This window comes from Arthrobacter sp. 10L424 (assembly GCF_056395325.1).
Genome location: NZ_JBFTJH010000003.1, coordinates 791,251 through 848,921, shown reverse-complemented (window position 1 = coordinate 848,921; position 57,671 = coordinate 791,251). Strand labels below are relative to the sequence as shown.

At 64.9% G+C, this 57,671-nt stretch carries 45 protein-coding genes (2 of these 45 only partly in view); 31 read left to right on the top strand and 14 right to left on the bottom strand.

Annotated elements, in window-relative coordinates; genetic code table 11:
- The 4 genes from AC1DC5_RS09515 to AC1DC5_RS09500 all read left to right on the top strand — a co-directional run.
- On the top strand, positions 1 to 368 hold the 3' portion of the coding sequence (locus AC1DC5_RS09515) for a rhamnan synthesis F family protein (protein ID WP_476864952.1). The gene continues 619 nt to the left of window position 1, outside the view; only the last 368 of its 987 coding nucleotides appear in the window; the start codon falls outside the window, past its left edge; the stop codon is at positions 366 to 368.
- A gap of 15 nt (positions 369 to 383) precedes the next feature.
- Positions 384 to 3,809, top strand: a complete 3,426-nt coding sequence (locus tag AC1DC5_RS09510) for a glycosyltransferase (protein WP_476864951.1) — start codon at positions 384 to 386, stop codon at positions 3,807 to 3,809.
- 7 nt (positions 3,810 to 3,816) lie between these two features.
- Positions 3,817 to 4,971: a rhamnosyltransferase WsaF family glycosyltransferase gene (locus AC1DC5_RS09505; RefSeq protein WP_476864950.1), complete on the top strand. Its 1,155-nt coding sequence runs from the start codon at positions 3,817 to 3,819 to the stop codon at positions 4,969 to 4,971.
- A 1,032-nt stretch (positions 4,972 to 6,003) separates the two neighbouring features.
- Positions 6,004 to 7,782 carry a right-handed parallel beta-helix repeat-containing protein gene (locus tag AC1DC5_RS09500; RefSeq protein ID WP_476864949.1) on the top strand — a complete coding sequence of 593 codons (1,779 nt, stop codon included), beginning with the start codon at positions 6,004 to 6,006 and terminating at the stop codon, positions 7,780 to 7,782.
- On the opposite strand, the gene AC1DC5_RS09495 is transcribed toward AC1DC5_RS09500, so the two are convergent.
- On the bottom strand, positions 7,773 to 9,161 hold the full coding sequence (locus AC1DC5_RS09495) for a UDP-glucose dehydrogenase family protein (protein WP_476864948.1): 1,389 nt from the start codon (positions 9,159 to 9,161) through the stop codon (positions 7,773 to 7,775). The genes AC1DC5_RS09500 and AC1DC5_RS09495 overlap by 10 nt on opposite strands.
- A 51-nt stretch (positions 9,162 to 9,212) precedes the next feature.
- The gene (gene rfbA / locus AC1DC5_RS09490) at positions 9,213 to 10,076 is read right to left on the bottom strand and encodes a glucose-1-phosphate thymidylyltransferase RfbA (protein WP_476864947.1); all 864 of its coding nucleotides are present in this window, start codon (positions 10,074 to 10,076) and stop codon (positions 9,213 to 9,215) included.
- A gap of 55 nt (positions 10,077 to 10,131) precedes the next feature.
- Between rfbA (AC1DC5_RS09490) and rfbB (AC1DC5_RS09485) the strand changes: the two genes are divergently transcribed.
- On the top strand, positions 10,132 to 11,130 hold the full coding sequence (gene rfbB / locus AC1DC5_RS09485) for a dTDP-glucose 4,6-dehydratase (protein WP_476864946.1): 999 nt from the start codon (positions 10,132 to 10,134) through the stop codon (positions 11,128 to 11,130).
- A gap of 3 nt (positions 11,131 to 11,133) precedes the next feature.
- Entirely contained in the window at positions 11,134 to 12,546 is a 1,413-nt protein-coding gene (locus AC1DC5_RS09480) for a sugar nucleotide-binding protein (RefSeq protein ID WP_476864945.1), read from the top strand.
- 72 nt (positions 12,547 to 12,618) lie between these two features.
- Here the strand turns inward: AC1DC5_RS09480 and wecB are convergent, their stop codons facing one another.
- Together wecB and AC1DC5_RS09470 are read right to left on the bottom strand one after the other, a co-directional pair.
- Entirely contained in the window at positions 12,619 to 13,770 is a 1,152-nt protein-coding gene (wecB, locus tag AC1DC5_RS09475) for a non-hydrolyzing UDP-N-acetylglucosamine 2-epimerase (protein ID WP_476864944.1), read from the bottom strand.
- A gap of 63 nt (positions 13,771 to 13,833) precedes the next feature.
- Positions 13,834 to 14,115, bottom strand: coding sequence for a hypothetical protein (locus AC1DC5_RS09470; protein WP_476864943.1), 282 nt, complete (start codon positions 14,113 to 14,115; stop codon positions 13,834 to 13,836).
- A gap of 233 nt (positions 14,116 to 14,348) precedes the next feature.
- Here AC1DC5_RS09470 and AC1DC5_RS09465 point away from each other — a divergent pair, with 233 nt between their 5' ends.
- Together AC1DC5_RS09465 and AC1DC5_RS09460 are read left to right on the top strand one after the other, a co-directional pair.
- Positions 14,349 to 15,395 carry an LCP family protein gene (locus AC1DC5_RS09465; protein WP_476864942.1) on the top strand — a complete coding sequence of 349 codons (1,047 nt, stop codon included), beginning with the start codon at positions 14,349 to 14,351 and terminating at the stop codon, positions 15,393 to 15,395.
- 164 nt (positions 15,396 to 15,559) lie between these two features.
- Positions 15,560 to 16,816: a glycosyltransferase family 4 protein gene (locus AC1DC5_RS09460; protein ID WP_476864941.1), complete on the top strand. Its 1,257-nt coding sequence runs from the start codon at positions 15,560 to 15,562 to the stop codon at positions 16,814 to 16,816.
- Here the strand turns inward: AC1DC5_RS09460 and AC1DC5_RS09455 are convergent.
- Both AC1DC5_RS09455 and rfbA (AC1DC5_RS09450) read right to left on the bottom strand, forming a co-directional pair.
- A complete protein-coding gene (locus AC1DC5_RS09455; RefSeq protein ID WP_476864940.1) occupies positions 16,813 to 17,424 on the bottom strand; it encodes a YdcF family protein in 612 nt (203 codons plus the stop codon). The genes AC1DC5_RS09460 and AC1DC5_RS09455 overlap by 4 nt on opposite strands.
- A 71-nt stretch (positions 17,425 to 17,495) precedes the next feature.
- Entirely contained in the window at positions 17,496 to 18,353 is an 858-nt protein-coding gene (gene rfbA / locus AC1DC5_RS09450; RefSeq protein WP_476864939.1) for a glucose-1-phosphate thymidylyltransferase RfbA, read from the bottom strand.
- Positions 18,354 to 18,405: 52 nt separating this feature from the next.
- Between rfbA (AC1DC5_RS09450) and rfbB (AC1DC5_RS09445) the strand changes: the two genes are divergently transcribed.
- From rfbB (AC1DC5_RS09445) to rsmD, 6 genes are read left to right on the top strand one after another with little or no spacing between them, the layout of a single operon-like run.
- A complete protein-coding gene (gene rfbB, locus AC1DC5_RS09445) occupies positions 18,406 to 19,404 on the top strand; it encodes a dTDP-glucose 4,6-dehydratase (RefSeq protein ID WP_476864938.1) in 999 nt (332 codons plus the stop codon).
- A gap of 3 nt (positions 19,405 to 19,407) precedes the next feature.
- A complete protein-coding gene (locus tag AC1DC5_RS09440; RefSeq protein ID WP_476864937.1) occupies positions 19,408 to 20,862 on the top strand; it encodes a sugar nucleotide-binding protein in 1,455 nt (484 codons plus the stop codon).
- A gap of 36 nt (positions 20,863 to 20,898) precedes the next feature.
- The gene (locus tag AC1DC5_RS09435) at positions 20,899 to 21,954 is read left to right on the top strand and encodes a thiamine-phosphate kinase (RefSeq protein ID WP_476865001.1); all 1,056 of its coding nucleotides are present in this window, start codon (positions 20,899 to 20,901) and stop codon (positions 21,952 to 21,954) included.
- Between the two features lie 22 nt (positions 21,955 to 21,976).
- On the top strand, positions 21,977 to 22,996 hold the full coding sequence (locus AC1DC5_RS09430; protein WP_476865000.1) for a DAK2 domain-containing protein: 1,020 nt from the start codon (positions 21,977 to 21,979) through the stop codon (positions 22,994 to 22,996).
- Entirely contained in the window at positions 22,986 to 25,241 is a 2,256-nt protein-coding gene (locus tag AC1DC5_RS09425; RefSeq protein WP_476864936.1) for an ATP-dependent DNA helicase RecG, read from the top strand. Before AC1DC5_RS09430 ends, AC1DC5_RS09425 begins: the two co-directional genes overlap by 11 nt.
- Positions 25,242 to 25,283: 42 nt before the next feature.
- Complete coding sequence (gene rsmD / locus AC1DC5_RS09420; RefSeq protein WP_476864935.1) at positions 25,284 to 25,895, top strand: 16S rRNA (guanine(966)-N(2))-methyltransferase RsmD; 612 nt, start codon at positions 25,284 to 25,286, stop codon at positions 25,893 to 25,895.
- A 119-nt stretch (positions 25,896 to 26,014) separates the two neighbouring features.
- On the opposite strand, the gene AC1DC5_RS09415 is transcribed toward rsmD, so the two are convergent.
- The 4 genes from AC1DC5_RS09415 to AC1DC5_RS09400 are packed head-to-tail and all read right to left on the bottom strand — an operon-like array spanning position 26,015 to position 29,342.
- Positions 26,015 to 26,482 carry an AAA family ATPase gene (locus AC1DC5_RS09415; RefSeq protein WP_476864934.1) on the bottom strand — a complete coding sequence of 156 codons (468 nt, stop codon included), beginning with the start codon at positions 26,480 to 26,482 and terminating at the stop codon, positions 26,015 to 26,017.
- A 6-nt stretch (positions 26,483 to 26,488) separates the two neighbouring features.
- The gene (locus AC1DC5_RS09410) at positions 26,489 to 27,280 is read right to left on the bottom strand and encodes a spermidine synthase (RefSeq protein WP_476864933.1); all 792 of its coding nucleotides are present in this window, start codon (positions 27,278 to 27,280) and stop codon (positions 26,489 to 26,491) included.
- Complete coding sequence (locus AC1DC5_RS09405) at positions 27,280 to 28,488, bottom strand: aminotransferase class I/II-fold pyridoxal phosphate-dependent enzyme (RefSeq protein WP_476864932.1); 1,209 nt, start codon at positions 28,486 to 28,488, stop codon at positions 27,280 to 27,282. The genes AC1DC5_RS09410 and AC1DC5_RS09405 overlap by 1 nt, the downstream gene beginning before the upstream one ends.
- A complete protein-coding gene (locus tag AC1DC5_RS09400; protein WP_476864931.1) occupies positions 28,485 to 29,342 on the bottom strand; it encodes an SDR family NAD(P)-dependent oxidoreductase in 858 nt (285 codons plus the stop codon). The genes AC1DC5_RS09405 and AC1DC5_RS09400 overlap by 4 nt, the downstream gene beginning before the upstream one ends.
- Positions 29,343 to 29,390: 48 nt before the next feature.
- On the opposite strand from AC1DC5_RS09400, the gene coaD reads away from it, so the two are divergent.
- From coaD to AC1DC5_RS09360, 8 genes are all read left to right on the top strand, one after another.
- Positions 29,391 to 29,876 (top strand): pantetheine-phosphate adenylyltransferase, encoded by a 486-nt coding sequence (coaD, locus tag AC1DC5_RS09395; RefSeq protein WP_441406510.1) that lies wholly within the window; start codon positions 29,391 to 29,393, stop codon positions 29,874 to 29,876.
- A 188-nt stretch (positions 29,877 to 30,064) separates the two neighbouring features.
- The gene (locus AC1DC5_RS09390) at positions 30,065 to 30,589 is read left to right on the top strand and encodes a YceD family protein (RefSeq protein WP_441406509.1); all 525 of its coding nucleotides are present in this window, start codon (positions 30,065 to 30,067) and stop codon (positions 30,587 to 30,589) included.
- A 36-nt stretch (positions 30,590 to 30,625) separates the two neighbouring features.
- Positions 30,626 to 30,829: a 50S ribosomal protein L32 gene (gene rpmF, locus AC1DC5_RS09385; RefSeq protein ID WP_009356569.1), complete on the top strand. Its 204-nt coding sequence runs from the start codon at positions 30,626 to 30,628 to the stop codon at positions 30,827 to 30,829.
- Positions 30,830 to 30,850: 21 nt separating this feature from the next.
- Positions 30,851 to 31,612, top strand: a complete 762-nt coding sequence (rnc, locus tag AC1DC5_RS09380) for a ribonuclease III (protein ID WP_441406508.1) — start codon at positions 30,851 to 30,853, stop codon at positions 31,610 to 31,612.
- Positions 31,613 to 31,621: 9 nt separating this feature from the next.
- Positions 31,622 to 32,605 carry a bifunctional DNA-formamidopyrimidine glycosylase/DNA-(apurinic or apyrimidinic site) lyase gene (mutM, locus tag AC1DC5_RS09375; RefSeq protein ID WP_476864930.1) on the top strand — a complete coding sequence of 328 codons (984 nt, stop codon included), beginning with the start codon at positions 31,622 to 31,624 and terminating at the stop codon, positions 32,603 to 32,605.
- Positions 32,606 to 32,735: 130 nt separating this feature from the next.
- Positions 32,736 to 33,440: a hypothetical protein gene (locus tag AC1DC5_RS09370; RefSeq protein WP_476864929.1), complete on the top strand. Its 705-nt coding sequence runs from the start codon at positions 32,736 to 32,738 to the stop codon at positions 33,438 to 33,440.
- Between the two features lie 4 nt (positions 33,441 to 33,444).
- Complete coding sequence (locus AC1DC5_RS09365; protein WP_476864928.1) at positions 33,445 to 34,770, top strand: MFS transporter; 1,326 nt, start codon at positions 33,445 to 33,447, stop codon at positions 34,768 to 34,770.
- Positions 34,767 to 35,795, top strand: a complete 1,029-nt coding sequence (locus tag AC1DC5_RS09360) for a TolB family protein (protein ID WP_476864927.1) — start codon at positions 34,767 to 34,769, stop codon at positions 35,793 to 35,795. The genes AC1DC5_RS09365 and AC1DC5_RS09360 overlap by 4 nt, the downstream gene beginning before the upstream one ends.
- Before the next feature lie 392 nt (positions 35,796 to 36,187).
- On the opposite strand, the gene AC1DC5_RS09355 is transcribed toward AC1DC5_RS09360, so the two are convergent.
- Positions 36,188 to 40,945, bottom strand: a complete 4,758-nt coding sequence (locus tag AC1DC5_RS09355) for a DUF4082 domain-containing protein (protein ID WP_476864926.1) — start codon at positions 40,943 to 40,945, stop codon at positions 36,188 to 36,190.
- Positions 40,946 to 41,297: 352 nt separating this feature from the next.
- Between AC1DC5_RS09355 and smc the strand changes: the two genes are divergently transcribed.
- A complete protein-coding gene (gene smc, locus AC1DC5_RS09350; RefSeq protein WP_476864925.1) occupies positions 41,298 to 44,891 on the top strand; it encodes a chromosome segregation protein SMC in 3,594 nt (1,197 codons plus the stop codon).
- 86 nt (positions 44,892 to 44,977) lie between these two features.
- Entirely contained in the window at positions 44,978 to 46,195 is a 1,218-nt protein-coding gene (gene ftsY, locus AC1DC5_RS09345) for a signal recognition particle-docking protein FtsY (RefSeq protein WP_476864924.1), read from the top strand.
- Between the two features lie 96 nt (positions 46,196 to 46,291).
- Here ftsY and AC1DC5_RS09340 read toward each other — a convergent pair whose 3' ends face one another.
- A complete protein-coding gene (locus AC1DC5_RS09340) occupies positions 46,292 to 47,995 on the bottom strand; it encodes a hypothetical protein (RefSeq protein ID WP_476864923.1) in 1,704 nt (567 codons plus the stop codon).
- A gap of 100 nt (positions 47,996 to 48,095) precedes the next feature.
- On the bottom strand, positions 48,096 to 49,355 hold the full coding sequence (locus AC1DC5_RS09335) for an MFS transporter (RefSeq protein ID WP_476864922.1): 1,260 nt from the start codon (positions 49,353 to 49,355) through the stop codon (positions 48,096 to 48,098).
- A 260-nt stretch (positions 49,356 to 49,615) separates the two neighbouring features.
- On the opposite strand from AC1DC5_RS09335, the gene AC1DC5_RS09330 reads away from it, so the two are divergent.
- On the top strand, positions 49,616 to 50,983 hold the full coding sequence (locus AC1DC5_RS09330; RefSeq protein WP_476864921.1) for an ammonium transporter: 1,368 nt from the start codon (positions 49,616 to 49,618) through the stop codon (positions 50,981 to 50,983).
- A complete protein-coding gene (locus AC1DC5_RS09325) occupies positions 50,980 to 51,318 on the top strand; it encodes a P-II family nitrogen regulator (RefSeq protein ID WP_024366371.1) in 339 nt (112 codons plus the stop codon). Before AC1DC5_RS09330 ends, AC1DC5_RS09325 begins: the two co-directional genes overlap by 4 nt.
- A gap of 140 nt (positions 51,319 to 51,458) precedes the next feature.
- Here AC1DC5_RS09325 and AC1DC5_RS09320 read toward each other — a convergent pair whose 3' ends face one another.
- Positions 51,459 to 52,847, bottom strand: a complete 1,389-nt coding sequence (locus AC1DC5_RS09320; protein WP_476864920.1) for a glucose-6-phosphate dehydrogenase — start codon at positions 52,845 to 52,847, stop codon at positions 51,459 to 51,461.
- Positions 52,848 to 52,999: 152 nt separating this feature from the next.
- Between AC1DC5_RS09320 and ffh the strand changes: the two genes are divergently transcribed.
- From ffh to AC1DC5_RS09295, 5 genes are all read left to right on the top strand, one after another.
- Positions 53,000 to 54,586 (top strand): signal recognition particle protein, encoded by a 1,587-nt coding sequence (gene ffh / locus AC1DC5_RS09315; RefSeq protein ID WP_476864919.1) that lies wholly within the window; start codon positions 53,000 to 53,002, stop codon positions 54,584 to 54,586.
- Positions 54,587 to 54,645: 59 nt separating this feature from the next.
- A complete protein-coding gene (locus AC1DC5_RS09310) occupies positions 54,646 to 55,395 on the top strand; it encodes an alpha/beta hydrolase (RefSeq protein ID WP_476864918.1) in 750 nt (249 codons plus the stop codon).
- Between the two features lie 6 nt (positions 55,396 to 55,401).
- Positions 55,402 to 55,953 (top strand): GNAT family N-acetyltransferase, encoded by a 552-nt coding sequence (locus tag AC1DC5_RS09305; protein WP_476864917.1) that lies wholly within the window; start codon positions 55,402 to 55,404, stop codon positions 55,951 to 55,953.
- A gap of 3 nt (positions 55,954 to 55,956) precedes the next feature.
- Positions 55,957 to 57,039 (top strand): amidohydrolase family protein, encoded by a 1,083-nt coding sequence (locus AC1DC5_RS09300; RefSeq protein ID WP_476864916.1) that lies wholly within the window; start codon positions 55,957 to 55,959, stop codon positions 57,037 to 57,039.
- A gap of 101 nt (positions 57,040 to 57,140) precedes the next feature.
- Positions 57,141 to 57,671, top strand: partial view of a VOC family protein gene (locus AC1DC5_RS09295; RefSeq protein ID WP_476864915.1) — the 5' portion only. The gene runs 345 nt beyond the window's last position; only the first 531 of its 876 coding nucleotides appear in the window; it begins with the start codon at positions 57,141 to 57,143; its stop codon lies beyond the right edge, outside the window.

The window sequence follows — 57,671 nt, the reverse complement described above, 5'->3', positions numbered from 1 at the left end:
AGCACCCCGGTAAGACTGTGATCGAAGTGTCTCCTAAGACCGTCGATTTGCGGCATTGGAACCCCGCAGTTGCCTTCGCCGACAGGGCTTTGGACGGAAGTCGCCTACCTATGCTCAAATTCGACGTCCTCCGGTTTGACCCCTATGAGCTTGGCGCGGACCACCTGCTGGCGGAGTGTGAGCGAACTATGCCCGAATACTTCGAGGGCGTTAGGGCGTTTCTAAATGAAACGGGGAGCTCTTATCCATTCCGACCAGGCGAGAGAAACATTCCGGTATCTGCCCAGTATCTTCGGGACTCTGAAATTGGATACTGCTTCGACCCAGACCGCACCTCGCTGTCCACATCCCTACTTATCGCTGAATAGTCAGGAAATGCTTTCATGAACCGCTTCAAAGTACTCATAAAGGCTGGACGCGCTGCCGGTGGCCATGCCAAGCTACTTTTCATCGTCGCAATTTTGTTCTTGATTGTGTTTGTCGCAGCCCTCACTTCGTCATGGACTGTGGCTTTGACCGCGTTCAGCGCCACTCAGATACTTCTGATTGCTCTCGTCGTTCAAGCTCGTCACGTCATCAGTAAGAGGATATTCTCGGTTTCCCGACAAATTGAAAGGCGCATCGACCGCACACGAAGCGCGGGTCCCGGCGAACCTAAGTCGGCGGACAAGTCGGTAAGTTCTCCGACAGTGCCGATCAACAAGACCGCAAAAGTAAGTGCGCCCTCTACCTCTTCGTCCGTTCCGGTACAGGCAGCGGCAACTCTTATTCTCGGCGCCCGTATTTTCGACCAAGAGTGGTATGAGATCCAAGTTGATGGGAAGTTCGCGTCCACTCGAGAGGCTTGCCTGCATTATTTGTCGAGAGGGCGTCGGGTGGGCTTCACTCCGCACCCGCTCTTCCTGCCGAGTTGGATAGACGAGAATTGGCGAACGTCGGAGGTTGACCCCTTGGTCAAATACCTAAGTGACCCGAAGCTCAACCGGAACGCATCGACACACCCCTTCTTTGACCCCGCTCACATGAATCACCGGATGACTGTTGCAGTCGATCGGGACTGGGGCGCACTGACGACCTTCCTTACGCTTGCCGGACCAAAGACGCTGCTCCCGCAGGATCCGAATTCCCCGCTTTTCCGATTGGATATTACTTTGGCCTCGCTGCGCAATGCGCTCATTGAAGAGTCCAAGATGTGGCGCTCGAGGGAGGTCTCCTACGCCCCACTGAGGGGATCCTCTGTCGCACCAGTTCCTTCGAAGAACTTGCCCACGATTCTGTCGGAGTTCGAGAATAGGCAACTCCCTCGTCCGATGGTCTCTATCATCATGCCGACGTGGAACCGTGCTGAGAAGCTGCGGACGGCTATCGAATCCGTTCAGAGACAGTCGTACAGTGATTGGGAACTCATCATTGCCGATGACGGTTCTGTTGACGACACTCGTCTGGCGGTCTCAGAGGAAGCTGGGCGCGACCAGCGACTCGTCTACCTGGATTTGCCACATCGCGGAGTTAGTGCCGCCAGGAACGAGGCACTCAAAGTTGCCAGAGGCGCTTACATTGCATTTTTGGATTCAGACAAGGAATGGGACCCTGACTTTCTTCTCGTTATGATTTCCTCGATGGAGGCATCCAGCCTCCCGGCGGCGGCTAGCGCTTGTGAGGTCCAGATCGGCGACCGCACTTTCTTCAGGAGTGTGCAATCTACAGCCGAGTCGCTGGCTATTGGAAACTCAATAGACCAAACCGCTCTAGTCGTGACGTCTGACATTGCTCGTTTGGCCGGAGGATTTGACGAGAGTCTTCGGCGGGCTGTTGACTATGATTTGATTTTGTCCATATCTGAGTTGTCGGAAATCGCCCAAATTCCCTTTATTGGCGTACGGTACAGCGAAGATGATACGGATCCGAATCGCATTAGTGAGGCTGAATCGGTCGCATGGAACTTCTTCGTTGCAGACCGTAGAAAGTGGCAACGATTCGAATCGACGGAAGCTCCGCCCCTTGTTCCACAACGCTTGTCCGTCGTGGTTGACGCAGTTGCGACCTACGCCGAGGCTCGATCCGTAGCTGAGAATATTGCTGCTAACCGCGGAACACAAGATGTTGAGATCCTATTGACTCTTGCTGGGAACTCCTGGGCCGACGTCTGCTCGATGGCCCCATTGAAGCTTTCCGGTGTCACAGTTAAGTTTGTGTATCAGAATCCGGCAGGTATTCGACCCCTAATAATTAACGACGCGATTAGGCAGGCTTCCGGCGAATTCATCCTTGTTTTGCATTCCGGTCAGCGGATGTTCGACGGGAGTCTGGAAGCCCTCGTGTCCAACTTCGTCGCATCGGCCGCCACTGTATCTCATCCGGTCGTTCTGGGGCGGTCCAGGCTAATAGAGAACGCAGGTGTCGTTTACCCAGCACTCGGAGGAGATCCCGTTTCGCTGCTCAAGGATGTTCCTCTGGACGGTCTCCAGATTCAGGCGCCGCTGGTCACCCCCGGCGCTCCTTTCCCGCTACTGACCAGAACCCGCGCAGCCAGATCGATCAGAGGATTAAATGCAAAGCTAAAGGCTCTGTGGGCGGACGTGGACTTCTCCCAGAACCTGGCTTCACTGGGGAATAACTCCGTCTTTGTCGATCACAATGTCGTCGTTCAGCAGTCCAAGCCGACTTCCTTTGACCGTCAGGCGAAGGCTCGCGCCGACATCAGGATGTTCCATGAACTGTGGCCGCAGTCTCCGGGCGGAAGCGATGAAGCCATCAGCCGCACGGGGCTGCAAGCCGGCGGGGTAATGGGTTTCTCGGCTGCATCCAACCCAAATGATCCTGCATTGTGGCCGCAATTGAACTTGACGCGCCCGAGAGTGGACGTACTTGAAAGTGCCCCCCGGCTTAGGTGGGCAATCAAGTCAGCCGCTCCAGCGGACGATAGGGCATTGCTGTGGGGAGACTTCCATTTCGCTAATTCGCTGGCGAAGTCTCTAAGGAGTCTTGGCCAGCTCGTATCAGTGGACTACCAGGAAAATTCCTCGAGAGCCACGTCCGGGCTCGACGATGTTGTGCTGAACCTGAGAGGTCTCCGGGACATTTCTTTGCCGTCGACCACGCTCAATCTGCTCTGGGTAATTAGCCACCCGGACGACGTGACTGCAGCTGAGGTCTCCAAATACCACATCGCCTACGCTGCGAGTAGCAGCTGGGCCGTGGCGCAGACAGAACAGTGGGGACTTCCGATCCGACCTTTGCTGCAATGTACGGACTCCGAGCTTTTCTACCCGGATTTTGACTCTGAGATCGCTGAAGCCAACGAGCTCTTGTTCGTCGGAAATTCTCGCAAGGCTTATCGGCCTGCTCCTTGGAATGCGGCTAAGGCCGGGCTTCCGGTCCAAATATATGGCGGGGGCTGGTCAGGTCTTGTTCCTGATGAAGCAATTGGTGGTGAGTACATACCTAATGACGAGCTAAGGCGCTACTACTCTTCCGCTGGTATTACATTGAACGACCACTGGCCCGACATGCGAAATCAAGGATTCATTTCCAACAGAATCTTCGATATCGTTGCGTCGGGGGGGCGCGTCCTTACCGACGATGTGACAGGACTGGATGATGTCTTTGGTCCCGAAGTCCAAGTGTTTAGAAACCCCGTCTCGCTCATATCAATTCTAAAGTCATCCAACGGGGCCTCCGCCCCGGCCTCGGATGAGACGATGGCCGCATCGAAGCGGATCAGGCAACTTCACAGCTTTGATGCCCGCGCTGAAGAGCTGCTTACCGACAGCCTCGGTTACCTACGCGCCAACTCCAGGGGGGCGTAGGCCGAAGATGAATGCTGAACTCCAGAACTGTGTAGACGGTGTAGCGAAGCTCGAGTTCACGAGCGATGCTAAACGGGTTAATCTGGTCCTTATTTCCCTAAATGTAAAGGCCGGGTTTGCAGGATTGACCACTGCCCTCCGCGCCGGCGTTCTACTTGCCAGCAAACTGGGACTTCCATTGAGAGTCATGGTGCTCAAAAAACGTCCCACAGACTCCCAAGCCCTCGCAGCTGACTTAAATTCGTTCTTGACGTCAACAGGATTACCGACTGCGGAGGAGCCAGTCGAGGTGCTGTATCTCGATGACCTTGAATCCACCGAGGTGGGGCCGCAGGATCACTGGTTGGTCACGTTCTGGATGACGGCCTACGCCTTGGGTCGGCTTGCCGATCGCGGACGAATACAACCAAGGTCCGTGACATATTTGGTGCAAGACTTTGAGCCCGGATTCTATGCTTTTGGAACTGAATACGCCTTATCACTCTCAACCTATACACTTGGATTCAATTGGCTGGTGAATTCGGCGCCACTAGCTGGCTATCTGTCTGAACAGGGCTTCTCTTTCAATGGCCACAGATTAGTCTTCGCCCCGATGATTGACATACGTGAGATCGAGCAGAGTGCTGAGCATTGGCGCGGCGATCCTGATCATGTACGGGTGCTTTTCTATGGAAGGCCGAACCACCCCCGAAACATGTTTCAGCTCGGAGTGCAGGCCTTGCGGATTTGGATTGAATCATCCCCAGTTGGAGTGCGCGAAAAGCTAGTGGTCGCTTCGATCGGAGGTGACCACGAGGACCTTGACTTGGGTGCGGGCATTCAACTCCGTGCTTTGGGAAAGATGTCACTGGCTGGGTATTATGAACAGCTCTCACACACGGACATGGGATTGGCTCTAATGTTGAGCCCCCATCCGAGCCATCTTGCTCTTGAAATGCCCATGGCAGGGATCCCAACTCTCACCAACACGTTCCATAATTCGCGTCGAGGGTGGTTGCCAAAACTTAGAGTGCACGAAGCAACACCTGAGGCACTGGCTGCCGGGTTGAGCCTGACATTCTGTGATGCAGCCGAATTGAACGTCCACCGTTTTGAGCAGGCCAAGGAACCTGGCCTAGGACTCAGCCTGGACGAGGCCATATCAGAGCTGGCAATCTACTGATGTGTGTGTCTCCGTTAACAGGGCGATGTGAGCGGTCCAAGGCTGGCTATCCTTGGATTGCTCTCGTAGCCGTTCTTACTCGGTAGAGCGGGTCCTCTGCTAGTAATGCACCGGCGAGTGTGGCGGCCCGGCTCCGTGGCGCGAACCCGTGTAGTGGGCGTGTTGCGTTCGGTGACGTGTAGTTAAGAGTCGGTGAGGCGGCGTGCGTTGCCGGCACAGATCTATGCACGGTGTGTGTGCCTGTCGTCTTGCCAGGCCAGGAGTATGCGGGTTGATTTCCAGCGTGAGGCGGGCGCGTCGACGTCGACGGAATTACCGGCGACCAAGAGATTGTGGCCTCGATCTTCGGCAGCTTGTCACGCCCTCCCACGAGCGGATGTCCTCGCGGATTTCGGGGTTCGGCCGCAGGTACCTGTAGTTCGTACGGTCGAGCGTGAACCTACCGGGGCTTTATCGTAGTGCGGCCTAGATGCGAAGAAGCCCAGCGCTTTCTCCGAAATCTAACGTGAGCACATCGAGCCTGGCTTCCGTCCGAGAGCGGTCAACATCCAGATGCCGCGCCGACACATCTGGCACCCAAGCGGCCCTTGTATAGACTCAGAGGCAATCGCACGGCGTGGAAATGTCTCGGCGACCCTAGGCGCTGCATTGTACTCAGCAAAAGTGGTGCTACTTTTTGGCGTGGCGATAGCGGGTCGGCCAGCATTAACGTATGGGGCTAGGCTGTCGGAGGCCGAAGCATCGCTATTCACCGCCTAAGTCCTAGACCCTCAGCCCGAGTCTACTTGTACCGACCAAGCGTTGCATGAGTAGCTAAGTGAGTTAATCACGTACCGCCTACTGTGGTGCCCGTACTCCGAAGGAATTAGCGTTCGAGGTGGTTTCATACGGATCTTGGCTTCAACCCTTGGTGCGAAAATAGAACCTCAATTGCTATTTTTTGGGCATAAGGAATTGCGTCGCTAGTGGCTCGGACCTGGAAACCAATGATGTGAAGTGGCAACGATGGTTTCTTGGAAGCGGGTGCCAGACATGGCAAAAGACGCCGGCGACATGGGGCGAGCACCGATCGGGCACGATAGTACTTTGAAGCGTCGCGGTCTGCTGAGGCTGGGAACTGTGGCGACAGCATTGGGTGGCGCTACGGCGGTCTCGGCTCTCGGAGCTAGTAAAGCGGAGGCATCTCGTCCGGCGCTTGGGCCCCGAGGCGCCGTCACTGATGCAGACCTCCTGGCAACCTTTGTCCGCAAGGGTGAAATTGCCATAAGTGTTCATGACTACGGCGTCGTCACGGACGGATCGGCACCTACGGGCGTCGCGCTATCCAAAGCCATCGCAGCGGCCGGCATCCTTGGGCTACCACTCCGTCTCCCAAAGGGCCGGTACGCGTTTGATCAGGTCAACATTCCGTCGAACACGATCATAGAGGGCAGCGGGCCCGGCACAGTCATTGTGCAAAGCGTTGCCGACAAACCAACATTCATGGCGTTGGGAACTGGCATAGTTTTGGGGCGACTGACTTCAGATCTCCCGAAAGGTGCGACGAGCATCACCATTCCTAATAACTTTGGACTAGTTGCCGGGGATGTAATTACGGTGACGGACAATTATTCGTATACTGCGACGGATGCGAGTTACAAGTCCGGAGAGCAGCTTCGAGTCGTTTCATCGACTGGAACAACTATTCTTCTGGACGCCCCGGTGCGCGGCTCATTTTCGAACAGTGCTGGCTCCTATACGGTTTCAAATGGCGCGAAACTCACGAAGTTGAACACAATCAAGAATGTCACCATGCGCAACTTGGCATTCGAGGGGCACCCTCTGGGTACTACCCAGATTCTCAAGTTCGAAAATGTAGAGGGACTCACGATCGAAGGGGTATCAACAGTCTCCGGCCAAGCTGGATTTTGTGTAATCGACCGCTGTCGCGATGTTGACGTCTTCCGGTTCGGTCTGCACGGGCTCGTTGACAATTGGAGTTCAGGTCGACCTGGGTACGGGTTCATTGTGCGGAACGCCTGCCATAATGTACGAATTCACGACGGTGTGAATACAATGTCTCGCCACGCTATAACTACAATCGGAGGGCCCGACGGTGCTCCACGAAATCTGATGTTCTCTGATGTTCTTTCAACGGCGTCTTGTACTGCTGGCATCGACACGCACTGCGCAGGGGAGGGAATACTCATATCCGGATGCGTTGTCGAAAATGCCTACATAGGCATCACCGTTAGAGCGCGTAACATTACAGTCAGAAACAACGATATCCGTGCAACGACGAACAATGGCATTCTCGTTTCAGAAGGAGCTCGGGACGTCCTTATCCAGGAAAACCGTCTCTCCGGTTGCGGCGTCTACGGAATAAGGATCGGCGCGTCCAACAGCGCGCATGTAAACGTGGCAGTGCATTCGAATGTTATTACGGATACAGCTGGTGATGCGATCTCTGCAGGCGCTGGCCACACGGATTTGCGCATCACCCGGAACACCTGCACAAGAATGGATCGTAGGGGCATCGACATTCATGCTGGAAGTTCAGACGTCAATATTGGGGACAATGAAATAATCGATGCCGGTCTGACTGGTGCAGTTCCAGGTATCAACGTGACCGGTACGCAGGTTGGTGGCGTTTTCGACGTAATTGGGAATACGGTCAAACAAAAGACGGCTCTTATGAATCGAGCCGTATATACGACTCGCACGCAGGGAAGGATGATCGGTAACAGGGCATTCGGCAGCTACCTTTCTAGCGGTAGCGAGTTCTACTGTGGTACCGGTTTCACAAAAATTGACAATGTCCTCTACGCATAGGCAGGCAATCCGTCGCCGGACCAGCCGGCCCTTCTCTCGGCTGGAGGCTCGACCGGCGGATGGAACCGCCTCCCTAGGGACCTGAAAGTCCACCCAGCTTGCATCCATTCGTCCGCGTCCAATACATTTCGCCCGTCGACAATCATTCGGTGGCGAACATAGCCGGACAGTGCAGCCGGAGTCAGTTCCCTAAACTCATTCCATTCCGTGAGCAGGAGAACAACGTCGGAGCCGCTAACTGCGTCGACCAAAGAATCGCAGTAGTTCAGACGTGGGAAGCGTTTGGCAGCGTTGGCGTTTGCTTTGGGATCATAGACGTTGACGTCGGCGCCACTGCTAAACAGTCTCGCAGCGATGTCGAGTGCAGGTGAATCGCGGACGTCATCGCTGTTCGGCTTGAACGCCGTCCCAAGCACGGCTACTGACTTGCCTTCGAGCTCACCAAAGTGCTCTTGGACGAGGTGGACCACCCGATCGCGGCGCCTCAGGTTAATTTCATCGGCTTCATTCAAGAACCGCATGGTACTGTCCAGGCCCAGTTCGGAGACTCGAGCCTGTAGCGCTCGAATATCCTTGGGCAGGCAGCCTCCGCCGAAACCGACGCCTGCGTTTAGGAAACGCCGCCCGATTCTCCTATCGTGTCCAATGGCGTCGGCTAAGGTTCGAATGTCCCCGCCGACGGTTTCGGTGACTTCTGAGAAGGCGTTGATGAACGAGATTTTCATGGCCAGGAACGCGTTTGCCGCCACTTTGACGAGCTCGGCAGTCTCGAAATCTGTCGAGATAAACGGTGTCTCGCGCCGCAGAGCGTCCGCGTAGACTTCGCGCAGGATCTCTTCGGCGGCGGGGGAGTCACTGCCGATGACGAGACGGTCCGGACGGAGTGTATCTTCGACAGCAAAGCCCTCTCGGAGGAATTCCGGGTTCCAAGCTAGTTCGACGTTGACATCGGGTGATGACTCGTCTTGCACGAGCTGCTGAAGCCGTCGGGCGCTTCCCACTGGAACGGTGGACTTGCCCACAATTAGTGAGTTCTTCCTGGCCGCGCGTGCAATAGCTGCAACTGACGAGTCAACATACGTCATGTCGGCGGCATGCTCTCCGGCACGCTGCGGGGTTCCAACGGCGATGAAATGCACGTCACCAAATACGCCTGCTTCATCGAACGATGTGGTGAAGCGCAGTCGACCGGTCGATATGTGTTTCTGCAGGAGTTCCTGAAGGTGAGGTTCATGGAAGGGCAACTCACCCCTACTCAGACTGTCAATTTTTTCCTTGTCGACGTCGACCCCGAGGACCTCAAATCCCAGTTCAGCCATACAGGCGGCATGCGTTGCACCGAGGTATCCGGTGCCGATTACTGTCAGGCGGAGGGGCATTTCGTCCTTATTCCAAGAGTGTCGGGAGTGTATTGGCTCGGCGTTCGGGTGCTATGCCTCGAGAAGGCCCAGCAGGTAAGACCCGTAGCCACTCTTAACTAGCGGCTCGGCGCGTTGCCGGAGTTCTTCATCTGTCAAGAAACCCTGCCGCCACGAGATCTCCTCGGGCGCAGAGATCTTGAGGCCCTGCCTACTCTCAACTGTGCGAACGAAATTCGAAGCATCGTTGAGGTCATCAAAGGTGCCGGTATCCAACCACGCAGTACCACGCGGCAGGATTTCAACTTGCAGAAGGCCGCGCTCGAGATAGGTCTTGTTGACATCCGTGATCTCGAGCTCGCCTCGGGGCGAAGGCTTAAGATTTTTGGCGATTTCGATGACTTCGTTGTCATAGAAATAGAGGCCGGGAACCGCGTAGTGACTTTTGGGATGTTCGGGCTTCTCCTCGAGTGAGAGGGCTTTGCCGTCTACATCGAATTCCACAACCCCGTAGGATTTGGGATCTTGCACCCAGTACCCGAAGACCGCTCCACCCTTCACGTCTGCGTATTTTCGCAGTTGGCTGCCCATGCCACGGCCATAGAAAATATTGTCCCCAAGCACAAGGGCGACGGAATCTGCTCCGATGTGCTCCTCGCCCAGAACGAAAGCCTGAGCGAGACCGTCCGGGGAGGGCTGTTGCTTGTATGTGAGCGAGATCCCGAATTGGGAGCCGTCGCCCAGCAGTCTCTGGAACTGGTCGGCGTCCTGGGGTGTAGTGATGATCAGGATGTCCCGGATGCCTGCCAGGAGCAGCGTCGAGAGTGGGTAGTAGATCATGGGTTTGTCGAAGACAGGGACAAGTTGCTTGCTGATGCCGTGGGTGATCGGATGCAGACGAGATCCTGTTCCCCCGGCCAGAATGATTCCGCGCATATGTCAGATCATTTCGTTTTAAGCCCGCAACTGCAAACCGGTACAGTCGTAGACTATGCAGCGACTACTAGTAACCGGCGGCGCCGGCTTCATCGGCTCCAATTTTGTCCAATACGTGATCGAAAACACCGATAATGACGTGACGGTCCTGGACAAGCTCACCTATGCCGGCAATCTGGAGTCGCTCGCCGGCCTGTCGGGGAAGCGCTTCCAATTTGTCCAAGGAGACATCTGTGACGCAGCGTTGGTCGACAGCCTGGTTGCCGCCTGCGACGTCGTGGTCCACTACGCCGCGGAATCGCACAACGATAACTCGCTGCACGATCCGCGCCCGTTCCTGGACACGAACATCATCGGCACGTACACCCTGATCGAAGCTGCACGGAAGCACAACAAGCGCTTCCACCACATTTCCACCGATGAGGTCTACGGTGATCTCGAGCTGGACGATCCGGAGCGGTTCACGGAGGACACGCCGTACAACCCGTCCAGCCCGTATTCCTCCACCAAAGCTGGCTCTGACCTGCTGGTGCGCGCTTGGGTGCGGTCCTTTGGCCTGCAGGCGACGATCAGCAACTGCTCGAACAACTACGGGCCCTACCAGCACGTGGAGAAGTTCATCCCACGCCAGATCACCAACGTGATCGACGGGATCCGTCCCAAGCTGTACGGCAAAGGCGAGAACGTCCGCGACTGGATCCACGCCAATGACCATTCCTCGGCTGTCTTGGCGATCATCGCCAAGGGCCGGATCGGCGAGACTTATCTGATCGGCGCCGACGGTGAGAAGAATAACAAGGACGTCGTTGAGCTGATCCTGAAAATCATGGGCCAGGCGCCGGACGCCTACGACCACGTCGTGGACCGGCCCGGCCACGACCTGCGCTACGCCATCGATTCGACGAAGCTCCGCCGGGAGCTCGGTTGGGAGCCACGCTTCTCCCACTTCGACGCCGGCCTGGAGGACACCATCGCCTGGTACCGGGACAACGAGGACTGGTGGCGACCGCAGAAGGCGGCCACGGAAGCCAAATACACGGAACAGGGCCAGTAGACGATGCCGCTCGAGTACTCGAAGAAGCTCACGGCGCGCAAAACTCCGATTCCCGGCGTCGTTCTCTATGACCTTCCGGTCCATGGTGACAGCCGGGGCTGGTTCAAGGAAAACTGGCAGCGGGAAAAGATGGTGGCCCTCGGTCTGCCGGACTTCCGGCCGGTGCAGAACAACGTCTCGTTTAATGAAAAGGCCGGCACCACCCGAGGAATCCACGCCGAGCCTTGGGACAAGTTCATTTCTGTCGCCAGCGGCAGGATTTTTGGGGCGTGGGTTGACCTGCGCGAGGGGCCGTCGTTTGGTGCGGTCTTCACCGCCGAACTGGACCCGGGCGAGGCCATTTTTATCCCCCGGGGTGTTGGCAACGCCTTCCAGACGCTGGAGGACAACACCGCCTACACATACCTCGTCAACGATCACTGGTCCGCGGACGCCCAGGACCAGTACACCTTCCTGAACCTCGCCGACGAGACCGCTGCGGTCGCGTGGCCGATCCCCCTGGAGAAGGCCGAACTCTCCGACAAGGACAAGGCCCACCCGCGGCTCGCGGAAGTCGTGCCGATGCCGCCGAAGAAAATCCTCATTGTGGGTGCGGACGGCCAGCTTGGCAAGGCGCTGCGGAAACTGTACGGCGGCGACAAGTCTGTGGAGTTCGCTGGTCGGGCGGAGTTCGATCTTGCCAGTGAGGCGTCGTTCGCATCGCGGAACTGGAAGAACTACTCAACGATCATCAATGCGGCCGCCTACACCGCCGTTGACGTGGCGGAGACCCCAGAAGGTCGTGAAGCCGCTTGGGCAATCAATGTCACCGCCGTCGCGAAGCTGGCCCGAGCTGCCGTCGATCATGATTTGACCCTTGTGCATGTTTCCTCGGATTACGTCTTCGACGGCAGCATTGAGTCGTACACCGAGGACGAGCCAGTTTCGCCGCTGGGGGTGTATGGACAGACCAAAGCTGCCGGGGATGCCGTGGTCAGCGTAGTGCCGCACCATTACATCGTGCGCACGAGTTGGGTGATTGGTGAGGGCAACAATTTCGTCAGGACTATGGCCTCGCTGGCCTCACGTGGGGTGAAGCCGAAAGTGGTAAATAACCAGATCGGTCGGTTGAGCTTTACGGACGACATCGCCGCCGGGATTCGGCACCTGCTTGATACTGGTGCGCCATACGGCACTTACAACCTCAGTAACGCCGGGGAATCCCAGTCTTGGGCAGACATCGCGGCAGACGTATATGAACTCGTCGGCTCTTCTCGTGGTGAAGTTACGGGGGTTACCACAGAGGAGTACTTCGGCGGGAAATCCGTCTCGCCGCGGCCGGCCAACAGTGTCTTGGACCTGACCAAAATCGTTTTGGCGGGCTTCCACCCTCCTGCAGCCTCCGACAGACTTCGACAATTTGGCCAAACCTTATGACGGGGACCGTGGTGGCGAAGGGTCGGATTGGTGCGAGACCGCGCCCCAGGAACTTTCCGGGAGTTCATGCACCTACGCCCGCCGTGCAGGGTCCTCCGGATCGAATTCGGTAGTCCGGAGTCCTGCCCCTAGCATCTGGGCGACCGCGGCCACGGTTCTGCCAGCCGCCATGCCGTCGCCGTAGGGGTTGACGGCGTTGGCCATGGAGTCATAGTGGTCCTGGTCGTGCAGCAGACGGTCCACTTCCTTGAAGATCCGTTCCTCGTCGGTTCCGATGAGGGTTACCGTCCCGGCATCCACGGCCTCTGGCCGCTCTGTGTTGTCCCGCATCACGAGGACCGGCTTCCCAAGGCTGGGGGCCTCCTCCTGGACTCCGCCCGAGTCGGTCAGGACGACATGCGCGTGGGACAGCAGTCGGGTGAATTCGCCATAGGCCAAGGGTTCGGTGACTAACACGTTCAGCTTCCCCTCGAGGGCGGGGAGTACAGCCTCGCGCACCACCGGATTCTTGTGCACCGGCAGGACAATTACGAGGTCCGGCTCGGCGTCGGCGATTCGCGCCAGGGCCCGGCCTACTCCGCGCATTGCGTCCCCCTGGTTCTCACGCCGGTGGGTCGTCACCAAGAGGATCTTCCGGCCACTCGCTGCGAGGTTTTCCAACTGCGGGTCGGTAAAGGGAACCTTCTTGCCGACCGTGGCCAGCAAGGCATCGATGACCGTGTTGCCGGTGACCACGATGTCCTCAGCCTTTATCCCCTCGGCGAGGAGATTGGCCCTGCTGACGCTGGTAGGGGCAAGGTGGAGGCTCGCAATTTGGCTCGTTATCTTGCGGTTGGCTTCTTCCGGGAAGGGGGAGAACAGATCCCGGCTACGAAGTCCCGCTTCGACATGCACAACGGGGATTCCGTGATAAAAAGCCGCGATGGCAGCGGCGGTGGAAGTCGTTGTATCACCCTGAACGACTACGGCGTCGGGCTTGTTTTCGGCGAACAGCTTGTCCAGCCCGTCAATTGTCCGGGTCATGATGGCGGAGAGCGACTGGCGCTGCTGCAGGATGTTGAGGTCGTGATCGGGCACTATGCCGAAGAGGTCATTGACCTGGTCCAACATCGCCCGGTGCTGGCCCGTGACGGTCACGACGCAGTGGAAGAGGGGAGACTTCTGGAGCGCGCTGACGATCGGGGCCATCTTGATGGCCTCCGGTCTGGTTCCGAAGATCGGCATGATGCTGTGCAAGGATTTCCCCCAAGAACGCGAACAGTGGTTTGTATGGTCTGCCGGGCAGGCTCAGCCGGCGAGCAGCAGAGCGATTATCAGGGCCGGCACACTGACGGCAACAATGAGTACCCAGATCAGGGCCACCAGTCGCTTGCGTCGGTAGGCCAATTCCCTGGCGTCGAGGTCTGCCGCGGCAGCCCGCTTAGCACCTGTTGCGCGCCTGGCGCCCGTGGGCAGCGGCTCCACGCCCGGAACCAGGAGCGCATCCGAAATCTCCTCGTGGAAGGCGCGGCGCCTCAGGTGGCGCGGGGCGGCAACCAGCGGGGGAGCGTCGTCGGCAGGATCGTTCAACAGCCGGTCCTCCTCGCCTCAATAGATCGCCAGCGCTCTGACGGTTTCAACCTCGATGCCTTCAATTCTTACATTCCGGCCCGCTGATCCGCGCATTCGGGCCGCAGAAGGTCGGCACCCCTTGAGGCCGATCCCGTTGTCAGAGTCCGCCTCGAACCGGGTCCTCCGAGGCGGCCGTGACATACTGGGCCGAGCATTTTTTGTCTGCTGGTGGAAACGTTGGGAAGAAACACATGGACCTTGTCGCCGAAAATCAGGCTCCTTCCGAGGAGCCCCAGCGGCCCCTGAGGAAGAAGAAGAGGACGGCGCGTAACGTGCTCCTCGGCGTCGTTGCCTTCGTTCTGGTCGTAGCACTGGGCGCCGGGGTGTATGCCTTCAACCTTGCCAGCAGCTTCAACTCCAAGTCCCAAAAGATCGAACAGGCGTTCCCCGATGATGCCGCCCGTCCCGCGAAAGTGCAGGAAGGCGCCACCAACTTCCTGCTCCTGGGCAGCGACAGCCGCGCCGCAAGCTTGGGTTCAGCCGAAGCCGGCGGCTCGTCGGACCAGCGCTCGGACACGATGATGTGGGTCCACATTCCCGCGGACCACAAGAACATTTACATGATGTCGATCATGCGCGATACCTGGGTGGAGATCCCCGGTCACGGGGAGGCCAAGATGAATGCCGCCATGGCATTGGGCGGCATTCCGTTGGTGGTGCAGACCCTGGAGGGGATGTTCGGCACCAGGCTGGACCACGTGGCCGTCATCGACTTTGAAGGCTTCAAGGCCATGACCGATGCCCTGGGCGGGGTCAACGTCAACGTGCCCCAGGCATTCAACACCAAGCAGTTCTCATTCCCCGCGGGCAAGCAACAGCTGACCGGAGAGGAAGCACTTGCCTTCGTCCGTGAACGCAAGGCCTTCAGCGATGGCGACTATCAGCGGGTCAAGAACCAGCAACTCTTCCTGAAAGCGCTCATGACCAAGTTCCTCACGGCCGAGACCCTGACCAACCCCGCAAAGATCAGCAGCCTGGTGGATACTGTCTCGCCCTACATCAGTGCGGACAAGTCGCTGGACGCCGCGGCCGCCGGCGGCCTGGCGATCGGGCTCCGCGACGTCCGGGGCTCGGATGTGGTCAGCTTCACGCTGCCGACCCTGGGGATCGGCACCTCGAACGACGGCCAGTCAATTGTCCTTCGCGACGAGGCAGCGATCGACGGCATAAGCAAAGCCCTGGCCGCTGATTCCCTCGGTTCCTACGTGCAGGAAGCCGGACTCGCCGGGAAGCGTTAGGGCCGACATCGCGCGGCCTGGCGGATACTTGGTGCCGCGCGGCCGCGACGCCTGGCAGAACAGGTAGGATTACACGCTGGCGGTGCTGTGTCTTAACGGCGCCCACGCAAGGTTCGATGACGAACACCACTACGCACCGAACTGCATTCGCTTTGGGGGAGCTGTTGAAAACATCACATGGGGCGCGCCCCCGGGCGACACGGGTCACCCTGCTCACACACTCCTACTGGCCCGAGAGCAGCCCTCCCCAGCGCCGGTGGACGGCACTGCTGAGGGAATTCTGCGCCTACGGCTGGGAATTCGATGTGGTCACTCCGGTGGCCCACTTCCCCGCGGGCCGGCGAGAGCTTCCCCCGGAGCTCGCAGGGCGGGCATTCCGGCGGCAAAAAGGCCAGTTCACCGAGCTGATCCGCCGCGTGCCATATCTGCCTCACGGCAACTCACACCTGGCCAAGCTCATTGACCACTGCTTCTCCGCGGCAATGTCAGTTCCTCTGGGCTTCCTGACCCGCCGTCCGGACGTGGTGATCGCCACGGCCCCCAGCCTGCCAATCCTCGCCGCCGGCTATCTGCTGTCCCGCCTGCGCGGAGTTCCCCTGATCGTGGAAATGCGCGATGCCTGGCCGGACCTTGCCCGGGATTCCCGGATGGTGCGCGGGCGCGTGAAGAGCGTCGTCGAAATGGCGGTGGACTTCATCCAGAAGCGCGCGGACCTGGTGGTCACGGTGACCGAGGGCTTCGCCGAGACTCTGCGCTCGCGGGGACTGAAAAACGTCAAAACCGTGAGCAACGGCCTCCACGTGGACACCATTCCGTTTCTGGGATCCCCCGAGCCGGAGCGGGATGGGTTCGAAGCGCTTTACCTCGGAAACCACGGAAAAAGCCAGCGGCTCGACGTCGTCATCCGGGCAGCTGCCCTGGTGGGGGACACCATGCACCTGCATCTGGTGGGCCATGGCACCCAGAGCCCTGCTCTGGAGAAACTGGCAGCAGATCTTGGGGCTCCGGTAACGTTCCATCCGCCTTTGCATGGCCAGGACGTTATGGACCGCTATGCCTCGGCGGACACCTGCATTGTCTCGCTGCGGGATGACTGGAAGTCGTTCGAGACCACCATTCCTTCCAAGACCTATGAGGTCCTGGCCGTCGGCCGTCACGTCACGGCCGTCGTCAAGGGTGAGGCCGCGCGCATCATCGAAGACGCGGAAGCCGGCGATATTGTGCCCAGCAACCCGGAGGCCGTGGCCGCGCTGTGGCGGGAACTGGCCGCGGACCGCTCACGCCTGGTACGTTCCGATGCAAGCCGCCAATGGGTCAAGGAGCACGCCGACTATACGCAGCTGGCGGAGAAGTACATGGAGCTCATCTCGGAACTCTTGGGCGAAACGCCGTCCGCTCAGCGGTACAAGGCTCTTTCCTAACCTGCTGAGGTGCCGGCCCGCGGAACTTCAGTCTGCTGAGAGGTGCACTCCGGCCGCAGGGACACGTCCAGCAGGCCCCCGGTTTCGATAACAAACCGCCGCAGCCACTGCCCCACACTCAGTTGGGGGTGGGAGTTCACCATCTGGACGTCCGCCGTCGTGCATTGCTCCATCAGCCGTTGCGCCCTGGAGAGGTGATAGCTGGAGGTCACCACGGTGATGGACTTCCAGCCGTTGGCCTCGGCAATTTTGCCGATGGCGCGCGCCTCGCCGCGGGTGTCGTACTCATCGGGGCGGAAGCAGAGCAGCCGGGAGTTTGGAAACTCTGCCGAGTTGCAGGCGGCATCGGCCGCGACGTTTCCGCGGGTGTCCGTATGGGACAGGACCAGGACGGGGATGCCGTAGTCCCGTTGCATCTGCTGCGCGACCGGCAGGCGTTCAGCCGCTGCACCGCCGAGCATAATGACGGCATCGGTCCGGTGCACGCTCAAGGGATCCACGTTGACGAAAAGTTGAATGGCGAACACCAGCCACAGAAGGGCGGCCCCCGAAACCCACGCAAGAATCCGGGCGCCCAAGGGATTCAAGGCGGGCAGGGGCAGGGGCATGAGTATGAGTCTCGCACGCGGCCTGCGTTGCGGGGAAAACGGACACCGGGGCCAGGCAAAGGCCCGGAACTTTACAAGAGCCCCAGCAGGTAGGTTCCGTAGCCGCTTTTCACGAGCGGCTCGGCCCTGGCTCGCAACTCTTCGTCACTGAGGAAGCCCTGCCGCCACGCGATTTCCTCCGGCGCACCGATGATCAGTCCCTGCCGCTTCTGGACGGTCCGGACAAAATTTGATGCGTCATTGAGGTCGTCGAAGGTGCCGGTGTCCAGCCACGCTGTTCCCCGGGGGAGGATCTCGACGTGTAGCTTGTCCAGGCCAAGATACGCCTTGTTGACGTCCGTGATTTCGAGTTCGCCACGGGGCGATGGCTTCAGCTCGCGGGCGATCTCCACGACGTCGTTGTCGTAGAAGTAGAGTCCGGGCACTGCGTAGTTACTCTTTGGTTGCGCGGGTTTCTCGTCCAGGGTCAGCACGCGGCCGGTGTCGTCGAACTCGACGACGCCGTAGGCACCGGGATCGCTGACCCAGTAGCCAAAGACTGACCCCCCGTCCACGTCAGCGTACTTGCCGAGCTGGGCACCCATGCCGGGGCCATAGAAGATGTTGTCGCCGAGTACGAGGGCCACGGAATCGTCGCCGATGTGTTCCTGGCCAAGGATGAAGGCCTGGGCGAGCCCGTCCGGAGACGGCTGAACCTTGTACGTGATGCAGACCCCGAATTGTGAGCCGTCACCGAGCAACCGGCGGAACGGTTCAGAGTCGTGTGGAGCCGTGATCACCAGGATGTCCCTGATTCCGGCCAGGATGAGGGTGGACAGCGGATAGTAGATCATTGGTTTGTCGTAGACCGGGACCAACTGCTTGCTGATGCCGAAGGTAATCGGATGCAGCCGTGATCCGGTTCCCCCGGCCAGAATGATTCCGCGCATGGGCACATCTTTTATGTTTCTTGCAACAAGCGCAACAGGTAGGGTCTGAGTCATGCAGCGACTACTCGTCACAGGTGGCGCAGGCTTCATCGGCGCCAGTTTTGTCCACCATGTCATGACGCAGGGGCGGGACCATGTGACGGTCCTGGACAAGCTCACCTACGCCGGCAACCGGGATTCGCTCGCCGGCCTTCCGGCGGAGCGCTTCGAGTTCATCCACGGAGACATCTGCGATGCAGTCCTGGTCGATCGGCTGGTGGCCGGCTGCGACGTCGTCGTGCACTACGCCGCGGAGTCGCACAACGACAACTCCCTGCACGATCCGCGCCCGTTCCTCGACACCAACATCATCGGCACCTACACGCTGATCGAGGCCGCGCGGAAGCACGGCAAGCGATTCCACCACATCTCGACGGACGAGGTCTACGGGGACCTCGACCTGGACGATCCGGCGCGGTTCACGGAGAGCACGCCGTACAACCCCTCCAGCCCGTACTCGTCGACGAAGGCCGGCTCCGACCTGCTGGTCCGGGCCTGGGTCCGGTCCTTCGGGCTGCAGGCAACCATCAGCAACTGCTCAAACAACTACGGGCCGTACCAGCACGTGGAGAAGTTCATTCCGCGCCAGATCACCAACGTGATCGACGGGATCCGCCCCAAGCTGTACGGCAAGGGCGAGAACGTCCGTGACTGGATCCACGCCAACGACCACTCCTCCGCGGTCCTGGCGATCATCGCCAAGGGCCGGATCGGCGAGACGTACCTGATCGGCGCCGACGGCGAGAAGAACAACAAGGACGTCGTCGAATTGATCCTCAAGCACATGGGCCACACGCCGGACGCCTACGACCACGTGGTGGACCGGCCAGGCCATGACCTGCGTTACGCCATCGACTCGTCCAAGCTTCGGAACGAGCTCGGCTGGGAGCCGCGCTTCTCCAACTTCGACGCCGGCCTGGAGGACACGATCCGCTGGTACCGGGACAACGAGGACTGGTGGCGGCCCCAAAAAGCGGCCACGGAAGCCAAGTACACGGAACAGGGCCAGTAGACGATGCCGGCCGAATTCTCGAAGAAGCTCTCCGCGCATGAAACCCCGATTCCCGGCGTCGTTCTCTACGACCTTCCGGTCCACGGTGACAACCGGGGCTGGTTCAAGGAGAACTGGCAGCGGGAAAAGATGGTGGCCCTGGGCCTGCCGGACTTCCGGCCGGTGCAGAACAACATCTCCTTCAACGAAAAAGCCGGCACCACCCGGGGCATCCATGCCGAGCCGTGGGACAAGTTCATCTCCGTTGCCACGGGCCGGATTTTCGGCGCCTGGGTTGACCTGCGCGAGGGACCGTCGTTTGGTGCGGTCTTCACCGCCGAGCTGGATCCCAGCCAGGCCATCTTCATCCCCCGGGGGGTGGGCAACGCGTTCCAGACCCTGGAGGACAACACCGCCTACACCTACCTCGTCAACGACCACTGGTCCGCCGACGCCCAGGGCCAGTACACGTTCCTGAACCTCGCCGACGAGACCGCGGCGATCGCCTGGCCGATCCCGTTGGACCGTGCCGAGCTGTCGGACAAGGACAAGGTGCACCCGCGCCTGGCGGACGTCGCCCCGATGCCGCCGAAGAAGGTCCTGGTCGTTGGCGCTGACGGCCAGCTCGGCAAGGCGCTGCGGAAACTGTACGACGGCGACTCCGCCGTCGAGTTCGCCGGCCGGGCCGAGTTTGATCTGGGCAGCGAAGCCGCCTTCACTTCACGGAACTGGAAGAACTACTCGACAATCATCAACGCTGCGGCCTATACGGCCGTCGACGCCGCCGAGACCCCCGAGGGCCGCAGGGCCGCCTGGGCGGTCAACGTCACCGCCGTCGCCCGCCTGGCCCGGACCGCCGTCGAACATGACCTGGTCCTGGTGCACGTCTCCTCCGACTACGTCTTTGACGGCACCAGTGAAGTGCACACCGAGGACGAGGCACTTTCACCGCTGGGCGTGTACGGCCAGACCAAAGCCGCCGGGGATGCCGTGGTCAGCGTGGTTCCCCGGCACTACATAGTGCGGACCAGCTGGGTCATCGGGGACGGCAGCAACTTCGTCCGGACCATGGCGTCGCTGGCCGAACGCGGCATCGCCCCGTCGGTTGTCAACGACCAGACGGGCCGGCTCAGCTTCACCGACGACATCGCCGCCGGGATCCGGCACCTGCTCTCAAGCGGCGCACCCTTTGGCACCTACAACCTCAGCAACAACGGGGATCCGCAGTCCTGGCAGGCCATCGCGGCGGATGTGTTCGAACTCACCGGGAGGGCACGAACGGCTGTGACCGGCGTCAGCACGGCGGAGTACTTCCAGGGCAAGAGCGCCTCCCCGAGGCCGCAGCACAGCACCCTGGAACTGGGCAAGCTGGCGGCCCAGGGTTTCCACCCGCCGGCGGCCGCAGCGCGGCTCCGGGACTACCTTGGCCTGGATGCCCACACACACCCGGAGGACGCCGACGTCACACCGCCGCGGTAGCGTGGGGTTGTGCCAGAACGCCTGAATGAACCGCCCCTGACCGCCTCGCCACAGAACGCTTCACCACAGACAGCCCCGCCCCTGACCGTCGCGGAGCTCTCCGAGTCCCAGCTCCTGGAGCGCATCTTTCCGCGCCTGCATTACGGCCAGGAACACAACCCGTCGCTGATCCTGGGCCCGGGGGACGACGCCGCCATCGTGTCCGCGCCGGACGGCCGGGCCGTCTTCAGCATCGACACCCAGGTGGCGGACCAGGACTTCCGGCTCGAGTGGAACAACGGCTACCGGACCACCGGCTACGACGTCGGCTGGAAGGCCGCCGCGCAAAACCTCAGCGACATCAACGCCATGGGTGCCCGGGCCACCTCGCTGGTCGTCAGCCTCACCATGCCCCCGGAAACGCGCGTCGCCTGGGTGGAGGACTTCGCCGACGGGCTCTCGGCGGCGATCCGGGAGCTGGGCGCCCCGGACTGTGCCGTGGCCGGCGGCGACCTTGGCCGGGGCCGCGAACTGGCCGTCAGCGTGGCAATCCTCGGCACTCTGGAGGGCCGGGCCGCCGTGCTGCGCTCCGGCGCCCGCCCGGGGGACACCCTGGCGCTGGCCGGCACCGTGGGGCGCGCCGCGGCGGGCCTCGCGCTGCTTGAATCGGCAACACCAGTCGAGGCGCTGGGCCAGGGACAGCGCGAGCTGCTGGACACCCAGTGCCGGCCCCAGCCCCCGCTCGCGGCCGGCCCGCTGGCCCGGGACTCCGGGGCCACGGGCATGATGGACATTTCCGACGGGCTGGTCCGCGACGGCAACCGGATGGCGTCCGCGAGCCACGTGGTCCTGAACCTGGACGCGGCGGTATTGAAGGCACTGGCGGCTCCGCTCCTGCCCGCCGCAGAACTGCTCGGCACGGATCCGATGGCTTGGGTCCTGGGCGGCGGGGAAGACCACGGGCTGCTGGCCACATTCCCCCCGGACGTTCAGCTGCCTCACGGTTTCACTGCGATAGGCTCGGTAGAAGCCCCTGCACCAACGGACAGCACGGGCGTCAAAATAGCGGGCAGGCCCGCTGACACTGTGGGATGGGATCACTTTGCAGACTAAAATTGCCGCCAACGCGCAAGCGATGAAGCGGTGGTTGAGCAAGGCAGAAACAACCCTTGGAAACCACAGCGACCGCCTGAACGCCATCAACATCTTTCCTGTCGCCGACGGCGATACCGGCACCAACCTCTACCTGACCGTGCGTGCCGCCGCCCGGGCGCTCCAGAGCCTGGATACCGCCGCGTTGCCGCAGATCAGCCCGGATTCGCCGGTGCATGCGTTCGGCCCGCCGGATCCGGCCCAGAACGACGTCGGCGCCGTCCTCGCACAGGCGGGCCAGACCGCCATGGAACAGGCCCGCGGCAACTCCGGGACGCTGTTCGCCGTGTTCCTCTGCGCCGCCGCCGAGCCCCTCGCGGGCCACCACCGGCTGAGCGCTCCGCTGCTGGCCGCCGCGCTGAACCGGGCCCAGCTCCGGGCCTGGTCCGCGTTGAGCGACCCGGTACCCGGAACCATGCTCTCCGTGATGGAAGCCGCCGCCCGCGCCGCGGCCGCCGTGGACTCGGCGCACGACGGCGACGACAGCAACCACACCCTTGGCCTGGCGCTGGACGCCGCGGTGGAAGCCGCCGCCGCGGCCGTGGTGCGCACCGAAGACCAGCTGGAGGCCCTGCACAACGCCCACGTGGTTGATGCCGGCGGCGTCGGAATGCTGCTGATCCTCGACTGCCTCCGCGCCGCCGTCCTCGGCGAGGAACTTCAGGACCAGCTGCTGGACGGACTGCACGGCTACAACGTTCAGGACCCGCACATCCACGCCGGCATGCCGCGGGACGAAGGTGTGGAAGTCATGTGCACCATCACTCTTTCCCCGCTCGACGCCGCCATGATGCGCCAGCGGCTCGACGAAATGGGCGACTCCGTGATTATGAGCCAGGTCGGCGGGGCCCCCGACGAGTCCGGCGCCTACCGCTGGCGGGTCCACGTCCACGTGCCCGACGCCGAGCCGGCAGTCACCCTGATCCGTTCCCTCGGTGTGCCCTCGGACATCAGCGTCAGCGAGCTCGCCGTGCCGGAGAACCCGGACGGACATGGACGCTGACCTTCACAACGCCGAACTGCACGTCGGCCTGGAGCGCCGGATTGGCAAGCGTTCCGCGGCGGTCATTGAAAAGCACCTCGGCATCACCACCGTCGGCGGGCTGCTGAACTATTTCCCCCGCCGCTACCTGAACCGCGGCGAACTCACTCCCATCAGCGAGGTCCCGCTCGATGAGGAAGTGACCCTCATTGCCCGCGTCGTCTCCAGCAGCACCCGGTCCATGCGCGCCCGCCGCGGTTCGCTGACCGACGTCGTGATTTCCGACGACGCCGCCTCCCCGGGCACCGGGATGGGCGGCGGCACGCTGAAGGTGAGCTTCTTCAACGGCTTCCGGGCCAAGGCCGAGCTGCAGCCGGGCCGCCGCGCCCTCTTCTCCGGAAAGATCACCCGCTACGCCGGCTCCCTGGGGCTGACCAACCCCGAGTTCCAGCTGCTGGACGAGGACCCGGACATTCCCGGCATGGACCCGGAGAAGCTTGCCGCCATGCCCATCCCGGTGTACCCGGCCACGGCCAAGCTGACCAGCTGGTCCATCCAGAAGGTCGTCACCACACTGCTGGACACCGCGGACCTGGACGCACTGCCGGACCCGTTGCCGGCCGGGATTGCCGCGCGGGAGAAATTCCTGCCGGTCGCGGACGCGTACCGGCTCATCCACGCCCCGCAGACGCCCCCGGACTGGCAGCGCGCCCGCGACCGGTTCCGCTACCAGGAAGCCCTGGTGCTCCAGTCGGCCCTGGCCCGGCGCCGCGCCCAGCTCGCCGCGGAGGAGGCCACCGCCCGCCGGCCCGTTGCGGAGGGACTGCTGGCCGCCTTCGACCGGCAGCTGCCGTTCACGCTGACCGCCGGCCAGGCCGCCGTCGGCAAAACGCTGGCCGCGGAGCTCGCCCAGGACTCGCCGATGAACCGGCTGCTTCAGGGCGAAGTCGGGTCCGGCAAGACGATCGTGGCCCTGCGCGCCATGCTGCAGGTGGTGGATGCCGGGGGACAGGCCGCCCTGCTGGCCCCCACCGAGGTCCTCGCCGCGCAGCACTACGAGTCCATCCGCCGCACGCTCGGGCCGCTGTCCCGGGACGGCCTGCTGGGGGGCCTCGGTTCCGACGCCGTCCAGGTCTCGCTGCTGACCGGCTCCATGCCCACCGCCGCCCGGAAGCAGGCCATGCTGGACGCCGCCTCAGGCACCGCCGGGATCGTCATCGGCACCCACGCGCTGCTGAGCGAAAACGTCTCCTTCTACGACCTCGGCCTGATCGTGGTCGATGAACAGCACCGTTTCGGCGTCGAACAGCGGGACGTGCTCCGGTCCAAGGCGAGCAAACCCCCGCACCTGCTGGTCATGACCGCCACGCCCATTCCGCGGACCGTGGCCATGACCGTGTTCGGGGACCTCGAGACCTCCATCCTGGACGAGCTCCCCGCCGGCCGCGCACCCATCACCACGCACGTCGTCGGGCTCGCCGAGCACCCCGCCTGGCTCGGCCGCCTCTGGAGCCGCTCCCGGGAGGAGATCGACGCCGGCCACCAGGTCTATGTGGTCTGCCCCAAGATCGGTACCGACGACGACGGCGACTTCAGCCCCGGGGAGGCCGAACCGTCCGCCGCGGACCTCGAAGGCGACAACGGGGCGCGCGAACTGGCGTCGGTGACCGGCGTCGTCGAACAGCTCCGGGACGAACCGGCGCTGGCCGGCGTGACGGTGGCCCCGCTGCACGGCCGGCAGGACCCGGTGCTGAAGTCCGAGACCATGGCGTCCTTCACCGCCAACCAGACCAAGCTGCTGGTCTCCACCACGGTGATCGAAGTGGGCGTGGACGTCCACAACGCCACGCTTATGGTGATCCTGGACGCGGACCGCTTCGGCATCTCCCAGCTCCACCAGCTCCGCGGCCGGGTGGGCCGCGGCGGCCTGCCGGGCACCTGCCTGCTCGTGACCACGCTGGAACCCGGCCACCCGAGCCGGCGCCGGCTCGAAGCCGTCGCGGCCACCACCGACGGATTCGAGCTCTCCCAGGAGGACCTCAAGCTGCGCCGTGAAGGCGACATCCTGGGCGCTTCCCAGTCCGGCGGCCGGTCCACCCTGAAGCTGCTGCGGGTCCTGGAGCACGAGGACGTGATCGCCCGGGCACGGCAGGATGCCTGGCAGATCGTCGGCGGCGACCCGTCCCTGGGCGCCCACCCCGGACTCGCCGCGGCGATCGACGAATACCTCAATCCGGAAAAGGAGGCGTTCCTTGAACGCGGCTAACCGAAACCAGGCACTCGTGCATGTGTCTCAGGGGGCACGGCCATGAGCCGCATCATTGCGGGCGCCGCGGGCGGAACCACCCTGGTCAGCGTCCCCGGATCCTTGACCCGCCCGACGACGGACCGGGTCAAGGAGGCGCTCTTCTCCCGGCTGGACGCCTTCGAGGTCATCGCCGACGCCCGGGTACTGGACCTCTACGCCGGCTCCGGGTCACTCGGCGTGGAAAGCGCCAGCCGCGGCGCGAAGGCCGTGGACCTGGTGGAATTCGACGGCAAGGCCAGCGAGGTCTGCCAGCGCAACGCGGACCTCGTCAACACGGTGGCTCGGCACAAGGTGGTCTCCGTGCACCGCTCCAAGGTCGAATCGTTCCTGGACCGGACCCAGGCCGGGATCCTCTGGGACCTCGTCTTCCTAGATCCGCCCTACCCGCTCGACGAACCCGCTTTGGCCGTGGTGCTGGCCAAGCTGCTCCCGCACCTGGCCGAGGGCGCCGTCGTCGTCGCGGAGCGTTCCTCCCGGGCTCCCGAGCCGTCATGGCCGGACGGACTGGAGCGGTTCGCGGAACGCAAGTACGGGGAGACGAAACTCTGGTTCGCCGAACCCGGCGTGGACGAGGGCCCGGCCGACGGCACCGACGCGGACCAGCCGTACTAAGCCCGCAGCTTGGTTACAGCGTCACGCCGGGCAGTCTTTTGGTCCTGCCGGCCGCCCCGCACGCCGTCATTCCGCGAAGACCGAGGCTCCGCCCTGCCAATAACGTGCCTGCCGTGACGTCAGCTGGCACACGGCGCGGCGATCGCGATCAGCGCACCGACGGTTTCTTCCAGCGGACGCCTGGTGTCGAGCTCGTGCGTGGATCCCGCGCGCAGCAGCGGCTCCACGTCCGCGATGTCCCTCAGAATTTGAGCCCGTTCGTCCGCCGACTTACCGAAGTGGTTTGTCGTCCGGGTCCGGAGGCGTTCCAGGATCACCGCGGCCGGCGCGCTGAGGAGCACCACCGCGTCAAAGCGGTCGTAGAAGCGCCCCTGGTTGGCGACCGTTCCCAGCACAAACAGGGGACCCGGCCGCGGCCGGGACAGCAGCCGGTCCATCAGGTGCTCGTCCCACAACGGTTCGCCGCCGCGCACGCGGATCCAGCCGCCGTCGTCAGTGTCCACCGTTTCAAAGCCGCGCCGGGCAAGCTCCGCCAGCACCGTGGACTTTCCGGCGCCGGACATGCCGGTCAGGAGAATCGCCGCCACAGGGCGTCAGCCCGGCTGGTCTGAGAAAGGATCCAGCGCGACGCCGGAGAGCACCTTCCCGGGGTGCGGCCCGCGGGCGGTGAGCGCCGCGGTCCACATCTCCGGCCACGGCCCCTGCGTCCCGGTCAGGATGATGTTGCCGGGATACCGGCCGCTGAACATGCCGGCCTCGGCAAAGGCGGCGACGTCGGCCACCGCCCGGCGCAGCGCGGCCACCTGGCTCCGGACCAGGGTGAGCCCCGGCTCGTCGCCCACGTTGACGATCAGCACACCGCGGGCGCTGAGTTTCGCCGCGGCCTCAAGGTAGAACTCCGTGCAGGCGATGTGCTCCGGAGCCTCGGGCCCGGAGAAAATATCCAGGATCACGACGTCGAAGCGCAGCTCCGGCGGCAGCTCGGCCAGGGCGTCCCGCGCGTCGCCGATGAGGGTGTGCAGTCCGGTGCCGCCGGGCAGGGGGAGCTGCTGCAGTACGAAGTCCAGCAGCTCCCGTTCCAGCTCCACGGCGTACTGCACGGACCCCGGCCGCGTGGCCTGGATGTAGCGGGCCAGCGTCAGGGCTCCGGCCCCGAGATGGAGGGCCGTGATGGGTTCGCCCCACGGCGCCGCGAGATCCACCACGTGGCCGATCCTGCGCAGGTACTCGTAGAAGATGTCCGAGGGGTCCGAGAGATTGACGTGGGACTGTTCCGCCCCGCCAATGCTGAGCACAAAACCGCCCTCGGTGAAGGCATCGGGCTCGATCGTGGCGTGCTGGCCCGTGGTGCGCAGGAAGCGGGAGGCTGCGGGTGTGTCCGTCATCAGAGGATGTCGCGGAGTGCCGCGAGCCGTTCGGCGGCCTCCTGCAGGACGTCAATCCTCTTACAGAATGCGAACCGCAGCAGGCTCCGGGTGCGTTCGGCGCCTTCCGGATGGCAAAACACGGACACAGGGATGGCTGCGACGCCCACGAGCGCGGGCAGCCGGCGGGCCAGGTCCAGTGCGTCGGTGATGCCCAGGGGCGCGGTGTCCACGTTCACGAAATACGTCCCCTGAGGGGTGTACACGTCCAGCCCGGCGGCGCGCAGGCCCTCGCTGAGGATGTCGCGTTTGAGCTGGAGGGTGTCGGCGATGCCGGCGTAGAACTCGTCCGGCAGGGCGAGGCCCGCCGCGATGGCGCTCTGGAACGGGGTGCCGGAGCTGTAGCTCAGGAACTGCTTGACGGTGCGGGCGGCCGAGACCAGGTGCTCCGGGCCGCAGAGCCAGCCGATCTTCCAACCGGTAAAAGAGAAGGTCTTCCCGGCGGAGGAGATGGTCAGGGTGCGCTCCGCTGCGCCCGGCAGGGTGGCCACCGGGATGTGGCGGACACCGAACGTGAGGTGTTCGTAGACCTCGTCGCTGATGATCACGGCGTCGTGCCGGGCGGCGAGCTCGACGACGCGTTCCAGCACCTCGCGGGGGAACACCGCGCCGGTGGGGTTGTGCGGGTTGTTGAGCAGCACCACCTTGGTGCGGCTGCTGAACGCCGCTTCGAGGGCGTCCAGATCCGGCAGGAAATCCGGAGCCAGCAGCGGGGCTGTGACGTGGCGGGCGCCGGACAGGCCGATGATCGCGCCGTAGGAGTCGTAGAACGGCTCGAAGGTGATGACCTCATCGCCGGGGCCCACGAGCGCGAGCAGCGAGGCGGCAATGGCCTCAGTGGCGCCGGTGGTGACGATGATCTCCGTCTGCGGATCCGGTTTCAGGCCGTAGAAGCGCTCCTGGTGGAACGAGATGGCCTCGCGCAGCTCCAGGATGCCCTTGCCGGGGGCGTACTGGTTGGCTCCGGCGGCGATGGCGGCCTGCGCGGCAGCCTTGATCTCCACCGGGCCGTCCTCGTCCGGGAAACCCTGGCCCAGGTTGATGGCGCCGGTCTGGAGCGCGAGGGTGGTCATCTCCTCGAAGATGGTCACGCCGAGCGTGCCGTCGGGGGAGAGCAGGTTGGCGCCGGTCGCGGTCCGCTGCCAGGGGAACTGCAGGGGGGAGTTCATCGGGTACCCGCCTTCTGGTCCCGCCCGGTGAACTTGTCCATGGTGGAGTAGATCCCGAAGACCTTCCCACCCACGAAGTCCCAGGCCCGCACGGGCAGGATGCCGCGCAGGACCTTGCCCAGCTGCGCGGTCGCGGGGGCGATCAGCTGCGGCTGTCCGGCGACGGTGGCCCGCCAGGCCCGGTCCACGGCGTCCTCCGGAGTCATCAGGGGAGTCAGCAGCGGGCCGCGGGCGCCGTCGAACATGCCGGTGGAGATGTAGCTGGGGCAGAACGTCGTGACCTTGAGATGGCCATAGCCCTGCTGTTCGAGTTCCAGCCGCAGCGAGTCGCTCCAGCCGATCACGGCCCACTTGGAGGCCGCGTAGACGCTCATCCTCGGGTTGGACACGGTACCGGCGGCGGAAGCGATGTTCAGGATCCGGCGCGGCCGGCCGGCGTCGGCCATCATGTCCGGGAGGAACGCGTGGGTGACGTACATCGGCGCCAGCGCGTTGACGTCCATGGTCAGGGCGATGTCACGCTCCGGGCTGTGGTCCCAGAAGAGCGCGCCACGGACGATTCCGGCGTTGTTGACCAGCAGCGTCAGCGGACCTTCCGCCCTGCTCTCGGACGCGGCCTCGGCAATCGCCGTGCGGTCGGCGAGGTCCACCTGCCGGACGACGGCGCGCGCTCCGAGGGCGGTGACCTCCGCGGCGGTCTCCGCCAGAGCGTCCGCGTCGACGTCCCAGAGAATCACGACGCCGGCGCCCTCGCGGGCCGCTCGCAGGGCGTACAGGCGGCCCATGCCCATGGCGGCTCCCGTCACGAGGACCACGCCCCCGGACACGGAGAAGGGAATGTTCGATGCTGACATCCCGCCATGCTATCCCGGCCCGCGGCACCAATACGGTAGGTTCGGAGCATGAGACGCGCCGTATGCCCTGGCTCCTTTGACCCCATCCACAACGGCCACCTGGAAGTCATTGCCAGGGCCGCTGGCCTCTTTGACGAGGTCATCGTGGGCGTCTCCACGAATTACGCCAAAAAATACCGTTTCACGCTCGAAGAGCGGATCGACATGGCCAAGGAAACCCTGGCCTCCCTGCAAGGAATCGTGGTGGAACCGGTGGGGGAGGGACTCCTCGCCGAGTACTGCCGCCGGCGGGGAGTGTCCGCGATCGTCAAGGGCCTCCGTTCCTCCTCCGACTTCGACTATGAACTGCCGATGGCGACCATGAACCGGCAGCTCACCGGCGTCGAGACAGTCTTCCTGCCCGCCGAAAGCCACTACCTGCACTTGTCCTCGACCCTGATCAAGGAAGTGTTCACGCTCGGCGGCAATGTGTCCGAGTTTGTGCCCCGTTCGGTGCTGAAACGGCTGCACTCGGGCGGGCCGGTCCAGGACTAGCCGCGCAGAGGGTAAGCTTGATCGGTACTCGGCGGCCTGCTGCCGGTTGCGCGGCCCGTTTCGGGGCTGGACTGCGGTGGAAACCGCAGGCGTGCCCCGGTTTGAGTCCGCCCGGAAGATCAGGCTAAGATAGTACGTCGGTCATATGTTCAACAGGAGTTCTCATTAAACGAGATGCTAGTTCGCCCTTGGCGTTCGACGTCAAGGACCTCGGACGCAGTCCGGGAAGCATGCGGACGCTGACGGAACATGTACCCGCACCGGGTGATCTTGGTGTGGCACTCATTGGCGTGCAGGAAGGCTCGGATGTCGAGCTGGATCTGCGGCTGGAGGCCGTACACGAAGGAATTTTGGTATCAGGTACCGCGAACGTCGGAGTAACCGGCGAGTGCGGCCGATGCCTGGATCCCCTTGCGTATGACCTCGAGGTCAATGTGCAAGAACTTTTCTTCTACGAGGACGCTGAGTTCTCGGATGAAGAAGACGAAGAAGAGCAACGTCGAGTCGAGCACGATCTAATCGATCTTGAGCCGGTGTTGCGGGACGCAGTTGTAACCATGCTGCCGTTCCAGCCGGTGTGCCGGGAAGACTGCCAGGGCCTTTGCTCCGAATGTGGAGTTCGCCTGGAAGACGAGCCGGGGCATCACCACGAGGTTGTAGATCCTCGCTGGGCTGCCCTAGCTGACTTGGCTAAGCCTGACCGGCAAAACTGATTTGTAAGTGTTGGACTAGAGAGAAATGAGTTAGCCGTGGCTGTCCCGAAGCGGAAAATGTCTCGCTCGAATACCCGCGCCCGCCGCTCCCAGTGGAAGGCAACTGCCCCCCACCTGGTGAAGACTGTCGAGAACGGCCAGGTCACGTACAGCCTGCCGCACCAGGCAAAGGTCGTTACCGACTCGGCTGGCACCGCGCTGTTCCTTGAATACAAGGGCCGCAAGGTCGCAGACGTCTAATCCGCCAACTGGCTGACTAAGATGTCTTCAACTGAAGAGCTTCTGAAGCGTCTCGGTGTCACTATTGACGCCGGGACGCTTCGTCTTGCGCTCACACACCGTTCCTACGCCTACGAAAACGGCGGCATCCCCACCAACGAACGGCTCGAGTTCCTGGGCGACTCCATTCTGGGGTTCTCGGTAACCGACGCGCTGTACCGTGACAACCCCACCCTGCCCGAGGGGGAGCTGGCCAAGCGCCGCTCCGCCGTCGTCAGCACCCGGGCCCTCGCGGGCATCGGCCGCAGCATCGGTCTTGGTGAGTACATCTACCTCGGACAAGGCGAAAAGCTCACCGAAGGCAAAAACAAGGCGTCCATCCTCGCAGACACCATGGAGGCGCTGATCGGTGCCACCTATATCTCCAACGACATCGAGACGGCACGCCAGCTGGTCATGCGCCTGATCGGGCCGCTGCTGAAGGATGCTGCCGCGCTTGGCGCCGGCACCGACTGGAAGACCAGCATCCAGGAGCTGGCGGCGAGCCGTCAGCTCGGGACGATCAATTACGCTGTGGAGGGCTCCGGGCCGGACCACGCCCGGACCTTCGAAGCGATCCTGCGCATCGGCGGCAACGATTACGGCACCGGCTCGGGCAACTCCAAGAAGGAAGCCGAGCAGGAAGCTGCCGCGGATGCGTGGCGCAGGCTGTCGGCGCCGTCGACTGTTGCGCCGGATGCTGCGGCGCCGGCCGAAGCGGCCGCGCCCGGCGCGCAGCAGCTGCAGTCCCAGACCGGCGCCTAGGCACACACCGTGCCTGAACTGCCCGAGGTCGAAGTTGTCCGCCGCGGCCTGGTGAGCTGGGTGCGGGGCCGGACCATCACCGCTGTTGAGGTGGTGGATCCGCGCTCCGTCCGCCGGCACGCGCTCGGCCCGGAGGACTTCGCCGGCAACCTTGAGGGGGCCCGTGTCCTGGACGTGGTCCGGCGCGGAAAATTCCTGTGGATGCCGCTGACGGACACCCCCGCGGACGCTCCCGCGGCTGGTCCCGGGAACGGCGCAGCCGAATCCTCCACGCCCGCGGTGGCGCTCATGGCGCACCTGGGCATGTCCGGGCAGCTGCTGATGCAGGACGCGGGTGTGCCGGACGAGAAGCACCTGAAAGTCCGCCTGCGCCTCAGCCCCGCTGACGGCATGCCGGGGCAGCTCCGGTTCGTTGACCAGCGGATCTTCGGCGGGCTCTTTCTCACCTCGCTGATCCCCACGTCCGACGGCGGTCCCGGCGGACTCGCCGAAACGCCCCTGCCGCTTATTGCCGAGGAAGCCGCGCACATCGCGCGGGACCCGCTGGACCCCTGCTTCTCCTTCGATGAGTTCTACCGCCGCCTCCGGACCCGCAAGACAGGCCTCAAACGCGCCCTCCTGGACCAGGGCCTTGTCTCCGGAATCGGCAACATCTACGCGGACGAGGCGCTCTGGAAGGCGCGGCTGCACTTCGCCCGGCCCACGGACACCCTCCGGAGGGCTGAAGCCGAGCGGGTCCTCGACGCCGCGCGCGAGGTCATGACCGACGCCCTCGCGGCCGGAGGCACCAGCTTCGACTCGCTGTACGTCAACGTCAACGGCGCGTCCGGCTACTTCGACCGCTCCCTCAACGCCTACGGCCGGGAGGGCAAGGAATGCCGTCGCTGCGCCGATGCTGGGCTTGTCAGTATCCTCCGGCGTGACCAGTTCATGAACCGTTCTTCCTACACGTGCCCGGTCTGCCAGCCCCGGCCGCGGAACGGACGCTGGTAGCGGACGCCCGTAAAACAAGTAGTACTACTCTTACGCTCCCAACATCGCGCTGAAAGACTGTGGCGATGGGTGCTAGGGGAATCACAACCATGGTCTTAGTCAATGCTTTCGGCCGGCCCGGGAACAGCCGGTGAAAGCCAGGCGTCTCGTCATCGCGGGTGTCGGCGTGGCGGCGATTCTGGGAGGCACCGCCGTCGTGCTGGACCAGATGACGGCCGGAGAGCCTTCGGCGTCGCATGCTCCAGCGCCGGCAGGCAGCAGTCCGCCGCCCGCCGGCTCCACCCCGGATCCAGGCACTACTGACGCAGCGGCTCCGGGAGCGGCCCCGGCAGGGGCCGGCGTTGGTGCGCCCAGCCCGACCGGCGGTTCCAACGATGGTTCGGCCGCCGTCCCTCTGGGCCGTGAAGTCCTTCCGCCCGTGAGCGCGACTCCTACCGGGCTGCCCATGCCCTCGCCGCCCGCGCCACTCATCAGCGCGCCCTTGCCGGCGGCGGCATCCGCCCAAGGCAAAATCGTGGACGGGTTTCCCGTGGACGCCCTCCGGTTTCCGGAGGGAACAGTGGTGGTCTCGACGTCGGTCTCCCCAGCCGAGGGAACCCTGCAGGTGGCCGCCGACGCGATCGCCGGCTTGAGCCAGGACTCGGTTGCCGGGCACTTCCAGCAGGTCCTGGGCGGCGTGGGGTTCTGGTCTGAACCCGTGCCCGCCGCGGCCGGAGAACGGGCACTGCGGTTCAGCCGGGGTGCCGATTCGGTGACCCTCACGGCCTCAACCACAGGCACGGGCGGCACACGGTTCATGCTCCTGGGAAACCTGCACACGGCGGCAGGGGGGTAGCGCCATGTACATCTCCATGTCGGACCGCAACGGCGGCAAAAAGGACCTGCAGGCGTTGGAGCCGGGCGGCGCGGTCGAACCCCTGAAAAGGCCCTTTCGTCTCTCGCCGGTGATTATCTGGCTGGGCGTGGTGAGCATGCTCACCGACGTCTCGTCCGAATCCGTGTCCGCCATCCTGCCCCTGTACATCACTGGGTTCCTCGGCCTGTCCACCATTGCGTTCGGATTTCTCGACGGAATCAACCAGGGCGCGAGCGCCATTGTCCGGATGGCTGCGGGCTATGCTTCCGACCGCATCGGGCGCCCCAAAGGCGTCGCGGTCGCAGGGTACGGCCTCTCCATGCTGGCCCGGATCGGCCTCCTGTTCGCCAGCGGATTCTGGGCCCTGACCGCCGTCGTAACGGCAGACCGCATTGGCAAGGGCATCCGCACAGCCCCCCGCGACGCGTTGATCGCGGTGTCAGCCCAGCCTGAATATCTGGCGCGGCACTTCGGGGTGCACCGGATGCTGGACAATATCGGGGCTGCGGGCGGTCCGCTGCTGGCCTTCCTTATCCTCATGCTGATCCCCAACGGGTACGGCACCGTGTTTGTTGTGTCCCTGGCCTTCGCCGTCATCGGTGTGGCCGTGCTGACTCTCCTGGTGCCGAACCTGAGAACCCGTCGGACTGACAGGGCGGGGCGGGTCACGGGGGAGCCGGACAGCGTGCGGCCGGACAGCAAACCCCGGCCGGCGTGGGGATTCCGCTGGCGCCTGCTGCGTGAGCCGGGACTTGGCCGGCTCTTGGTTGCCGCCGGAATTCTGGGCCTGCTGACGGTGGGGGACGGCTTCATCTACCTGGTGCTCCAGGACCGGGACTCCTTCGCCGTGCAGTGGTTTCCCCTGCTCTACGTGGGCACGAATGTGGTGTTCCTGCTCCTCGCCATTCCGCTGGGCCGCCTCGCGGACCGCTGGGGGAAGGCGAGGGTCTTTATCATCGGGCACGTCGCCCTCCTGGCCTGCTACCTGCTGGCCGCGGCGCCGATCGGGGGATTCGGGCCGACCGTTGCCTGCCTGGTTCTGCTCGGTGCCTTCTACGCCGCGACGGACGGCGTGCTGTCGGCGCTGGCGAGCCAACTGACACCGCCGGACAAACTTGCCACCGGGCTTGGCGCCGCCCAGACGGTGGTGGCGCTCAGCCGGATGGCCGCCTCCGTGGGCTTTGGTGTCCTGTGGTTCGCGCTGGGTCCCGCCGTTGCGATGGTGGTGGTGGCCACCTGCCTTGCCGCCGGCGTCGTGGCGTCCTGGTATATCCTGCGTGGCGGCATGCTGCAGAGGCCGGCAACTTGACCCCCGCCGGGAGCAGGGCGCGCTGGGGGATTCTGCTGGTCATCACGGCGCTGGTCATCGCCGCCGCCGGAGCCTACGCCGCGACCGCGTTCGGTCGCTTCCAGGAGAGCAAGGCGGCGGTATCGACGGCACGGGTGGCATCCGGCGCCGCCGTGCTGACGAAGGCCTCAGTCATTTTCCGCAATACCGCGCCAGGCCAGGGCTACGGAACAATCGGCACCGTCCCGCTGTCCGACCCCGCCGGTGCGCGGTCTTTGGCGGCGGTGGCCTGCGACAGGGTGTACGGCACGCTGCAGAACATCGTCTGCCTGAAGACCAACCGCGGCCTCGTGACCAGCTTCGAAGCGGTCCTGCTGAACGCGGAATGGCAGCCGACCAGGAGCTGGGCCCTGCCGGGCATTCCCAGCCGGACACGCATGAGCCCGGACGGCTCCTTGGTATCCACCACGGTGTTTGTCTCGGGACACGCCTACGGTACTGCGGGCTTCTCCACCGAGACGTCTATTACCGGGGCGCAGGGCGGCGGCGGAACGGGGAACCTGGAGGACTTCGCGCTGATAGTCAACGGCACACGGATCACGGCGGCGGACCGCAACATCTGGGGTGTGACCTTCGCTCCGGGCGATAGCGACACCTTCTACGCGACGGCGGCATCATCGGGCCGCATCTGGCTGGTCAAGGGGAGCATGTCGGCGCGCACGCTCACGGCAATCCACGACGGCGTGGAGTGCCCTTCGCTTTCTCCCGACGGCACCCGGATCGCGTACAAGAAGAACACCGGGGGAACACTGACCCCGCACTGGCGTGCCGCGTTCCTGGACCTGGCCACCGGGCAGGAAACCGTACTGTCCGAGCCGCGCAGCATGGACGACCAGGTCGAGTGGCTGGACAACCAGACCCTGCTCTACGGGCTCGCCCGCGACGGCGCCGCCGGTGACAGCGATATCTGGCAGATCAACGCGGATCCGGCGTCCCGCCCCTCCCTCTTCATCGAGCACGCCTGGTCCCCGTCAGTGGTGCGCTGACCCGGCTACCACCCGCCGACTGCTCCATAACTGCCGTTTTCAAGCCTCAGAAGGGCAGTTAGGGAGCAGCGGATGCAGGAGAACAAGGCAACACGGCCGCCTCAACGAGCGCTCCCGGAGGAACGGGTCGCGCTCAGGGCCCGTAGCCCACATCGCTGAGCCCCTCGCGCTGCCTGAGCCGCTGCCTGGGCCTGGCTTGTGTCCCGCGCCCGGTCTGAGTCACAGCTTGAGCCTGCTTGGTGTCCCGCGCCCGGCCTGAGTCGCAGCCTAAGCCACCCCGCGGACTCCAGGCTGCACGGGCACCGAGGTACTGACCACCAACCACCCGTCGATTGCTCCATAACTGCCGTTATCACGCCTCAAAAGGGCAGTTGTGGAGCCATCGATGGAGGTCAGGGGGATGCGGGTGCGAAGACGACGTCGACGAAGTAATTGGTGGCGTTCCAGGAGTTCGACGGCATAGAACCGCCGGACCCGTACTGGTACCGGCCGTTGTTCGGGCCTGGCGCCGACAGGATGCCATTGATCCACGGTTCCGAGAAGAACGCCGGGGTGTAGGCATAGTTGCCATTCGGAGCCAGGTACGACACCACGTAAGTCTGACCCGGTTCCAGCGCGACGGGGGCCGGGAACGTGGCTGTTTGCCAGCCGGTGGCTGTCTCGTCCGAGAAACTCACCTGTGCCAATCGCTCCCCGGCGGCATTCCACAGCGAACCGACATGTGTTCCGGTGTTCCCCTGGCCCTTGTAGAACCTCACGCCCGTCGCACTGCCAGCCGTTGACACTGAGAAGGCGGTGCCGAGCTCAATCGAGGAAGTGTCCCCGGACGCGGCGGGTACCGCCGGCAGCAGCGGGCCGAACAGCGACTGCTCCGGGCCGGTGGGGTCGGAAGTGGTGAACTGCCAACTGAGCGGCGCCAGCTCGGCGCCTTCGACCGAGACGACATGACTGACGCTGGCGGAAATCACCGTGGCCGCTGGCAGTGGCTGTGCCGGCAAGAACGTGATCGTCCTGGCGTCCTCCGAAAGGGTGGAAGTGCCGGCGACGCCGGCACCATTGGCTGACAGTTCAAACGTGAAGCCTGGCTGGATAGACGCCGACAACGTCACCGTCGGTTTCGATGTCAGCGGGAGGCCGACGGAGTCTGCCGCCGGCAGCTGGGATGTCACGTTGACTGGCGGCACCGACACGACGAAGTCCACGTCCACGAGGTAACTGGAGGTCCAAGAATGCGACGGAAAGTCGCCGTGGTAGTTGAATGCCCCGGAGTCGGAGGTGGTGCGCAGCGGTCCGGTAGTGCCTCCGGAACCAAAACCGGCCGGCGTCGCCGAGTAGATCCCGGCTGGAGTGCGGTAGGCGGCCACGTAATCGGTGTTCGCTGCGATGTCCACGGGCTGGCTGAATGAAGCGGTCTGCCAGCCGGACGTGGATTCATCGGTGAAGGTGACTGCCGCCAACTGTTGGCCGGAGGCGGTATATAGGGCCCCGGTGTGGGGTCCGGTGTTGCCCGCGGATTTGTAGTAGCGGATGCCCGTGATCTGGCCGGGCGAAGTGGTGGAGAACCGTACGCCGAGCGTCAGGGGCACCCCTTCATTGAATTCCAGGACGCCGGGAGTCACGGTGTCCTGGTACAGCGAGCACGGGCAGACGCCGTAGGGCCGAGGGGGTGGAACGGTTGTGAAGGTCCACGTACCGCCGGCGCTGAGCGGTTGTCCCGTCGTCGACGTCGCCGCCACTGTCGCTGTGTACCTTGTCGCGGGGCTCAGTGGGGCCGCCGGTGTGAAGGCGACCCTGCCCGTCGGCGGGTCATAAGTGGCCGAACCTGGAACATCGACAGAGCCGGGACCGGTCAAGGTCACTGCCACACTGGAGCCCGCCGCGGCTTTGGACAACACCGCGGAGACAGTGGAGTCCAAGGCGACGCTCGACGAGCCGGGAAGCGGCGTCTGCTCGCCGGCCACCAACGGCAGATCAGGATACTGGACCACCACATCAACAAGGTAGCTGGTGCTGGAACGGTCACCGGCGAAATCTTGCCTGTAGGAGTACGCACCTGCGGCGGACGGGGTTCTCAGATTCCCGACACTTAGTCCGGACGCTAAGCCATTCGCTGTCGCGGAGTATGTTCCGGTAACGCTCTTGTAGGCCACGATGTACTCAGTGTTCGCCGCCATGGCAACGGGCTGATTGAAGTTGGCCGTCTGCCAGCCGGACGTACTCTCATTTGCGAAAGTGACACTGGCGAGCTGTTGTCCGGACGCGGTGTAGAGGGTGCCGGTGTGAGTGCCGGTATTGCCGGCAGACTTGTAGAAACGGACGCCGGTGACGGTCCCGGCGGTAGTGCTGGAGAAACGGACTCCCAGTGTCAGTGGCACACCTTCCCGGACCTCCTGGATCCCCGGGACGACGGAGTCATCATAGAGGCTGCAGGGGCAACTGCCTGGCACCAGCGGCGAGACAACCGTTGTAAAGGACCACGTGGCGCCGCTTGTCACGGAGCCGCCGCTCTGGTCCGTGGCGCTGAGCGTAGCGGTGTAATTAGTGCCCGTTTCCAAGTCGGCTGCGGGGGTGAAGGTGAGCTTTCGCGTGGTGTTGTCGTAGGCGGTGGTTCCCGCGACCGCCGTCCCGGATTCCGCCATCGTCAACTTGAGGGTCGGAGCCGTGACGGTCTTGGAGAAGACAGCACCCACCGTTGTGGCCTGCGGGACGCTCGATGAGCCGTCCATCGGCCACTGTCCGGATGCGGTCAGGTCCGACGTGTCGACGGTGTCGAACAGGGCATCGACGAAGTAGTTGCCGTTCTGGTAACTGTTTGTCGGAAACGAACCCGCTACCCCGTACACACCGGCCTGAGGGCTCCCGAACCCGCCGGCAACGGTCAAGGGCGGGTCGGTCAGGCCAGAGCTGGCCCACTGGTAGTTTTCGCTGGCGTAGCGGCCGCCGGGAGCGGTGTACGAGACGACGTATTGCTGCCCGGCGGTGACTTCAACCGGCTGGCTGAAGAGTACTTGCTGCCAGCCGGACGCCGTTTCCGAAGTGAACGTAGCTGTTGCCAGTCGCTGCCCGGTGGCATTCCACAGCGAACCGGTGTGAGTTCCGGTATTCGCGGCGCTCTTGTAGAAGCGGGCTCCAGTGATGAAGCCGCCGACGCTGGGAGTGACTTTCAAGCCAAGCTCATAGGCCCCTCCATCCTGGGAATCAGGGGCATCCGGCACCTGCTGGCCGAAGATCGAGTACGGTCCGGTGAGCTGGAGGTTGCGGGTGAGGGGAGTGCCGATATTGGCGCTGTCATCCACGGCGCGCACCTTGATGCTGGCCGTGACGAGGCCCTTCTGAATATAGGTGTAAGTCCAGGTTTGCCTGCCTTGGGCAGGATGCCAGCTGCTTCCGCCGTCGGTCGAGACTTCGACTCCGGCCACGATGCCGCCGATGTCGCTGGCCGTTCCGGACACTGTGACGGACGTGCCGTGCGGAATCGTGGCTCCCTCGGCCGGAGACGACATCGCCACGGTCGGACCTGCCGTATCGCTGCTGGCTGACGCTGCCTTAAGCGCGGTGTCACGGGTGGCTGGCTGGGCACCCATGTCTGCCAAAAGATTGATCTGCGCCTGCTGCATCCGCGGATCCGCGGGCGCACCGTCCCCGTCATGCTCCTGGTCCAGGCCCCACGTCCACTGCACGGTACCCGCGGAAAAGACCAGCGCCCCGCTGGGGGCGCGGTACATGGTCATGTGGTGGGTGGTGGTCCCCTCCTGTACCGTGTTCCCGAAATCCGCCAGATACTGCGGTGTTGGCCCTGTAGTGGTGGACAGGCGGATCAGCCCCGCGGGCCTGAACCCGTTGTCCACATCCTCATTGGATTCGTATCCCACTGTGTGCGGCGCCAATTCCGCGGAGTTCCCCGCGGCGAGCGTCGCGAGGGTGGTGTTGCGCCAGAGACGTGACTTTCCCTCGGCGGCGCTAACAGTGATGGGCAAATCCGTAAAATTGGACATGTACATCGTGCCAGTCACAGCGTTCTCGGGCCGGCCGCCGCCGTTGGCTTGGGCGGCGAACCGTGGATCGCGCCACGTACCGGTCCACTCCGTGCTGGGGTCAATCTTGCCGTAGGCCCAGGTCTCCTTATAGGACGTGATGGTGCGGCCCGCCGCTCCATCGACAGGCGAAGGCTCCATCCGTGTCCGCCAGTACATTTCGTTGCCGGAGAGAAACTGCAGGTTCACGCCGGCGTCGCGTGCTGCCTCCACATTGGCCCGCTGGGCGCCGGACCAATATTCGTCGTGGCCCACGGAGAGGAAGACCTTGTGGTTGAGGAGCTGGGCTCCGTTCCGGTCAGTGTCCACCCCGCTGATGTAGCTGACGTCGTAGCCGTTCTTCTCCAGGAAACGGACCAAGGGGTACTCGTTGCTGAAGAAAAAGTCGCGGCCGTCTATGCCGTCCCGTGTACTGACGGGACGGTTGTAGCTGATCTTGTAGGCCCGGCCGTTCTGGGCGCCGTGGTAGAAATCGGAGCCGCCATAGCCGTTGTAGGCCTGCCAGGACGTGTCGGAAGTCTGGAAGACAACGTTGGAATGGCTGCCGTCCGAGCGGACTACAAACGTGATGTGGCTCTGGTTGCCGTTGTCCGGCCGGGTCAGCAAGGCAATGTAGACCCCGGAGACCGCCGTCGCGGGGACCTGCCAGGTCGCGGACACCGCCCACGTCCCGCAGTCGTAGAGTTCCGTGGTGACGTCGGAGAGGCACTGCGGCTGGGTCTGCCGGAAGGCCGACGGCGTGACGTCGGCAATCTTGCGGGCGCCGAGGCCCTGGTACCAGCCGGTCCGGTAGATGCGGATGGTGTAGCTGGGCGCGGTGGTGTCCACCTTGAACTTGATGGGCTGACCCGCGTTGACACTGATCTCGGTCGAAAACCCCTGGATGTCCGCATCGCCGGCGCCGGTTATGTCCCATTCCTCAGGTGGCGCTCCGGGTTTGGAGTTTTCGCAGGCCACGGCGTTCAGGACCGGCGCGCAGGGATCCGCGGCGCTCGCAGTCGGCAGCAGTGCGGGCGCGGCGGCGACCGGCAAGAGCGCTGCAACAAGGGCGACCGTCAGGGGAAGTCCGACTCGGCGGAGAGCTTTCAGCGTGCGACCGGCTGAAGATACGGACATGTGAACTCCTGAGTGAGTACGCGGTGGCGGTATCGGGCCGGAACGTGATGTACCGCCCTGTGCCGCACCCCCCGGGGCAGCGAACCAAGTTTTCAGTTGTCCCTACACTGAGTTGCCAGCCACACGTCCCCAAAGCCAGTGGCGGAACGCGGAACTGCGTTCTCCCACGTCGGGACGGCGTGAGCCCGCCGGCCCGAGTTGTCTGGCAACTCTTCGCGCCAGCCTATGTTTGGGCTCGGAAGCGCCGCAAAGGATTTCCTTGGGAAAAGCCTAAATCCGCTGAATTTGGCGTGATGGCGGTAGATTTGGGGCAGGAACAGCCGTTTCCGCCAGCCAGGAGAACCGAAACACCTTGCACCTCAAAAGCCTGACCGTCCGGGGATTCAAGTCCTTCGCTTCGGCGACGACCTTCGAATTCGAACCAGGTGTCACCGCCGTGGTGGGCCCCAACGGCTCCGGCAAGTCCAATGTGGTGGACGCCCTTGCCTGGGTGATGGGCGAGCAGGGCGCTAAGACCCTTCGCGGCGGCAAAATGGAGGACGTTATCTTCGCGGGCACGTCCGGCCGCCCGCCGCTGGGCCGCGCCCACGTCTCACTCACTATTGACAACAGCGACGGCGTCCTGCCGATCGACTACAGCGAAGTCACGATTTCGCGCACCCTGTTCCGCACCGGCGGCTCGGAGTACGCGATCAACGGTGCCGGCTGCCGCCTCCTGGACATCCAGGAACTCCTGTCCGACTCCGGCCTGGGCCGGGAAATGCACGTGATCGTTGGCCAGGGTCAGCTGGACAAGGTGCTCCACGCGACCCCGGAGGACCGGCGCGGCTTCATCGAAGAAGCCGCCGGCATCCTCAAGCACCGCCGCCGCAAGGAAAAAACCGTCCGCAAACTCGAAGCCATGCAGGCCAACCTCGCACGGCTCAGCGACCTCACCGGTGAAATCCGGCGGCAGCTCACGCCGCTGGGCAAGCAGGCGGAAGTGGCACGGCGCGCGCAGACCGTCCAGTTCGACGTCCGCGACGCGCGTTCCCGGCTCCTCGCCGACGACCTGGTCCAGCTCCAATCGGCCCTGGCCCAAGACGTAGCGGACGAGAGCGCACTCAAAGCCCGTCGCGGCGTCGTCGGGCAGGAACTGGAAGACGGCAGGCAGCGGCAGGCCAGCCTCGAACAGCTCGCCGCCGAGGCCACGCCCAAACTCAGCGCCGCCCGTGACGACTGGTACCAGCTCTCCGCGGGACGCGAGCGGCTACGTTCCCTCGGCTCGCTCGCAGAGGAGCGGCGCCGGCTGCTCGGGGCCTCCGACAACGTCCCTGATTCCGGCCGCGACCCGGACAAGCTCGACCGGCAGGCCGCCGCCGTCCGGGCGGAACAGGCCGGACTGGAGCACCAGATCGGAGAGCGCCGCAGCGCCCTGGACGCCGCCACGGCCGCCAAACAGGAGGCCGAAAAGGCCGCAGCCGCCGAGGACAAGCGGCTCGCGTCCCTGCTCCGCGCCGCCGCGGACCGCCGCGAGGGCCTGGCGAAACTTGCCGGGCAGGTCGGCGCAGCACGCTCCCGGGTGGAGTCGGCGCAGGCGGAACTCGGCCGGCTCCGTGAATCCCTCAAGGCGGGGGAGGAACGCCGCAGACAGGCGCACGGCGAGTTCACCGCCCTCGAATCCCAGGTTGCCGGAGTGGAGGACGGCGAGGAAACCCTCGACGCCGAATACGAGGACGCCAGCGCGGCTCTCGACGCCATCATCGCCGAGATCGACGCGCTGAAGGCGGCCGAACGGGAGGGCGAACGGGAACGCGGCGCGCTTATTGCCCGCCGCGACGCCCTCCAGCTCGGCCTGAACCGCAAGGACGGCTCGGGCCACGTCCTTGGCGCGGGGATCTCCGGGGTGCTTGGTTCCCTGGCGTCCATGATCACGGTTGAACCAGGTTTCGAGGCCGCCATCGCGGCGGCCCTCGGCGCATCCTCCGACGCCGTGGTCGTGCAGGACGGCGGGGCCGCGGCCGCCGCCGTGCAGCGGCTGAAAGACGACGACGCCGGCCGCGCAGCCCTGCTGCTGGCGGGCGCAACGGCAGCCCCGCCGGACTCCGGTGCCGAGGCTCCCGAGGGCGCACGGTGGGCCGCCCGCCTGGTCACGGCGTCCGGGCCGGAGGACGCAGCCTCCCGCCTGCCGCTGCCCGGACTGCTGGCGGGCATCGCCGTCGTCGAAGGACTGGATGACGCGGCGCAATTGATTGCCGGCCACCCGGAGCTGACCGCTGTGACCAGGTCCGGGGACGTCTTCACGGCGCTGACGGTCAGCGGCGGCTCCGCCAAGGCCCCCTCCCTGATTGAGGTGCAGGCCGCCGTCGACGACGCCTCGGCACGGCTTGCCGCCGTGACCGCCGAGCTGGAACGCCAGCGCTTCGCCCTGGCCGCCGCCCAGGCCCGGCGGGCCGCGGCGCAGGACCGCGCCGATGCCGCCCTGGAGAAACTCCATGAGTCGGATGCCCGGCTGGCGGCCGTCGCCGAACGCCTGGGGCACCTGAACTCCGTGCTGCGCAGCGCCGTCGGCGAAAGCGAGCGGCTCGCAGCTTCCCTTGCCAAGGCCGAGGCCAACATCGTCAGCGATCAGGTTGCGCTCACAGCCGTGGCGGCCCGGCTCGCCGCCGCGCAGGAGGCACCGGCCGAAGAGGAACCCTCCCCGGAACACCGTGACGCCCTTGCCCTGGCTGCTTCGCTGGCCCGCACCGCCGAAATGGAAGCCCGGCTTGCCCTGCGCAGCACCGAGGAACAGCTCACGGCCACCCGCAACCGGGCGTCGTCGCTCGAACGCGCAGCCGCCACCGAGCGGCGCGCCCGGGAGGAGGCCGCCAAACGGGCACACCGCCGCCGGCTCCAGGCCAAACGCGCCGCAGCCGTCTCCGCCGCGGTCGGCCAGGTGATCAGTTTCATAGATGTCTCGGTGGAACTCGCCCGGCAGGAACGGGACAGCGCCGAGGAACGCAAGGAGCAGATGGATGCGGAGCTGGCCGCCGTGCGCAGCAGCAACGATGCGCTGGCCCGCGAACTGGCTGAACTGACGGATTCCGTGCACCGCGACGAACTGGCCCGCACCCAGCAGCGGCTCCGGATCGAAGCGCTTGAGCTCAGGAGCGTCGAGGAGCTGGGACTGACCCCCGACCAGCTCGTGGCGGATTTCGGCCCGGACCAGCCCGTTCCCGTGCCCGCCGCGGAATCGGCGGACAAATGGGCGGCCCTGCGCGCCCCGGTGGACGAGGACGGACGCGAGATCGTGGCCGGCAAACCCTTCGTCCGCGAGGAACAGGAGAAACGGCTCAAACGGGCCGAACGGGACCTGTCCGCCCTGGGCCGGGTCAACCCCCTGGCGCTTGAGGAATTCGCGGCCCTCGAGGAACGCCACCAGTTCCTCAGCACCCAGCTCGAGGACCTCAAGTCCAGCCGCAAAGACCTGCTGGACATCATCAAGGAAGTCGACGAGCGGGTCCAGAAGGTCTTTGCCGAGGCCTTTGAGGACACCGCTGCGCAGTTCGTCCGGATCTTTGCCCGGCTGTTCCCCGGCGGTGAGGGCCGGCTGGTCCTCACCGACCCCTCCGACATGCTCACCACCGGCATCGAGGTCGAGGCACGTCCGGCCGGCAAGAAGATCAAGCGGCTCTCACTGCTCTCGGGCGGCGAACGGTCGCTGACCGCGGTGGCCCTGCTGGTCGCGATCTTCAAAGCCAGGCCCTCACCGTTCTACGTGATGGACGAGGTGGAGGCCGCCCTCGACGACACCAACCTGGGCCGGCTCATCACCATCTTCGAGGAGCTGCGCGAATCCAGCCAGCTCATCATCATCACCCACCAGAAACGCACCATGGAAGTTGCCGACGCCCTCTACGGCGTCACAATGCGCGGCGACGGCGTCTCGACCGTCATCAGCCAGCGCCTCGGCGCTCAGGTCTGAGGCACCGGCTGAGGCAGCGTCTGCGGCACGGCCGCCCGCGTTTCCGGGCTCCGCGACGGCTTTCCGGTTTGTGAGAAGCTAGGGGAGTGAACGACATCCTCCCCATTCTTCTGCCCATTCTCGCCGCCCTGGTGGTCCTCGGTGCGCTTATTCCGGTCCTGATGAAGACCCGGAAGAACATCACCAACTACCCGGGAAAGCGTGACGAGAACGATCCCGTGAAGCCTGGTGCAGGCGGCGGAACCCTCCTCGAGGACCGCCCCGCACCGGCGCGCGAACGCGTGTCACCGGGCGACGGCACGGTCGACGTTGAGGATCTGGAGACAGTCGAAGTCCCGGACAACGTCGCCGGCCTGGAAACCGTTCCGGTCGAGACGCCGCTGCCGGTCGCCGGCCGCCTGATCCGCCTCCGCGAACGCCTCGTGAAGTCCAACAACATCCTGGGCAAGGGCCTGCTGGCGCTCCTCTCAGCGGACAAGATCGACGAGAACGTCTGGGACGAGGTGGAGGAAACCCTCCTGCTCGCCGACCTCGGCACCGAGCCGACCCTGCAGCTCGTGGACGCGCTCCGCGAACGCGTCAAGGTGCTGGGCACCCGCTCCCCGGAACAGGTCAAAGCTTTGCTGCGTGAGGAACTGATCAAGCTCGTGGACCCGACGATGGACCGCACCCTCCGGGTGGAGCGGCACGCCGACAAGCCCGCCGTCGTGCTGGTGGTGGGCGTCAACGGCGTCGGAAAGACCACGACGGTGGGCAAGCTCGCCCGCGTGCTCGTCGCCGAGGACAAGGATGTCCTGCTGGGTGCCGCGGACACGTTCCGCGCCGCCGCCGCCGAGCAGCTCGCCACCTGGGGACAGCGCGTCGGCGTCCCCACCGTGAAGTCCGAAGTCGACGGTGCGGACCCTGCGTCCGTCGCCTATGAAGCGGTCAAGGCAGGCATCGACCAGGAAGTCGACGTCGTGATGATCGACACCGCCGGCCGCCTGCAGAACAAGACCGGCCTGATGGACGAGCTCGGCAAGGTCAAGCGCGTCATCGAGAAGCTGGCCGAGGTGGACGAGGTGCTCCTGGTCCTGGATGCGACCACCGGCCAGAACGGCTTGAACCAGGCCCGGGTGTTCGCCGAAGTCGTGAACATCACCGGGATCGTCCTGACCAAGCTGGACGGAACAGCCAAGGGCGGCATTGTGGTGGCGATCCAGAAGTCCCTCGGCGTCCCGGTCAAGCTGATCGGGCTCGGCGAGGGCGCGGACGACCTCGCCCCGTTCGACGCCGAGAACTTCGTCGACGCCATCCTGAACTGACAGCGCCGACGTACGGATTAAACCCAACTGGCTCCCGGTTGGTGCCGCCCAGACTTACGGGAACGGCATCTACCGGGAGCCAGTGGCTTGTGGCCTCTAGTACTGGAAGTTCAGCACGGTAACCGTTCCCGCCGTCAGCTTGAACGTCTGTGTCTGTGAACCGTATTTGAAACCCTCAACCGTGGCACGCTCGGCGAGCGGGACCGGCTCGGACTTGGCACCGTCGATCACCGTGCTGTCCTCGGCCGCGTAGCTGGGACCGGTCATCTGGGTCATGGTTCCGGTCAGCGCCTGCCCGGGCAGCTTGAGGGTGACTTCGGTCTGGGCGGACTTCTCGGGGTCGTTTTCGTTGACAATGGCAACGCTGGTGCTTCCGTCGGCGTTCTGCAGGGCATAGGCGAACACCAGGCCGCCACCCTTCGTATTCACCTTCAGGAACTTCCCTTCGGCCATCTCCGCGACCATGGAGATGCCGAAGAAGTTGGCCCGGCCGGAAACTTTCCCGTCCGGTTTCAGGTAAGCCCCGCCGCTGCAGACGGCGGACATGGGGGGACCGCCCTTGCACGTCAGCAACGAGCTGTGGAAGCCGATCCTCGTGATGCCCAGCTGTGCGGCGTTCAGCGCGTAGTCGGCGGTCCATAGGGCCGAAGCGTGGGTTCTTGATGTTTCGTTGGAGCCGGGGCAGGCAGCGATTCCCGTCTCCGGAAGCCAGGTTTCGAGCCCTGCCGCCCGGCCGGCGGCCAAGGCCGCCTGCTGGTAGTCCACGGCGCGTTCATGCATCAGCCGGCTCATGACGTTCGCGATGGTCGGCGAGGCCAAGGGATCCACCACTCCGTCGCAGCTGTACATCGGGTAGTAGTGGAAGGACAGGATCTTCTTCTGCGGAATGTCCGCGTCAATGAATGGCTGCCACCACTTCTGGTCGTAGGCGCCCGGGCCCGAAATAGGGACGTTGGGCGCGACAGCGTTTATCGCGTTCGCGTACGCCTTGAGCTCCGCCACGTAGTTCTCAATGGTGTAGCCGCCCGGGCGGACGCCATTGGTCCCAAATCCATTGGGCTCGTTGCCGATGGTGAAGCTCAAGAGCCGAGGGCCAAAGATCTGTGCCGCGTGCTTGGCCATGTCTGCAGCGCGGTCCGGGCCGTAGTGGCCCAGGTCGACAGTGAGGGCGATCTTGGCATCGACGGCGTCCAGCAGCGTGTTCACGCGGGCCAGGTCCGCCGGACCCACGGCACGAACGGGATGTGCCTTGTCCCCCGTGTAGTTGGACGGGACGGCCTCATTAGTGGAAGTCCAGAAGAAGCGGCGGTCAACGGCGTTGCCGCCGAACCGGAGCACCGGCTGGTCGGCTTCCTGGAACAGCTTCACCAGCGAAGCGTTGCCGCTGCTGAGGGAGGGGTCAGCGAGATCGGTGGCCTCCAGTGAGATTCCGACCATGCCCTTGGCCAGCCGGGTGCCCACCAGGTCCTTCGCGACGCTGATTTGGAGTGGTTCCACTGCCTCCAGCGGTGAGCCGGCGGGCGGGCCTGCCTGCTGGTAATACGAGACAGCTGGTGCCGGCGGCAGCGTTTTCGCCGGGGCGGTGGCCGTGGTTGATGCCGGAGCCGGTGAGGGGGCCGCGTCGACCGTGGTGCCGGGTCTGAGGAAAAGTGCCAGGGAAACCAGCACGGCCATGACGGCCATGACGGCAACCACGGGGACCACGACGGCAGGACGGAGCTTCCTGCGCCTGGTTCCGGTCGCCGCGTCCTCCGGCCTGGGATCGGGCAGGTGTTCGTTGGGTGGATCTTGGGATGGCATGACTAATTACTCCAGCTTCTGGTGGGATCTCCCCACAGCCTAACGAAGTCCGCCGGTGAAGTTCTGCGCGGGTCTCCGTTCGGGCGAAACCGGGCCCTGATCAGGGGGTACGGTACCCGTCCGGCCGCGCGGTGCGCTGGAAGGTCTCCCGGGCCAGCATCCAGACGGCCGCGGCCGCGACCAGCACGCCACCCGTGACGCCGAACGCCCAGCCATAGCCCAGCCGGTCCGCGAGGAGCCCGGCGAGCACCGGCCCGATGATCGCTCCGCTGTCGGCCGTCATCTGGAAGATGGCGAGCACCCGGCCGCCGGAGCGCTCGTTGCCGATCACGTCGGCCATGGCGGCCTGCTGGGCGGGGCCCAGCAGGCCTGAGCCGATGCCGGCCACGGCCGTGGCCAGGAGGAACCACGGCAGTTCGTGGGTGAAGCCGATCGCCGCCGTCGCGGTGCCGGTCACCAGCAGGCCGGAAATCATCATGGGCTTCCGGCCCAGGCTGTCCGCGAGCCTGCCGGAGAAGGTCAGCGCCACCGCGTTGGCCGCGGCGAACACCGCCAGCGCCCAGCCTGCCGATTCCGGCCCGGCGTTCAGCGCGGCCACGGCGAAGAGCGGCACCGTGGCCATCCGCACGCCGAAGGTCGCCCAGCCATTGGCGAAGCTGGAGAACAGCCCCGCCCGGTAAGCGCTGTCACGCAGTGCCTCGCGCAAGTCCATCGCCGGCGCCGTGCCGCCGTCCGGGCGGGAAGCGGCCGGCACATGGCTCAGCTGGGTCTGCACCACCAGGGCGGCCACGACCAGGGCGGCCGCGTAGACAAGGAACGGAATCCGGAGGCCGAAGCCGGCGAGCAGGCCGCCGACGACCGGCCCGCACACATTGCCGATCAGGAAGGCCGAGGCGTACGCCCCGGAGACCTGGCCGCGGCTCTCGGGCGGCGCCAGGCGGACCACGAGGGCCATCGACGCGACCGTGAACATCACTGAGCCGGCGCCGCCGAGTCCCCGGAAGACCAGCAGCTGCCAGTAGTCCTGGGCGAACGCGCAGGCCGCCGTCGACGCCGCAACAATCAGCAGGCCGGCCACGTACACCGGCCGTTCCCCGAGCCGCACAATCAGTGCCCCGCCGGCCGGAGCGAACACGAGCCGCATGAACGCGAAGATACTCACGATCACGGCAGCCGCCGTCGCGCCGACGTCGAACGTCGTGGCGAACTGGGGGAGGACCGGGGCCACGAGGCCGAAGCCCAGGGCGATGAGGAAGGCCGCCACCAACATCACCTTGATGTCCCGGGGCAGCACCGCCTTCCCGTTGCTTCGGAGGGCGGCCTGCGGCGGGGAACCCGCGGAACGGGGGGTCTTACTCATGATGGTGGCTTCCTGGCGGTGCGGGCGGTTCGGGCATGCGGGAGAGGGGGTGTTGGAACCGGTGAAACATAACCGTAACAAGAAGGATTTGCACCATTTACTTCCGGGAGGTTCTTGTAACAACCCGGCAATCTAATTCCTCTCCCGGTGAAACACGCCCCGGACAAACTCTTCTTAGAACGCAAACAGCGTTGAGGCATGCGGAGAACTCCGCAGGAACACCCAACAGATTCGCATCTAAGCAAGGGAGGACGTGCACCATGGAACTTACCGCAGGTCACGTATGGCTGATGGTGGCAGCGGCACTTGTGCTGTTCATGACACCAGGACTCGCATTTTTCTACGGCGGCATGACGCGCGCCAAGGCTGCACTGAACATGATGATGATGAGCTTCATCTCCATCGGCATGGTCGGTGTGGTCTGGGTGCTCTGGGGCGCCTCGATGAGCTCCGGCGAGGGCTTCATGCAGATGGTCGGAAACCCGTTCGCCACCTTCGGGCTGGAGGGCATCGATACTCCTGACGGACTGATCAAGGTCGGCTACGCGGCCACCTTCGCCATCATCACCGTCGCACTGATCAGCGGCGCGATCGCAGACCGCGCCAAGTTCGGCGCCTGGACCGTCTTCGTCCCGGTCTGGGTCACCCTGGTGTACTGCCCGCTGGCCTACATGGTCTGGGGCGGCGGGCTGTTCGGCCCGGAAGGCGCGATCGGCCAGGCCCTCGGCCCCGCGATTGACTTCGCCGGCGGCACGGTGGTCCACATCAACGCCGGTGTTGCCGCGCTGATCCTCGTCCTGATCATCGGCAACCGCAAGGGCTTCGGCAAGGACCCCAACCACCGCCCGCACAACATCCCGTTCGTGATGCTCGGTGCCGCGATCCTGTGGTTCGGCTGGTTCGGCTTCAACGGCGGCGCAGCAACGACGGCGGAACAGGGCGGCCTGATCTGGGTCAACACCCTGGCAGCCCCCGCCGCGGCCATGCTCGGCTGGCTCGTCACGGAGCGCATCCGCGACGGTCACCCGACCTCGCTCGGTGCCGCCTCCGGTGTGGTTGCCGGCCTCGTTGCCATCACCCCGGCTTGCGCCAACGTCAGCCCGATCGGCGCCCTCTGCCTCGGCCTCATCGCCGGTGCGGCTTCCGCCCTCGCCGTCGGCCTCAAGTTCCGCTGGGGCTTTGACGATTCGCTCGACGTCGTCGGTGTCCACCTGGTTTCCGGCATCATCGGCACCGTGGCGCTGGGCTTCATCGCCCTGCCCGTTGAGGGTGTTGGCGGCGGCCTCTTCTACGGCGGCGGACTCACCCAGCTCTGGGCGCAGCTCGCAGCGGCCGGTATCGCCATCGCCTACTCCGCGATCATGACCGCAATCATCGCCCTCGCAATCCACAAGACCATGGGCTTCCGGGTTTCCCAGGAGCAGGAAGTGGTGGGCGTGGACCTCAGCCTGCACGCCGAAACCGCTTACGAATTCGGTGTCGGCGGCCACGGCGGCAGCTTCACCCCGCTGCACGAGCTCATCACCGGCAAGTCCCAGGGCCAGGCCGCAGCGGCCCCGGCCGCCGAGACGGTGGACGCGTCGTCCAATGGCAAGAAGACCGCAGGCAAGGAAAGCGTGGAGGCATGAAACTGATCACAGCAATCGTCCGGCCGGAAAAGCTCGACACCATCCGCGAAGGGCTCGAAGCCTACGGCGTGCAGGGCCTCACTGTCAGCGCGGCCAGCGGCTACGGCCGGCAGCGGGGCTACACCGAGGTGTACCGCGGAGCCGAGTACAACGTGGACCTGCTCCCCAAGATCCGGGTAGAGGTCCTGGCCACCGATGAACAGGCGGACGACATCCTGGATGTCATCATCGCCAGCTCCAACACCGGCCGGGCCGGGGACGGCAAGGTCTGGACGATGGATGTGTTCGAGGCCGTACGGGTCCGCACCGGCGAACGCGGATCGGCTGCGATCTAACCAGCGGCTTCACACAAAAGCGGGCCGGGAACCTGAAAAGGGTCCCGGCCCGCTTTTGTGCGTTTGGCCGCTTGAACCAGCGCCCGACGGCGGCTCAGCCGGGGCGTCGGCCGGCCGGTCCGCCCGCGTCCGGCCGGCGGTCAGGCCGGCCAGCCCTCCGGCCCGTCACTTCCCGCCGCGTACTCCTCCAGCGGTGCGCTGCCCCTGCCCCAGGCCTTGAGGACGGGCTCCAGGATGCGCCAGCAGTCTTCCGCGGTGTCGGCGCGGACGGAGAGCAGCGGATCGCCGGTCAGGACGCCCTCCAGGACCTCCCCGTACGGCAGCAGTGCCGAGGCGCTCAACTCGGCCTTAAGGGTAGCGCGGTCCAGGCTGAGGATGTCGCCGGGGCCGTTCACATCGACGTCGAACTGCAGGGTGTCCGGCCCGAAGCCGATCCGCAGCTGGTTGGGGGAGTCCACCCCGGTGAAGCCCTTGGGCAGGTGGGGCACCGGGCGGAAGGTCACCACGGCCTCCTTGCGCTTGTTGCCCAGCGCCTTGCCGGACCGGAGGATGAACGGGACGCCCTGCCAGCGCCAGTTGTCGATCTCCACCTCCACCTCGGCGAGCGTCTCGGTGCCCCGGGCGGCGTCGACCCCGTCCTCCTTGGCGTAGTCCGGCACCGTCCGGCCGCCGATGGATCCCGCGGTGTACCGGGCGCGGCGTGTGCTTTTTGCATAGGGCGCCTTGATGCTGCTGGCCCGCAGCACAGTGGCGACGGCGTCGCGGAGGTCCCGCTCATCCACCGACGCCGGCGGTTCGAGCGCCAGGAGGGCCATGATCTGCAGCAGGTGGCTCTGGATCATGTCGCGCAGGGCGCCGGCGCCGTCGTAATACCGGGCTCGCCCTTCCAGCGCGAGGTCCTCATCGAAGACGATCTCGATCTTTTCGATGTGCCCGCGGTTCCACACCGGCTCGAGGAAGGTGTTCGCGAAACGCAGGCCCAGGATGTTCAGCACCGTCGCCTTGCCCAGGAAATGGTCCACCCGGTGGATGTGGTCCTCCGGGACAAGGGCGGCGAGGGTCGCATTGAGGTGGCGGGCGGAGTCTTCGCTGGAACCGAACGGTTTCTCCATGACCAGCCGCGTCCCGGCGGGCACCTGGCCGGGAGCCAGGGCCTCGCAGGCCAGCTGGCTGACGCGCGGCGGCAGGGCGAAGTAGATGGCCACGGGCCCCTCCAGCTGCGCCAGCAGGCCGGCCAGTTGCCCGTCGGCCGTGACGTCGAGCTGGTGGTAGCTGGTGGTTTCCCGGATCCGCTTCAGCTCCCGGCGGCCAGGGGCCCCGGCCTGGGAGTGGGCGTCGGCGAATGACTCTTCGAGGCGCTCCAGCCACTGATCCGGGGTCCAGGCATCCGAGCCGGCGCCCACCAGGGTCAGGCCGTCGGCGCGCCCCCGGGACACGAGCCTGGCAAGTCCCGGCAGCAGGAGCCTGCCGGTGAGGTCGCCCGAGGCGCCCAGGATGAGCAGGGTTTTTACAGTTGTTTTGCTGGTCACCTACGCCAGCATGCCATCTTGAACGCCCGTCTTGGTACCCTAGATAGTCGAGTCCCGTTGTCGAGGCGGTTCGTTCAGGCGAACTTCAGCCGCGACGCTGGCGTGCCGGACCGGCAGCCATCCGTAGATCCACTGAAAGAAGTGCACGGCGCGTGTTCAATTCACTCTCTGACCGGTTGACAGCAACCTTCAAGAATCTCCGTGGCAAGGGCCGCCTGACCGAGGCGGACGTTGACGCCACGGTCCGCGAAATCCGGCGGGCCCTCCTGGATGCCGACGTCGCCGTGCCCGTGGTCCGCGAGTTCACCGGACGTGTCCGCGAGCGTGCCCTCGGCGCCGAGGTTTCCGCCGCGCTGAACCCCGGCCAGCAGATCGTGAAGATCGTCAACGAGGAGCTCGTCGAGATCCTCGGCGGCGAGACCCGCCGGATCCGCCTCGCGAAGACCGGGCCCACCATCATCATGCTCGCCGGCCTCCAGGGCGCCGGCAAGACCACCCTGGCCGGAAAGCTCTCCAAGTACCTCAAGGCGCAGGGCCACAGCCCCATGCTGGTGGCCTGCGACCTGCAGCGCCCCAACGCGGTGACCCAGCTCCAGGTCGTCGGCCAGCGCGCCGGCGTGCCGGTCTTCGCGCCGCACCCGGGCGCCACCTCGACCGAACTCGACCACCCGGCCGGCGACCCGGTCGCCGTCGCCCGCGCCGGCGTCGAGGAAGCCCGCCGCACGCTCCACGACGTCGTGATCGTGGACACGGCCGGCCGGACCGGCGTCGACGCCGAGATGATGGAACAGGCGCGCCAGATCCGCAGCGCCATCGTTCCGAACGAAGTGCTGTTCGTGGTGGACGCCATGATCGGCCAGGACGCGGTCAACACGGCCATGGCCTTCGATGAAGGCGTCAACTTCACCGGCATCGTGCTCTCCAAGCTCGACGGCGACGCCCGCGGCGGCGCCGCGCTCTCCATTTCCTCCGTTACCGGCAAGCCCGTGATGTTCGCGTCCACCGGCGAAAGCCTGGACGACTTCGAGCTATTCCACCCGGACCGCATGGCCTCACGCATCCTCGATCTCGGTGACGTGCTCACCCTGATCGAGCAGGCCGAGCAGAACTGGGACAAGGACGAGGCTGCCCGGATGGCGAAGAAATTTGCCGACCAGGAAGACTTCACCCTGGACGACTTCCTGGCCCAGATGCAGCAGATCCGCAACATGGGCTCCATGAAAAAGATGCTCATGATGATGCCCGGAGCGCAGAACATCCGGCAGCAGCTCGAGCAGTTCGACGAGCGCGAGATCGACCGCGTCGAGGCGATCGTACGCTCCATGACGCCGCATGAACGCGTCGCGCCCAAGATCATCAACGGCTCCCGCCGCGCCCGCATCGCCCGCGGCTCAGGCGTGCACGTCTCCGAGGTCAACGGCCTGCTGGAGCGCTTTGCCCAGGCCCAGAAGATGATGAAGAAGATGGCAGCCGGCGGCGGCATGCCCGGAATGCCGGGCATGCCGGGCATGGGCGGCGGCGGTGCCCGCAAGGGCGGCAAGGCCGCACCCAAGAAAAAGGCCCGCTCCGGCAACCCGGCCAAGGCAGCGCAGGAGCTCAAGGACGCCGAGGCCCGGCGCGCCGCGGGCGCCAAGGCCCTTCCGACCGGGGCCGCGTTCGGCCAGCAGGGCGGAGATTTCGATCCCTCCCAGCTGAACCTGCCCAAGGGCTTCGATAAGTTCCTCGGCGGCGGCAAATAGGCCCGTCCGGCCGAGATGTCGGCGGCCCCATTGCGGGGCCGGTGCCATAGGGTTAGACCATGTTCAAGCAGCGCGTAGTCTTCGTCCACGGGGCCGGCAGCTTCGGTGCTGCCGCGTGGCCGAAGCAGCACGGAATGGCGCTGAACTATGACGCCCTGTTCCTGCGCCGCCACGGCTTTGACCCCACCGCGGAACCGCTGGAAACCGACTTCGCTGAAGACGCCGCCATCGTCCTCCGCGCCCTGGCTGACGACGGCCGCGGCGTTGCGGGCGGTCACGTCGTCGCGCATTCGCAGGGTGCCATTGCGGCGATGATGGCCGCCGTCGAGCGGCCCGACCTGGTGCAGTCGCTGACCCTGGTGGAACCGGCGTGCCTCTCGCTCACGGCGGAGCTGCCGGCCACCGCGGCGCACCGCGCCCTGATGCAGCCGCTCTTCGAGGTCCGACACAATCTCAGCGACGAGGATTTCCACCGCGAATTCGTCCGCCGGGTATTCGCCGCGCACACGCCCGCGCAGGCGACCCTCGGCGCCCCGCGCCCGGAAGACCAGCGGGAGGCGCGCCGCCTCCGCCTGCAGGCCCCGCCCTGGGAAGCCCCGCTGCAGATCGTCCCCGGCGTCCCCACCCTGGTCCTGACCGGTGGCTGGGAACCCCTCTACGAAGAGATCGCGGGCTACCTGCGCGAGACCGGCGCCCTGCACCGCACAGCGGCCGGCGGGCACCGGCCCCAGGATTCAGCGGAAGGGAACCGGGTCATCCGGACGTTCATCGCCGACGTCGGCCGGCAGCAGCACGCCCACGCGTCCTAACGCAGTGTGGGGCCGGCCATCCCGCGCCGGTGCTACCGTGGCACCGTGACTCAGCCCAGGGCCGTGCCCCTTATCAGGGCAGCAACGCCTGGGGACCTCGCGGCACTGCCCGCTCTCGAGGCCGCGGCAGACCGAACGCTCGAAGCGGCGCTGGGGCATCAGGCTCTCCCTGCCCCGGAGCCGCAGGCCGCTGCTGAGCCGCTCTTCGTTCTGGCTGCCGTCCTGGCCGCAGGAAATCCGCCCGTGGGATTCGCCCGTGTTGACGAGGTCGGCGGCCAGACCCATCTGGAACAACTCTCGGTACATCCCGACTCAGCCGGGCGCGGAATCGGACGGTCTTTGCTCGAGGCGGCCATCGACCGGGCCCGGAGCCTTGGCCATAGATCCATGACCCTTTGCACGTTCGCGGACGTTCCATTCAATGCACCGTTTTACGCGAGCTGCGGGTTCGGGGAATGTGCCGAGCCAGGACCGGCGCTGGCGGCCCTGCGAACGCGTGAAGCACAGCTCGGGCTGGATGATCTTGGGCGGCGGGTCGTCATGCGACTTAGGCTTTAAGCCATGACCCGCATCATCGAATTCAGCGGCACCGTCCTCACCGCACCCGACACAGAGCAACACGGCCTCTGGTCCGTCGACGGTGTCCTCACCTTCCGCCGGCCCGCCGCCGCCCCGGACCTGGTGCTCGACGGCTGGGTCATCCCCGGACTCGTCGACGCGCACTGCCACATCGGGCTCGGCCCCGGCGGGGACGTCCCGGAGCAGATGGCGGAAGAACAGGCCGTGACCGACCGCGACGCCGGAACCCTGCTGATCCGCGACGCCGGCGCCGTCCACGACACCCGCTGGATCCAGCAGCGCGCCGACCTGCCGCGGCTCATCCGCTCCGGCCGGCACATCGCGAGGACGCGCCGGTACCTCCGGGGCTTCGCCGTCGAGGTGGAACCGAAGGACCTGGTGGAGGCCGTGCGCAAGCAGGCCCGGGCCGGGGACGGCTGGGTCAAGCTCGTGGGGGACTGGATCGACCGGGACGCCGGCGACCTCGCGGCGAGCTTCCCGGCCCGGAGGCTGAAGGACGCCGTCGCTGCCGCCCACGACGAAGGCGCCCGCGTCACCGCACACTGCTTCGCCGAAGACACCCTGGACGACATGCTCGACGCCGGGATCGACTGCATTGAGCACGCGACCGGCCTGCTTCCCCGGCATCTGCCTCGGTTCGTCGAACAGGGCGTGCCGATCGTCCCCACCCTGATCAACATCGCCACCTTCCCCGACATCGCCGCGCAGGCCGAGGCCAAGTTTCCGCGCTACGCGGCCCACATGCGCTCGCTCTGGGAGCGCCGGGCAGGACGCGTCCTTGAAGCCTACGAAGCCGGTGTCACTATCTATGCCGGAACGGACGCCGGCAGCGTCATCAAGCACGGTCGCATCGTCGATGAACTCCAGGCGCTGCACGCCGCCGGACTCCCGGCCGCGGCAGCCCTCGACGCCGGCGCCTGGGCCGCGCGGGACTGGCTGGGGGCGGACGTCATCACCGATGGCGCCAGCGCCGATGTCCTGGTCTGCGCCGAGGACCCGCGCAGGAATCTGGCCACGCTGAGGGACCTCAAGAGCGTCGTGCTGCGCGGAGAAGTGGTCCGCTAGGAACCCGCCTGCTCCATTAGGAATAAATTGAAGCTTCAAGTAATTTATATCTATGAAGGGTCATCGACGGTCGGTGGCCGCCGAAGTATCGGAGCGATGAAATGACTGCAGAAGCCAGCACCCAGGATCTCCTTCCCGCCGAACTCACCATGGGTACCGTGATGCTCAAGGTCGGCGACATGAAGCTGATGACCGATTACTACCAGCGCGCCCTCGGCCTCGACATCGTGGCCGAGCAGGACGGCGGGCTCTACCTCGGACGCAAGCGGAAGCCGCTGGTCCACCTGGCCCCGGCCCCCGGGCTGAACCTGCCCTCCCGCGGCGAGGCCGGCCTCTTCCACACTGCCCTGCTGTTCGACGACCAGCCGGCTCTCGCGGCAACGGTCGCGTCCGCCGCGCAGTTCGAACCGCAGTCTTTCACCGGCAGCGCCGACCACCTCGTCAGTGAGGCGTTCTACTTCAATGACCCCGAAGGAAACGGCATCGAGCTCTACTGGGACCGGCCCCGCGATGCCTGGTCCTGGGATGGCAAGAACGTTGTTATGGACAGCCTTGCCCTGCCGCCGCAGCGCTACCTCGAGCAACACCTCACCGAGGCCTCGCTCGCCGGGCAGCGCGAGACGGATGCCGGC

Bases quoted from the DNA above. Each gene is read 5' to 3' on its own strand.
- AC1DC5_RS09335 (WP_476864922.1), bottom strand. From the start codon at position 49,355: ATGAGTAAGACCCCCCGTTCCGCGGGTTCCCCGCCGCAGGCCGCCCTC.
- AC1DC5_RS09505 (WP_476864950.1), top strand. From the start codon at position 3,817: ATGAATGCTGAACTCCAGAACTGTGTAGACGGTGTAGCGAAGCTCGAG.
- coaD (WP_441406510.1), top strand. From the start codon at position 29,391: ATGAGACGCGCCGTATGCCCTGGCTCCTTTGACCCCATCCACAACGGC.
- wecB (WP_476864944.1), bottom strand. From the start codon at position 13,770: ATGCCGATCTTCGGAACCAGACCGGAGGCCATCAAGATGGCCCCGATC.
- AC1DC5_RS09330 (WP_476864921.1), top strand. From the start codon at position 49,616: ATGGAACTTACCGCAGGTCACGTATGGCTGATGGTGGCAGCGGCACTT.
- AC1DC5_RS09300 (WP_476864916.1), top strand. From the start codon at position 55,957: ATGACCCGCATCATCGAATTCAGCGGCACCGTCCTCACCGCACCCGAC.
- AC1DC5_RS09325 (WP_024366371.1), top strand. From the start codon at position 50,980: ATGAAACTGATCACAGCAATCGTCCGGCCGGAAAAGCTCGACACCATC.
- rnc (WP_441406508.1), top strand. From the start codon at position 30,851: ATGTCTTCAACTGAAGAGCTTCTGAAGCGTCTCGGTGTCACTATTGAC.
- rfbA (WP_476864939.1), bottom strand. From the start codon at position 18,353: ATGCGCGGAATCATTCTGGCCGGGGGAACCGGATCACGGCTGCATCCG.
- AC1DC5_RS09465 (WP_476864942.1), top strand. From the start codon at position 14,349: ATGGACCTTGTCGCCGAAAATCAGGCTCCTTCCGAGGAGCCCCAGCGG.
- AC1DC5_RS09430 (WP_476865000.1), top strand. From the start codon at position 21,977: ATGAAGCGGTGGTTGAGCAAGGCAGAAACAACCCTTGGAAACCACAGC.
- AC1DC5_RS09495 (WP_476864948.1), bottom strand. From the start codon at position 9,161: ATGCCCCTCCGCCTGACAGTAATCGGCACCGGATACCTCGGTGCAACG.
- AC1DC5_RS09440 (WP_476864937.1), top strand. From the start codon at position 19,408: ATGCCGGCCGAATTCTCGAAGAAGCTCTCCGCGCATGAAACCCCGATT.
- AC1DC5_RS09405 (WP_476864932.1), bottom strand. From the start codon at position 28,488: ATGAACTCCCCCCTGCAGTTCCCCTGGCAGCGGACCGCGACCGGCGCC.
- AC1DC5_RS09455 (WP_476864940.1), bottom strand. From the start codon at position 17,424: ATGCCCCTGCCCCTGCCCGCCTTGAATCCCTTGGGCGCCCGGATTCTT.
- rfbB (WP_476864938.1), top strand. From the start codon at position 18,406: ATGCAGCGACTACTCGTCACAGGTGGCGCAGGCTTCATCGGCGCCAGT.
- AC1DC5_RS09410 (WP_476864933.1), bottom strand. From the start codon at position 27,280: ATGACGGACACACCCGCAGCCTCCCGCTTCCTGCGCACCACGGGCCAG.
- rfbB (WP_476864946.1), top strand. From the start codon at position 10,132: ATGCAGCGACTACTAGTAACCGGCGGCGCCGGCTTCATCGGCTCCAAT.
- AC1DC5_RS09365 (WP_476864928.1), top strand. From the start codon at position 33,445: ATGTACATCTCCATGTCGGACCGCAACGGCGGCAAAAAGGACCTGCAG.
- AC1DC5_RS09425 (WP_476864936.1), top strand. From the start codon at position 22,986: ATGGACGCTGACCTTCACAACGCCGAACTGCACGTCGGCCTGGAGCGC.
- rfbA (WP_476864947.1), bottom strand. From the start codon at position 10,076: ATGCGCGGAATCATTCTGGCCGGGGGAACAGGATCTCGTCTGCATCCG.
- AC1DC5_RS09340 (WP_476864923.1), bottom strand. From the start codon at position 47,995: ATGCCATCCCAAGATCCACCCAACGAACACCTGCCCGATCCCAGGCCG.
- AC1DC5_RS09310 (WP_476864918.1), top strand. From the start codon at position 54,646: ATGTTCAAGCAGCGCGTAGTCTTCGTCCACGGGGCCGGCAGCTTCGGT.
- AC1DC5_RS09355 (WP_476864926.1), bottom strand. From the start codon at position 40,945: ATGTCCGTATCTTCAGCCGGTCGCACGCTGAAAGCTCTCCGCCGAGTC.
- AC1DC5_RS09510 (WP_476864951.1), top strand. From the start codon at position 384: ATGAACCGCTTCAAAGTACTCATAAAGGCTGGACGCGCTGCCGGTGGC.
- AC1DC5_RS09480 (WP_476864945.1), top strand. From the start codon at position 11,134: ATGCCGCTCGAGTACTCGAAGAAGCTCACGGCGCGCAAAACTCCGATT.
- AC1DC5_RS09500 (WP_476864949.1), top strand. From the start codon at position 6,004: ATGGCAAAAGACGCCGGCGACATGGGGCGAGCACCGATCGGGCACGAT.
- rsmD (WP_476864935.1), top strand. From the start codon at position 25,284: ATGAGCCGCATCATTGCGGGCGCCGCGGGCGGAACCACCCTGGTCAGC.
- AC1DC5_RS09400 (WP_476864931.1), bottom strand. From the start codon at position 29,342: ATGTCAGCATCGAACATTCCCTTCTCCGTGTCCGGGGGCGTGGTCCTC.